At 40.0% G+C, this 57,671-nt stretch carries 55 protein-coding genes and 4 pseudogenes; 21 read left to right on the forward strand and 38 right to left on the reverse strand.

The features are described from left to right. The 9 genes and pseudogenes from MTN97_RS05720 to MTN97_RS05760 form a co-directional block, all read right to left on the reverse strand. A pseudogene (locus MTN97_RS05720) lies at positions 1 to 737 on the reverse strand (VWA domain-containing protein); the annotation flags it as partial. A 76-nt stretch (positions 738 to 813) separates the two neighbouring features. Further along, on the reverse strand, positions 814 to 2,082 hold the full coding sequence (locus tag MTN97_RS05725; RefSeq protein WP_248473888.1) for a DUF3150 domain-containing protein: 1,269 nt from the start codon (positions 2,080 to 2,082) through the stop codon (positions 814 to 816). A gap of 344 nt (positions 2,083 to 2,426) precedes the next feature. Then, positions 2,427 to 2,642 (reverse strand): hypothetical protein, encoded by a 216-nt coding sequence (locus tag MTN97_RS05730; protein WP_121638745.1) that lies wholly within the window; start codon positions 2,640 to 2,642, stop codon positions 2,427 to 2,429. Positions 2,643 to 2,738: 96 nt separating this feature from the next. Continuing rightward, positions 2,739 to 3,749 (reverse strand): YqaJ viral recombinase family protein, encoded by a 1,011-nt coding sequence (locus MTN97_RS05735; protein ID WP_248473889.1) that lies wholly within the window; start codon positions 3,747 to 3,749, stop codon positions 2,739 to 2,741. A 58-nt stretch (positions 3,750 to 3,807) separates the two neighbouring features. Next, on the reverse strand, positions 3,808 to 4,758 hold the full coding sequence (gene bet / locus MTN97_RS05740) for a phage recombination protein Bet (RefSeq protein WP_248473890.1): 951 nt from the start codon (positions 4,756 to 4,758) through the stop codon (positions 3,808 to 3,810). Between the two features lie 90 nt (positions 4,759 to 4,848). Continuing rightward, positions 4,849 to 5,346, reverse strand: a complete 498-nt coding sequence (gene radC / locus MTN97_RS05745) for a RadC family protein (RefSeq protein ID WP_248473891.1) — start codon at positions 5,344 to 5,346, stop codon at positions 4,849 to 4,851. A 138-nt stretch (positions 5,347 to 5,484) separates the two neighbouring features. Further along, positions 5,485 to 6,120, reverse strand: a complete 636-nt coding sequence (locus MTN97_RS05750) for a hypothetical protein (RefSeq protein ID WP_248473892.1) — start codon at positions 6,118 to 6,120, stop codon at positions 5,485 to 5,487. Positions 6,121 to 6,129: 9 nt separating this feature from the next. Beyond that, positions 6,130 to 7,056, reverse strand: a complete 927-nt coding sequence (locus MTN97_RS05755; RefSeq protein WP_121638760.1) for an AAA family ATPase — start codon at positions 7,054 to 7,056, stop codon at positions 6,130 to 6,132. Positions 7,057 to 7,343: 287 nt separating this feature from the next. Next, on the reverse strand, positions 7,344 to 7,769 hold the full coding sequence (locus MTN97_RS05760) for a hypothetical protein (protein ID WP_248473893.1): 426 nt from the start codon (positions 7,767 to 7,769) through the stop codon (positions 7,344 to 7,346). A gap of 297 nt (positions 7,770 to 8,066) precedes the next feature. Between MTN97_RS05760 and MTN97_RS05765 the strand changes: the two genes are divergently transcribed. After that, on the forward strand, positions 8,067 to 8,741 hold the full coding sequence (locus tag MTN97_RS05765; RefSeq protein ID WP_248473894.1) for a hypothetical protein: 675 nt from the start codon (positions 8,067 to 8,069) through the stop codon (positions 8,739 to 8,741). 162 nt (positions 8,742 to 8,903) lie between these two features. After that, complete coding sequence (locus tag MTN97_RS05770; protein WP_248473895.1) at positions 8,904 to 9,752, forward strand: hypothetical protein; 849 nt, start codon at positions 8,904 to 8,906, stop codon at positions 9,750 to 9,752. A 35-nt stretch (positions 9,753 to 9,787) separates the two neighbouring features. On the opposite strand, the gene traN is transcribed toward MTN97_RS05770, so the two are convergent. Both traN and MTN97_RS18005 read right to left on the reverse strand, forming a co-directional pair. Beyond that, positions 9,788 to 12,616, reverse strand: coding sequence for a conjugal transfer mating pair stabilization protein TraN (gene traN / locus MTN97_RS05775; protein WP_248473896.1), 2,829 nt, complete (start codon positions 12,614 to 12,616; stop codon positions 9,788 to 9,790). 54 nt (positions 12,617 to 12,670) lie between these two features. Further along, complete coding sequence (locus MTN97_RS18005) at positions 12,671 to 13,243, reverse strand: DUF4113 domain-containing protein (RefSeq protein ID WP_248473897.1); 573 nt, start codon at positions 13,241 to 13,243, stop codon at positions 12,671 to 12,673. Positions 13,244 to 13,285: 42 nt separating this feature from the next. Here MTN97_RS18005 and MTN97_RS05785 point away from each other — a divergent pair. Together MTN97_RS05785 and MTN97_RS05790 are read left to right on the forward strand one after the other, a co-directional pair. Then, positions 13,286 to 14,098 (forward strand): annotated as a pseudogene (locus MTN97_RS05785) (alpha/beta hydrolase family protein); the annotation flags it as partial. 230 nt (positions 14,099 to 14,328) lie between these two features. Continuing rightward, positions 14,329 to 14,754, forward strand: coding sequence for a hemerythrin domain-containing protein (locus MTN97_RS05790; protein WP_011329866.1), 426 nt, complete (start codon positions 14,329 to 14,331; stop codon positions 14,752 to 14,754). A gap of 104 nt (positions 14,755 to 14,858) precedes the next feature. Here MTN97_RS05790 and MTN97_RS05795 read toward each other — a convergent pair whose 3' ends face one another. Continuing rightward, the gene (locus MTN97_RS05795) at positions 14,859 to 15,272 is read right to left on the reverse strand and encodes a hypothetical protein (protein WP_011329865.1); all 414 of its coding nucleotides are present in this window, start codon (positions 15,270 to 15,272) and stop codon (positions 14,859 to 14,861) included. A gap of 428 nt (positions 15,273 to 15,700) precedes the next feature. Between MTN97_RS05795 and MTN97_RS05800 the strand changes: the two genes are divergently transcribed. The 9 genes from MTN97_RS05800 (at position 15,701) to MTN97_RS05840 (ending at position 26,625) form a co-directional block, all read left to right on the forward strand. Further along, positions 15,701 to 18,061, forward strand: a complete 2,361-nt coding sequence (locus tag MTN97_RS05800; protein ID WP_248473898.1) for a TonB-dependent siderophore receptor — start codon at positions 15,701 to 15,703, stop codon at positions 18,059 to 18,061. Positions 18,062 to 18,086: 25 nt separating this feature from the next. Continuing rightward, positions 18,087 to 20,252, forward strand: coding sequence for an FAD-dependent oxidoreductase (locus MTN97_RS05805; protein WP_248473899.1), 2,166 nt, complete (start codon positions 18,087 to 18,089; stop codon positions 20,250 to 20,252). A 1-nt stretch (position 20,253) separates the two neighbouring features. Next, a complete protein-coding gene (locus MTN97_RS05810; protein ID WP_248473900.1) occupies positions 20,254 to 21,084 on the forward strand; it encodes a DUF547 domain-containing protein in 831 nt (276 codons plus the stop codon). Continuing rightward, a complete protein-coding gene (locus MTN97_RS05815; protein ID WP_248473901.1) occupies positions 21,071 to 22,369 on the forward strand; it encodes an ABC transporter substrate-binding protein in 1,299 nt (432 codons plus the stop codon). Before MTN97_RS05810 ends, MTN97_RS05815 begins: the two co-directional genes overlap by 14 nt. Next, positions 22,366 to 24,120: an ABC transporter permease gene (locus MTN97_RS05820; RefSeq protein ID WP_248473902.1), complete on the forward strand. Its 1,755-nt coding sequence runs from the start codon at positions 22,366 to 22,368 to the stop codon at positions 24,118 to 24,120. Before MTN97_RS05815 ends, MTN97_RS05820 begins: the two co-directional genes overlap by 4 nt. Before the next feature lie 39 nt (positions 24,121 to 24,159). Continuing rightward, positions 24,160 to 24,798, forward strand: a complete 639-nt coding sequence (locus tag MTN97_RS05825) for an ATP-binding cassette domain-containing protein (protein ID WP_208835075.1) — start codon at positions 24,160 to 24,162, stop codon at positions 24,796 to 24,798. A 16-nt stretch (positions 24,799 to 24,814) separates the two neighbouring features. Then, positions 24,815 to 25,459 carry a CDP-alcohol phosphatidyltransferase family protein gene (locus MTN97_RS05830; RefSeq protein WP_248473903.1) on the forward strand — a complete coding sequence of 215 codons (645 nt, stop codon included), beginning with the start codon at positions 24,815 to 24,817 and terminating at the stop codon, positions 25,457 to 25,459. After that, on the forward strand, positions 25,452 to 26,243 hold the full coding sequence (locus MTN97_RS05835; RefSeq protein WP_248473904.1) for a sterol desaturase family protein: 792 nt from the start codon (positions 25,452 to 25,454) through the stop codon (positions 26,241 to 26,243). Before MTN97_RS05830 ends, MTN97_RS05835 begins: the two co-directional genes overlap by 8 nt. 79 nt (positions 26,244 to 26,322) lie before the next feature. After that, positions 26,323 to 26,625 (forward strand): hypothetical protein, encoded by a 303-nt coding sequence (locus MTN97_RS05840; protein WP_248473905.1) that lies wholly within the window; start codon positions 26,323 to 26,325, stop codon positions 26,623 to 26,625. A gap of 41 nt (positions 26,626 to 26,666) precedes the next feature. Here the strand turns inward: MTN97_RS05840 and MTN97_RS05845 are convergent, their stop codons facing one another. Both MTN97_RS05845 and MTN97_RS05850 read right to left on the reverse strand, forming a co-directional pair. Beyond that, complete coding sequence (locus MTN97_RS05845; protein WP_248473906.1) at positions 26,667 to 27,197, reverse strand: hypothetical protein; 531 nt, start codon at positions 27,195 to 27,197, stop codon at positions 26,667 to 26,669. Between the two features lie 217 nt (positions 27,198 to 27,414). Continuing rightward, positions 27,415 to 27,543: pseudogene (locus tag MTN97_RS05850) on the reverse strand (transposase); the annotation flags it as partial. Between the two features lie 146 nt (positions 27,544 to 27,689). Here MTN97_RS05850 and MTN97_RS05855 point away from each other — a divergent pair. From MTN97_RS05855 to MTN97_RS05865, 3 genes are all read left to right on the forward strand, one after another. Beyond that, a complete protein-coding gene (locus MTN97_RS05855) occupies positions 27,690 to 28,451 on the forward strand; it encodes an IS5 family transposase (RefSeq protein WP_024600859.1) in 762 nt (253 codons plus the stop codon). 188 nt (positions 28,452 to 28,639) lie between these two features. Next, a complete protein-coding gene (locus tag MTN97_RS05860) occupies positions 28,640 to 30,556 on the forward strand; it encodes a class I SAM-dependent DNA methyltransferase (RefSeq protein WP_248473908.1) in 1,917 nt (638 codons plus the stop codon). Positions 30,557 to 30,558: 2 nt separating this feature from the next. Beyond that, complete coding sequence (locus MTN97_RS05865) at positions 30,559 to 31,590, forward strand: restriction endonuclease subunit S (protein ID WP_248473909.1); 1,032 nt, start codon at positions 30,559 to 30,561, stop codon at positions 31,588 to 31,590. Between the two features lie 78 nt (positions 31,591 to 31,668). Here MTN97_RS05865 and MTN97_RS05870 read toward each other — a convergent pair whose 3' ends face one another. The 3 genes from MTN97_RS05870 to MTN97_RS05880 all read right to left on the reverse strand — a co-directional run bounded on the left by MTN97_RS05870 (position 31,669) and on the right by MTN97_RS05880 (position 32,848). Then, entirely contained in the window at positions 31,669 to 31,953 is a 285-nt protein-coding gene (locus tag MTN97_RS05870; protein WP_248473910.1) for a hypothetical protein, read from the reverse strand. Next, a complete protein-coding gene (locus MTN97_RS05875) occupies positions 31,934 to 32,095 on the reverse strand; it encodes a hypothetical protein (RefSeq protein WP_248473911.1) in 162 nt (53 codons plus the stop codon). Before MTN97_RS05875 ends, MTN97_RS05870 begins: the two co-directional genes overlap by 20 nt. A gap of 255 nt (positions 32,096 to 32,350) precedes the next feature. Beyond that, positions 32,351 to 32,848 (reverse strand): SHOCT domain-containing protein, encoded by a 498-nt coding sequence (locus MTN97_RS05880; protein ID WP_086994376.1) that lies wholly within the window; start codon positions 32,846 to 32,848, stop codon positions 32,351 to 32,353. Positions 32,849 to 33,174: 326 nt separating this feature from the next. Here MTN97_RS05880 and tnpA (MTN97_RS05885) point away from each other — a divergent pair, with 326 nt between their 5' ends. From tnpA (MTN97_RS05885) to MTN97_RS05900, 4 genes are all read left to right on the forward strand, one after another. Beyond that, on the forward strand, positions 33,175 to 33,480 hold the full coding sequence (gene tnpA, locus MTN97_RS05885) for an IS66 family insertion sequence element accessory protein TnpA (RefSeq protein WP_013465796.1): 306 nt from the start codon (positions 33,175 to 33,177) through the stop codon (positions 33,478 to 33,480). Continuing rightward, positions 33,477 to 33,704, forward strand: a complete 228-nt coding sequence (gene tnpB / locus MTN97_RS05890) for an IS66 family insertion sequence element accessory protein TnpB (RefSeq protein ID WP_290211265.1) — start codon at positions 33,477 to 33,479, stop codon at positions 33,702 to 33,704. The genes tnpA (MTN97_RS05885) and tnpB overlap by 4 nt, the downstream gene beginning before the upstream one ends. Positions 33,705 to 33,887: 183 nt before the next feature. Beyond that, a complete protein-coding gene (tnpC, locus tag MTN97_RS05895) occupies positions 33,888 to 35,393 on the forward strand; it encodes an IS66 family transposase (RefSeq protein ID WP_248473913.1) in 1,506 nt (501 codons plus the stop codon). A 29-nt stretch (positions 35,394 to 35,422) separates the two neighbouring features. Beyond that, positions 35,423 to 35,884, forward strand: a complete 462-nt coding sequence (locus tag MTN97_RS05900; RefSeq protein WP_290211275.1) for a S9 family peptidase — start codon at positions 35,423 to 35,425, stop codon at positions 35,882 to 35,884. A 26-nt stretch (positions 35,885 to 35,910) separates the two neighbouring features. Here the strand turns inward: MTN97_RS05900 and MTN97_RS05905 are convergent, their stop codons facing one another. Next, positions 35,911 to 36,945, reverse strand: coding sequence for an FAD:protein FMN transferase (locus tag MTN97_RS05905; RefSeq protein WP_248473915.1), 1,035 nt, complete (start codon positions 36,943 to 36,945; stop codon positions 35,911 to 35,913). A gap of 44 nt (positions 36,946 to 36,989) precedes the next feature. Next, positions 36,990 to 37,574, reverse strand: a complete 585-nt coding sequence (ribA, locus tag MTN97_RS05910; protein WP_182798307.1) for a GTP cyclohydrolase II — start codon at positions 37,572 to 37,574, stop codon at positions 36,990 to 36,992. Positions 37,575 to 37,763: 189 nt separating this feature from the next. Here ribA and tnpA (MTN97_RS05915) point away from each other — a divergent pair, with 189 nt between their 5' ends. Beyond that, the gene (gene tnpA, locus MTN97_RS05915) at positions 37,764 to 37,985 is read left to right on the forward strand and encodes an IS66 family insertion sequence element accessory protein TnpA (RefSeq protein ID WP_248473916.1); all 222 of its coding nucleotides are present in this window, start codon (positions 37,764 to 37,766) and stop codon (positions 37,983 to 37,985) included. Here tnpA (MTN97_RS05915) and MTN97_RS05920 read toward each other — a convergent pair. From MTN97_RS05920 to traL, 19 genes and pseudogenes are all read right to left on the reverse strand, one after another. Next, positions 37,945 to 38,334: a Tn7 transposase TnsA N-terminal domain-containing protein gene (locus MTN97_RS05920; protein WP_248473917.1), complete on the reverse strand. Its 390-nt coding sequence runs from the start codon at positions 38,332 to 38,334 to the stop codon at positions 37,945 to 37,947. The genes tnpA (MTN97_RS05915) and MTN97_RS05920 overlap by 41 nt on opposite strands. Positions 38,335 to 38,425: 91 nt before the next feature. Beyond that, positions 38,426 to 38,659 carry a hypothetical protein gene (locus MTN97_RS05925; protein WP_248473918.1) on the reverse strand — a complete coding sequence of 78 codons (234 nt, stop codon included), beginning with the start codon at positions 38,657 to 38,659 and terminating at the stop codon, positions 38,426 to 38,428. After that, entirely contained in the window at positions 38,659 to 39,090 is a 432-nt protein-coding gene (locus tag MTN97_RS05930; RefSeq protein WP_248473919.1) for a LexA family transcriptional regulator, read from the reverse strand. The genes MTN97_RS05925 and MTN97_RS05930 overlap by 1 nt, the downstream gene beginning before the upstream one ends. Positions 39,091 to 39,116: 26 nt before the next feature. Then, positions 39,117 to 39,461: a hypothetical protein gene (locus MTN97_RS05935; protein ID WP_248473920.1), complete on the reverse strand. Its 345-nt coding sequence runs from the start codon at positions 39,459 to 39,461 to the stop codon at positions 39,117 to 39,119. Positions 39,462 to 39,764: 303 nt separating this feature from the next. After that, a complete protein-coding gene (locus MTN97_RS05940; RefSeq protein WP_248473985.1) occupies positions 39,765 to 40,763 on the reverse strand; it encodes a TraU family protein in 999 nt (332 codons plus the stop codon). A 120-nt stretch (positions 40,764 to 40,883) separates the two neighbouring features. Then, positions 40,884 to 41,522, reverse strand: a pseudogene (locus MTN97_RS05945) (EAL domain-containing protein); the annotation flags it as partial. Next, a complete protein-coding gene (locus tag MTN97_RS05950) occupies positions 41,519 to 42,766 on the reverse strand; it encodes a TrbC family F-type conjugative pilus assembly protein (RefSeq protein ID WP_248473921.1) in 1,248 nt (415 codons plus the stop codon). The gene MTN97_RS05950 and the pseudogene MTN97_RS05945, both read right to left, overlap by 4 nt. Then, complete coding sequence (lepB, locus tag MTN97_RS05955; protein WP_121638675.1) at positions 42,729 to 43,244, reverse strand: signal peptidase I; 516 nt, start codon at positions 43,242 to 43,244, stop codon at positions 42,729 to 42,731. The genes MTN97_RS05950 and lepB overlap by 38 nt, the downstream gene beginning before the upstream one ends. Then, positions 43,241 to 43,558, reverse strand: coding sequence for a hypothetical protein (locus tag MTN97_RS05960; protein ID WP_121638676.1), 318 nt, complete (start codon positions 43,556 to 43,558; stop codon positions 43,241 to 43,243). Before MTN97_RS05960 ends, lepB begins: the two co-directional genes overlap by 4 nt. 13 nt (positions 43,559 to 43,571) lie before the next feature. Beyond that, entirely contained in the window at positions 43,572 to 46,019 is a 2,448-nt protein-coding gene (gene traC, locus MTN97_RS05965; RefSeq protein WP_248473922.1) for a type IV secretion system protein TraC, read from the reverse strand. Further along, positions 46,019 to 46,729, reverse strand: coding sequence for a DsbC family protein (locus MTN97_RS05970; RefSeq protein WP_121638678.1), 711 nt, complete (start codon positions 46,727 to 46,729; stop codon positions 46,019 to 46,021). Before MTN97_RS05970 ends, traC begins: the two co-directional genes overlap by 1 nt. Before the next feature lie 122 nt (positions 46,730 to 46,851). Beyond that, on the reverse strand, positions 46,852 to 47,643 hold the full coding sequence (locus tag MTN97_RS05975; protein ID WP_248473923.1) for a hypothetical protein: 792 nt from the start codon (positions 47,641 to 47,643) through the stop codon (positions 46,852 to 46,854). Between the two features lie 80 nt (positions 47,644 to 47,723). After that, a complete protein-coding gene (locus MTN97_RS05980) occupies positions 47,724 to 53,210 on the reverse strand; it encodes an Ig-like domain-containing protein (RefSeq protein WP_248473924.1) in 5,487 nt (1,828 codons plus the stop codon). Positions 53,211 to 53,376: 166 nt separating this feature from the next. After that, positions 53,377 to 53,748, reverse strand: a complete 372-nt coding sequence (traA, locus tag MTN97_RS05985; RefSeq protein WP_374700974.1) for a TraA family conjugative transfer protein — start codon at positions 53,746 to 53,748, stop codon at positions 53,377 to 53,379. A 161-nt stretch (positions 53,749 to 53,909) separates the two neighbouring features. After that, the gene (traV, locus tag MTN97_RS05990; RefSeq protein ID WP_244913647.1) at positions 53,910 to 54,464 is read right to left on the reverse strand and encodes a type IV conjugative transfer system lipoprotein TraV; all 555 of its coding nucleotides are present in this window, start codon (positions 54,462 to 54,464) and stop codon (positions 53,910 to 53,912) included. Between the two features lie 10 nt (positions 54,465 to 54,474). Beyond that, positions 54,475 to 55,788: a TraB/VirB10 family protein gene (locus MTN97_RS05995; RefSeq protein WP_409418107.1), complete on the reverse strand. Its 1,314-nt coding sequence runs from the start codon at positions 55,786 to 55,788 to the stop codon at positions 54,475 to 54,477. Next, complete coding sequence (locus MTN97_RS06000) at positions 55,785 to 56,720, reverse strand: type-F conjugative transfer system secretin TraK (protein WP_121638681.1); 936 nt, start codon at positions 56,718 to 56,720, stop codon at positions 55,785 to 55,787. Before MTN97_RS06000 ends, MTN97_RS05995 begins: the two co-directional genes overlap by 4 nt. Continuing rightward, positions 56,720 to 57,334 (reverse strand): TraE/TraK family type IV conjugative transfer system protein, encoded by a 615-nt coding sequence (locus MTN97_RS06005; protein WP_086957877.1) that lies wholly within the window; start codon positions 57,332 to 57,334, stop codon positions 56,720 to 56,722. The genes MTN97_RS06000 and MTN97_RS06005 overlap by 1 nt, the downstream gene beginning before the upstream one ends. Continuing rightward, positions 57,331 to 57,612: a type IV conjugative transfer system protein TraL gene (gene traL / locus MTN97_RS06010; protein ID WP_248473926.1), complete on the reverse strand. Its 282-nt coding sequence runs from the start codon at positions 57,610 to 57,612 to the stop codon at positions 57,331 to 57,333. The genes MTN97_RS06005 and traL overlap by 4 nt, the downstream gene beginning before the upstream one ends. Positions 57,613 to 57,671 lie beyond the last annotated feature (59 nt).

Here is a 57,671-nt window from a genome sequence, read left to right on the forward strand (position 1 = left end):
TGGTTATCACCTTGGCTTTGGTTATCACCTTGGCTTTGGTTATCACCTTGGCTTTGGTTATCACCTTGGCTTTGGTTATCACCTTGGCTTTGGTTGTTACCTTGGCCTTGTTGCTCTTTATTTTTCTCATCTTTCAGCATTGCAATAATTTCATCTGCCAATACTGAAATCTCATGTGTTGATTGAGTATCTATAACTTTACGTAGTAAAGCATTAAGACGAACCACAACACCTTTCGGAAAAACATTTTCAAGTGCTGCCCTAGCTGTATCTAAATATGAATTTAGAACATCCTGACCAACTACTTGTGACTGTAACCAATACAGGCTAAAGGCTAGCAGTATTTGTGCGGGATGTTCATTATCTGAAACATGCTCATAATGACCAGCTTGGGCCATATATCGAGCAACCTCATTTAATGTCTGGGCAGTTCCCGGGTATATTTTTATCATTTCTCTTTCAATTCGACAGTCCTCTAGTATGTTAACTAAAGTGGAATGTAATCCAGGACGTCTTGATGTATTGAAATCAGTAAATCTAACATGTGCAGCTTCATGAGCTAAATACCCCCAAACAGCATCCATATATGGATAACCCTCTGGAATGCTAGGCAAGTTAATTGACTTACCATCTGTACAAGCGGTATCGCCACCTATGCTAATTTTTACACCGAACTTTTCACCGTATGCAGCTGCTACGATTGGTAGTGCGCTATAAATTGTTTTACGTTTAGACATTGTATTCTCCTAGTTGGATGGCAAAGATGAAAGCCACCTATAAAGGTGGCAACATCTTTGAAGTTTATTTACTTGATTAAAAAAACGCGTCTTCGTCTTCAAAATCAGGCATAACGACCTCTTTTTCACTCATTTCATCGGCATATACCGCTTCATGTGCGTACTCAGGCTCTTTCTCTATTTCATAATCATTCACCTGTTCAAGTTCATGACTATTATTTGGGAGATCACCACTTTCTTCCGAGGTGCTTTTCTCTGCAAATTGCTCAAAAAACTTATCTATATCAGCATCTAAGCTTTCAATGACAAGTTCGTTTTCATCTTTAGTTGAAGATAATAATGCTATATCTTCATCCAAGTTGGCCTCTTTACTCTCTTCTGTCGTTAGTGATTCATATAAAGGTTCGTTACTGCCTTCATTGGTTGAGTCATTAACTTGCTTGACTTCCGTATCAGCGCCAGATATTACACTGGGGGTTACTGAATCAGTCATGCCAGCCAAAGTTACAGCACCGTTAGCATATTCTTCAATACGCTGGCGATTACTCATAATAAGTACTGCTGCAACAACTTGATAAAAGAAAGCACCTTGAACAACTCGGCCTTGTGAGTGTTGCTCATATCCTCGCAAGGTTTCATCTAATAGATCAACTAACGGGGTTAATGAGCCATTTAAAAATGACAGGCCATCAACTTTGTCGCGAATCTTTTTCAGAGTAATGCGGGTTGTAACATTACATGTTACTCGGCCAGATAAATTTCTTGAGTAAAATTTATCTGCTTCATCAGTAACTTCATCTAAAAGATCTCGGCCAAGACTTTCAATTTTTCTGTCGAGGTTTTTTGCTGTTGGATCGTCATCATTTATTGGTTGGATCATGAAAACTTGATATTCAAAGCCTATTCTTTTTTCTACTACAGATCTCGGTAAGGCACCTGCACGAATAGCCATTTCATATTCTGGGTTTTCTGAAATCCATTCATTCACTGCAGCGTTATAACCGCTGAGGAAAGATTGTTTTAACGCTTCAAACTCGTGGTTTATTTCATTAAGTTTGAAACATATTTCATCTGATTTGCTAGCTGGCACAGCAAAACCATTCATAAATGGCATACCGTAAGCTAATAATAATCGGCGTGTTTCTGTTTTCAAGCGATTAAAGCCTTTAAGCTTTGCTGGATCACAGATTTTTTTCGAGCCTAATTGGGCTACTTTTTCTGGAGGAATTTCCCCACCTTCACCAAGCTTAAAATCAGCTGCAGCAAGTCGGGTTTGTCCACTCCAAATGTCGAAATCTACGTGAATCACACAAAGATTTTCGAGGTGTTTAACTGTATTACTCATGATGCTCTCCTGAATGGATATAGGGGCGCACCTGATACCCTGCGGGCTCGATGCGTCCCGTTGGGATGGTTGTTAATGTTTATATACTGTTTATTTATAGAAGCCAGTTACCTCATTTTCACCCATAAGTGGGTAAAACTTGTTCTAAAATAACTTATTCAAATCATGAATAAGCCATAAGGTTTTGTATTGTAAATCTTACTTCTTATGTTAAGTGTAAGCTAAGCTGTTTCCGCCCTTTTCGGGAGTAAACTTATTTATTTCGGCTTTTCCTCCTTTCCCATGCAGACTAAATTTGTTCATCATGGGAAAGGGAGCGTATGCCCCCAAACTAATTTTATTAACTATTTGATGCCTTCTAGGCTTAAAGTTGCTTCATCGACCAGTTGCTGATTGACAATTGTAGTGCCAACCCAGCCGATACAAGCTTCACCCGCCATTTCCATATTTGAGTTCCCGGATATGTCGGGCTCAACTAAGATAACCTTGACTGGTATTTTAGAAGAGGCTAAAACATCAAATTGACCATTTTCATTTTGCTTCACAATAATAGTGTTCATTAAATTACCTCATTGTATTATTTAAACAAAGGGTAACTCCCCTCTGGGTGTTACCCTTTGGGTTAATGTAAGTTTTTTGTAAACTAGGTAAGCCTTTTAAAAATAAAATGACTCTGCTTTTTCACTCATGTTTTGAAGAGGTGCAAGTATCGCCTCATCGACTACATAGCGTGGATTAATAGACTCGCTTACCGTTACTCGGCAACGCTCATCAGATTTTGCTCTATATGTCTCGATATCATCAGGTTTGATATTAGATGCTTTTTCTTCAAGTAATTTTTTGTAGTTTACACGGCCACTAACTTTATACCTTGTAACCATTAAACCACCGTAGTCAGCTTGTAGGTATCCTCCCATTAGTGACTTCATATCTTCGAGTAACGGTTTCTGTTTCTCACTGAGTTCACTCAATCGCTTTTTCAACTCTTGGGCTTCAGCTTCATAGATTCGATACTCTTCAGCTGCACTAATCCAGCGCTCGGCTTCTTTATGTTTAGGGATATACAAATCACGTTCAGGGTCTTTTTCAGGCTCTTGACGCTTTTGTACTTGCTCCCAAAACTTTTCAGCTTCCACCAGCAGTTGCTTGTGCATAACATCATCGCGATTAATAACAAAATCACGAATTTCACCGTTATACCAAAATACTAACCAACCACTCTTTGCGCCGGTTACAAGTAATTGGTGCTGAACTTGTACATAGTAAAGTTTATAGGGTTCGCTATTTGCACCGTTAGTGCAAACATCATTCCATACACTTTCACTTGGGCATTTTAATTCTACCGGTTGGTTCGTACTATTAAGCCCATCTAATGAAGCTCTTAGCAGTGGGTTTTTAACAGATTGAACACATGCAGGTAAAAGTAAGTCATTGTGTTTAGCTTCAAAAGCCTGGCGAGCTTTATCTTCATTTACAACCCCTAGGCGTACCAGAGGGTTTAAACTAAGATCGACTTCTTTTGCATAGCCAGTTTTTTCGGCCCAAAGTCGCCACTTAGTTTTGTAGGGCGAGCGATTAAGCAAGATAATAGCATCAGTAGCAGTTAATCCACCTTTTCGCCACTCTAACCAGTCATCATCTCGTTGAGATAAGTTTACGATTTTCATATATCTCTCCTTTTATTAAAGAGAGATCCCCCCTTTCGGGAGGAAACTCCCGAGGGGGTTAAGCGTTTTCTTCACCAAAAAAATTATCTTCTTCGGGTGAAAACTCTTGTTCTTGGGGTTGGTGAATGTTTTCATCTTGATGTGAAGTTTCAATAACTTCATTCTCGACCTCTACATCACTTTCCCCTATGGCTTCCACTTCTCTGTTTTGCAGATATTTGGTTGCATACTCTAGCTCAGCACCATGAAAGCGCTCTTCGCTATACTGGTAGGCAGCACTCCAAGCATTTTGCTTTTCTGCGCGCTCCGCCAATTGTTTTAAAAGTGGGTTCAATTGCTTGAACTCTACTTGCATTGCATTTGATGAGTCGCTGCCTCCCTCAATTGTAGCCTGAGGTTGGGTAAGCACTACATCTCCCATATCTTTTATGCGCTCAGCTTCGTCTTGGTCGTAGATACCTCCAAAACCAAAAGCGATACGTGAACACTGAATTATACCCTTATGACGAAGCTGTCGCTTCGTATGTGTCTGCCATGGGCCATCTACTACATAAGACCCATTACGACCATTCCCTTTAAATGGAGCTCGATAAACTTCATCTAGGTACTCTCTGATTTTTATTGGCCGTGCTCTATCTTTACGATAAATAATAGCATCTATCCATTCAGGGCAATCTACTTTGGCACCATCCATTCTGACCATTTTGTCTGAATACACAAACTCAATACCGTCATATTCTGGGTGATCATTGATTATACGACTCCAACCATCAACACCCACAACAGGGATAATGCCATTTTGTTTATCGGGAAAAGCATAAATTTCACGAGTAAAAGGGTTTAGGTTATATTGCTCAGCAACAATCAACAAAGTCATCATTTGCTCGTTGGTTGGCGCGCCCCCATCCCTTTGTTTGAATGCAGTAGCTTTTAATGTATCAAAAAACTTCGTGCTATCCACACCGTAACGATTTGCAATACGGGTAACTAAAGATTTATTCTCTTTCATGGTATTTCTCCTAGTTCTCTCATAGAACAGATTGAATTAGGGCACCATTCCCTAACGGGAATAACGCCCCGTTAGGGTTAAAATTAAACTTTAAATCAAGCCGCGTTCAGCAAAAGATACCGTTGACTCAGTACCAACTATAATGTGGTCTAAAACCTCCACATCTATGAACTTGAGTGCATTAATTATCTTTGTAGTTATGGCTTTATCGCTTGTTGATGGTTCAGCTAAACCACTTGGGTGGTTATGACAGAGAATCAACTTACAGCTATTTTTATTCATCACCGATTTAATTATTTCACGAGGGTAAACGCTCGCTGAAGAAATTGTTCCGGTAAATAACGTTTCCAACTCGATAACCCGATGCTGGCTATCAAGGTGAATCATGGCAAAAACCTCTTTCTCTTCAGTAGCATATATAGCCTGAAGATAATCAGTTACTGCACTTGGACTATTAAACATAGTCCCTTTCTTTAACTTATTTCTAGCTAGCTTTATTGCTAGCGCAATAATTTCATCTGCATCCAAAGAACCCGTAATTTGGTACTTACCAGGAACGTCAGTTACTTTTAAATTTGATATATTCATATTGTATCTCCAAAAAAGTTGTTTATAGAGATACAGCTACCCCACAGGGAATGTATCCCTATAGGGTGTATGTGCCAAAATTATTAAATGTTAATTTGGCGCTTATTAAGGAAGAGAAAAAATTCTCAATTTATATTTTTAAAAATAACAATCTTCTATGTCTGTGTTGGCACCTTGCCAATCAAATATTTCAGTTGTTAAATTTAACTTTGCGGCATCACTACGAACTTCACTGTAGTTAAACCCCATCGACTCTATTACGTTTTCTAGCGAGCTAAACTCTGAGTAAATAATAGAGCTGCCTTGGTCATCACAAATATTAACTAATTCAGTGCTAACACTTTCCCACTCTTCATGAAATCGCTTTTGCAAGTGAATCATCATAAGAAAAGGCTTGTGACCATGAGCATTAGTTATTTCACCTGCACCCTCAAGTGTTTTTGGGTGTAGTGTGTTTTCTTTATTAGATGAACAAACTTTAAGCTTAAAACCACTCTCTGTTGTTATCGCTTCTATTGGTTCATCTTCAGTGCTTACTCCAACCTTGCATCCTAAAGCTTTACCGCTTTTACCAAGAACTCCAATGATAAAGCCAAGAAGAAGCCTTTTCGCTTCTTCTCCTTGTAAAGCTGTAGGTGGAGATATATGCCAATTAATTGTGCTATATGCACGATTATCCACATCAAGCTTGAGTGCGTTTACCATTGCCTCATCCAAATCATCTGGCTGAAGTTTTGGTTCAAGCTGTTCTAATGCGACAGACTTGGTGTTCATACAATCCCCTTAGCGCCATTGTTCGCCAAACACATCCTTCGATATACGAAGAATCGCCTCACTTTCTTCATTAGAAGATCGGGTTAGCAGTGCTTGTTCCAATGCATACTTAAGTGTATTAGGAGCTCCACGAAATTGAAGTGAAAGCTTTGCCCAACGTACAAGTGTACGGGTTGACATAGTTACACCAATTTCTCCATCATCACCGCTCTCACCCATGAAAAGCCTACGAATTTCATTGGCAGTTTTAACCATGCCTTCTCGAATGCTTTCATTTAGAGTTGGTGCTACGCGACTGAGAATATCCATCTCAGTAGCAGGTTCTGCATAACCTACTTTAATGAATCGATAACGATCCATTGCAGCGATGTTTTGCATCATTACACCCTGATATCTACCTGTTGGATCACCAGACCCTGTAGAGTTACCAGTAACCACAACACGAAACATTGGGTGCGGTTTGATTATTTCACCACCATTCTGAGATATAACCAAGGGGCGTCCTTCCAGTACATCGTTTAGACCTGAAAGTTCTGCTGGGTCAGCCAAATCAATCTCATTAATGAGGAGGATTTGACCATGTTTCATAGCGGTAGCAAGTGGGCCATACATGAATTTCATGATAGGTGCTTCACCGGGCTTTGGAGAAATTAAAGCATGGTGCCCTACTAAGTCTGCTAGCTCCATACGGCCATTAGCCGTAATTTGCTGAACAGGCCAAGATAGGCGTGCTGCTATTTCAGTAATGCCTGATGTTTTACCGGAACCAGTAGGCCCGGTAACATATAGTGCATCTCCGAAAGGTTTTTTTAGAAAAGCAGTGACTTCTCTAATCAACTCTTTACGGAAAATGTAGTTATCATCTTTTGAAGGTATAAAGGGATCTGAAGATGGTGCGTAACCAAGTGTAGTTACTTCCTGTGGTACGCTATTCATTTCAAATGCTTTACGGATTGAGTATTTAACAATCTGTGTCATGGTGTTCTCCTAGTGTATTATTAGGCACACCAACCCCACAGGGCTTGATGAGCCCATAGTGGGTAAGTTTATTTAATATTTATTTGCTGTTTGTTTGAGGAGGCCAGCTACCTCACTTTCATTCTCATAACGAGAACAAAAATCTTTTTTCTAATGGTTTTATTTTCCATTGGGAAAAAGACTTTTAGACTGTATCGCTTCACAACTCTTAAATTATAAAGGAGGGGATACCCCTCCTTTATATACTACCAAATAAGTGCTCCCCCTTTACGAAGACAAGTTGGCGTGTCATAAACAGACCAATCAATCTCAGGGTTATTGCTTACAGGTTTAACTTCTGCTTCTTCAACTGCCAAAGCATGAGTTTCTTCTTTAATAACGGCCTGTTCAGACCGTGCTGCAACCTTGGTTACTGCATTAACTATTTTGCTGACTATGAATTTAACCCGAAGCCTACACGCATTGAATAAACGCAATGTATAAGCTAAAAAGCTCTTCAATGCTTTTAGCAGTATGCGTAACGTAGGTACAAAGATACGTTTCAATAGAAAGGCAATGGCTTTATTTAGTTGTTTGCAAAGATAAACGAATGATTGCGCAAAAGCCCAACCACAAATACCGATGATTCCAACTGTTACAGTAAGTGCTACAACAAATATAATAAATTGCATGGTGATAACTCCAAATTTTAAAAGGAGCATCACCCATACCTGGGAGTGCTCCCAGGTGGGAAGGTGTAAAACCTACGCCATACGGCGTATTCTTTTTAAGTTGCTATTTGTTTTTGAAGGCTAGCTACCTTATCCAGCCGATAAACGACTAAGAAACTTAACTATACATCAAAATTATTTAAGGTAAAACGCTGCTTCTGTCCATTTTGGGCGCAAAGCGACTTCATGTTGGTTGTCAATTCATCTTAACCTTTAGCTGCGTTTACTAATTGTCCCAATTAAAAATGGAGAAATATCATGGCAGAAGAAATTAATGAATTAAAGCAGCAACCTCAATCAGAGCGCCAAATGTACTCAAGACCTGTTTTTCGTCAAAATATGATTGTAAATAGTCTTCAAGCGCAGAGAGTTATGGCACGTAGCTTTGATCGTGTATCGAATGCTTTATTTTCACTCGATGTAATACTTCGTATTATAGGTGACTTGAAAGAAATCGACCAAGTTGAGGAAGTTATTCACGGCCATATAGATAAAGTCGCTGAAGACATGAAGAAAGCACTAGATCAGTTATCTAAAGTAATGGCTGATAATGGCATTGGAGATACTCCTGGTTATAGCGCCCCTGTTACATACCCTATAGAGATCACATCACCACAGGTTGCACAGTTTGCGCACCTTATTAGAAGCCTAGATAAGCTGATGAGCGTAGTTGACACTCTTTGGTTGAATACAGTGCTAACTAGCCAGCAGCGTTCTGATGCAACATATGAGTGGCAGCAGCGTTTAATTAAGCTTGCGGGTCGCATTATAGGAATGGAAAAGCGGGCTCGCATTTCAGCTCACTCTAAAGGTAAAGATGAAGAAGTTGCAGAAGCAGCTCCTGAACAAGAAACAAATGACGTAGAGCTATCAAGTGAAGCTGAATCCACCAGTCAGACTTCAACAAACAAGCAAGAAGAAGTCTCAGCGTAAAAAGTTAAAATAATACAGCCACCCCAACCAGAAACCCCTTTCAACCAAGGGGTTTTATTTATTCACTTCCCCTGGTTGCATTTTTTTTTACTGTGATAATATTGAAGTAATTAAAAAATAACCTTTAAGATCATCTTATAAAATAAAGCGGAGCTATATAGTATGAGTACATTTAAAACCCTAGCAGCCTTTCTAGCTGTATCTGCATTATCTGGTTGTGCTACATCAACAACACCTATGGAGTATATGAACAATCATAGCGAAGCTTATAACATTGCTCATGCCGGTGGTTTAGTAACTGATATAAAGGATACTTACGTTCCTGCGGATAGCGTTGGCTCTATCACTGAATCAATGCTTAACCTAGGTTTTGTTGCTGGTGGATATGGTAGCCCCCAACTAGGAATGACTAACTGGCAAACTGCTGGGGTTCATCTTCTGGGGAATTTGCTTGAGCCTGACTCTCATGGGGCAAGAAATAGTCTTATAGCATGGATGCCAGCTTCAGAAGCTGGTTCGACTGAAGAAGCTCAAGAAAAATTTCTTTCACATGTGAAAGTTTCTATTGAAAAAGTCATGGTTGAATTAGGTCTTAAACATGAAACCATTTACGATCAAAATGGGAAGCTATCTATTTACTTTATAAAAGATGAATGGAACTGCCCGGAGTATTCCCATGGTATTACAGATATTTCAGACTTGTGTGAAGTTAGCGTGGAGACTTATGAGCCGTACAAGGCAATTTCTCCATCATTCATCAGTGGTATTGAATCTGAGAGCTTTATTTTTTCACCCAACGATGGGCGAGATTTTCATAATTTAAACTTAATTACCAATAAAAAAAGTAGTGTTCCAGAAGATGAAATTTACACGAGTATTAGTGAAGAGCTTTCAAGTTGGACTTATATTTATATTGCACCCAAAAAAGTAAAAATGAAAAATGGCGAAACAATAAACTACCCTTACATTTTAAATAAAGGTCAAAAAAAGCTATTTGTAACTCCACAGTAAATAAAAGCGGGTCTTAAGACCCGCTTTTATTTTTATTAACCTCCCCCGCCTCCAGGGTTTATATTAAACTTATCAATAGCCTCTTTCCGCTTCGCGTCTATATCAATACCTTCTAATCTCTCCATTGCTCGCTCATCAGCTGGCAATCTATCTCCTTTAATATTGAATATATTGCCAGATCCAGTAAGTTCGTCCATGGTCAAATCACCCGCGTCTGGGAGCTGTCCGTTCTGTTGTAATATAGCCAGCCACTCATCTAGGTCTATTTGCGACCAATCAATCTCTGATATTTTATCAAGGGGCACACCGGCACAGCTAGGCTCTTGAGCTGTACCAAAATCCAAGCCTAATTGTGGGCGAACCTGCTCTTGTATTATTCTTGATAGCGGAGAGTTAAAGCAACAATAGGCTTGATGCTTCTCAACACAAGCGCCAAGAGCTTTTGATTCGCAATATGAACCAATGTAAGTGCAGCTATCTGTTGCCCTTTTAGCATTCATTTCAAGCTCTTCTGGTTCGCATGCGTAAACCATTTGAATTATAGCTATTGCAACAACGTATGCTGTATAAACGTTCATAGCTGCACCTAACATGTTTGCCGCTTGCTTCGCCATTTCCTCTGTTGCCTGTTTAGCCGCTTTGTTAGCTGCTGCTGAAGCTGCCGCTTCTGATGTTTTATCTTCAATTAAATTACCCATTATTTCTTGAAGCATTTCCTGTGCTTTTTCCTTAAGCTGTTCTATTAGCTCATCTTTTAGTTCTTCAAGTGGGTCAAAAAAGTCACCTACTGCACCGGATATATTATCCATATAACTCGTAAATGGAGATGATACGTCCGACCAGGCATTCATCACTGGCTCACGCAATGTTTGATACGAGCTTTTAATAATATTGTCGTTCCCAAGCGATAAAACAGCACCATCTAGTTTCGGAACCTGGCTAATCAACATTAGGTAATCTGACATACCAATGTTTTTCGGTTTCTCACAACAATCAGAAACTCCACCAACAGCAATTTTACAAGTACCAGCTTGGCCCGCAAAAGCAGAGCAACCTAAGTCTATATTATCATCACCACCCTCTTCAGTTGCACCTCCAGTACACTCCATATCTTGCGTCATAAATTGAGCTGCATTTAATAAAGCCGTTGCTTTGGCAAAGTTATTAGCTTGATTGTTTGTTGCGGTCGGATCAAGACAATCATCGCCCATGCAACGTATGGGGCCCGAGCATTGGTATTCAGTGTTTTTCTCTACTGTATCGACCCTTACAGTGCTACCACAGTCCCATACTTCTTCCTTTACATAGCAAGCTCCAGACTCTCCAGCCGCGCCATCGACACATTTGGAGCTTATAAAGCCACATTGCGGATTGTTTTCAAATTCAGTGCATGAATTTAAGATGTTTCCCTCATTATGAGGGCATTGCTCATTACCATTAATATCAATCCAGCAATCCATTTGCCCTACATTGAAGTCACATTGCATAGCTGACAATTGGAGTTCGGTTGCTAGGTTGGGTATACCTTCTATTGGGGAAGGGGTCATCGCATTTGCAAACGGATCTCCAGGGCAAATTTGAATACCATTAGCAGTTATACAAGCCTCTTCAGTTTTTGCGCCAGAAATTATACTTAAGTTACCCTCGCAAAAACTGTCGTTTACTTTCTTTGCATCTTCAATACATGACTCAGTTGACCACTCATTTCCTTCAAAAGTTTTTATTTGGTATTGGAACTTTCCACCAAGTGTAAACTTAAGGTCATCATCTTTAGTTGAGTCCTGAATTTGTACCCTGCCCACTAATCCGTTTTCACAACTAGGAGCTTGGAGATCTCTGTACATCACCGTACTGTCTGGTGTTCCAGGGATGCCGTGATCTATCCAATCCCATGCGGCAACATATTCACTATATGAAATACCTTTTTCGCTACAAACGCTATCATAGTCAAGCTTTGGAACTTGCCCCGAAAACTGAATGCCATCAGTAGGGGCTACTGTTTTCCAAGTTCCCTTGGTTAATTCAAATTCGACTGTCAGCCATGTTCTACCTTTAGCCGCAAAAAATACATCTACTGTTTCGCTTTTAGTTTTTATCGTATTTCTTATTTTGCAGTCACCGGCAGGTTTCACTATTCGATCACAGGTTTCGTACTCTGGGTTATGTACATCCATACCTATTTCATCGAACTTGGTTTCTACAGAACAATCTCCGAATCCTTCGGCAATTATATCGATATTTTCATAAGTCTGGTTTGTTTGCCCCATCATCGGGTCTGTACTAAAGTCAGGTTTTGCTAGGTTTGAAGAGTCAACAAGGATTTTATAAGCAGCTCCTGAAATACTTGGCGTTCCACTGTTAGCATCCCCCCATAAGCTACCCTTGGCACTTCCACCAGCTTTATCCATATCATCATCGGAGTTAAATACACCCTTAATTTGATCAATATCAGGTTCTAACCCGTCTGCAAAATATTCATTTTTTGATGAAGAGTTTGCTGGGTTACTCCCGGGATAAAGGCTCTGCACATCAAACTGACTATCAATATCATATTCTAAGACACCATCATCCCCTCTCATTGGAACTGTTATTTTACCGTTTTCAACTTTTGTGGGGCTGTTTTTGGCTTCATTACCTAATTCTTTACCAAGCTGCTGTCCATCCCTTCCTAGCTGGCTTAAGAAATCATGCGTATTTACCTTTGGTGGGTCTTGGGCTATTCCATGAAACGGCATAGCTGTTGTTGTAAAAGCAAGTATGCAGCTCATGACTTTCATTAAGCGTGGGGAATTTCTCATTAAACCCTCGTGAATATTAATTACTCTATCACGCAACTTTACCGATAAATCGACCAATGGCGGCATGCGTAATTGCCTTTTTAGGGCACAACGAAGAAATAACACTCAGCGTTTATGTGATTACTTTGCAAATACGAGGGGTAAATCATTGATATTTGTCGTGTAGCTCTTGGGCGCTAGATCGTCTTTTGGCTTCCACGCTTGCTTAAAGCCCTGCACGCCAAATCTAATAACATTGTTACCGAATTTACTATTTATTTCATCACTAACGGTAGTTTTTTTATTCACGTTTGAAATACCTGAATCATTAAATAGATTTAGTTGCTGGTGGTCATTTTTTGACAAAAGATGATTAAAAATAACGCCAACTTTTTTGAAAAAATAACCCTCCTGGTATATTTTTTCCAAAGCAAACATAGCGTATCTAATTAAGACGTCAGAATCTGCACAATGAAAAGGCAATTTCACTTCAATGCTTTTACGTAATTGTGGCTGAGACTGCCTAAATACATCCGTTGAAATAAAAACTGTAATGCTATTGGTGAACAATTCAAACCGCCGTAATTTACCTGCTCCGACAGAAACATGTGAAGACAGCGCACTTTTAAGCTCATTTAAATCTGTAACAAGTTTACCCATGCTTTTTGAAACACAAATGCTATCGCGGCCTTCGTTAAGATCCTTAAGCTGCACTGCATCTATACCGTTGAGCTCTTTAATAGTACGTGATAAAACGATGGTGTACTTGTGTATCCGCTTGATTATAAAAAAGGGACACGTTACCCATTAATCATGTCGGTACATGGCGGCCCTGAAAGCCATGACAAAGACGGTTGGTTAACTAACTACTCACGTCCTGGTCAAATGGGAGCAGCTCGTGGTTACGCTGTATTTTATCCAAATTATCGTGGCTCAACGGGTAAAGGGGTTGATTACTCTAAGCTTGGCCAAAATGACTACGCAGGCAAAGAGTTTGATGACTTAGTAGATTTTAAAAACCACCTTGTTGATATGGGTTTAGTAGACACTAAACGTGTTGGTATTACTGGTGGCTCATACGGCGGTTATGCTTCTGCGTGGGGCGCAACAAAATTAACTGAGCACTTTGCTGCCAGCGTAATGTTTGTTGGCGTATCTAATCAATTATCTAAGTTTGGTACTACCGATATATCTAACGAAATGAACCTAGTACATGCTCGTTCATACCCTTGGGATAAATGGCAATGGTACTTAGAGCGCAGCCCTATTTATTGGGCTGGACAATCTAAAACACCGTTATTAATTATGCACGGTAAAGACGATCCTCGTGTACACCCAGCGCAATCAATGGAGCTATACCGCTACATGAAAGTGCAAGGTAAAGACGTGCGTTTAGTTTACTACCCTGGCGAAGGCCACGGTAACCGTAAAGTAGCAGCCCAGTACGACTACAGCTTACGTTTAATGCGTTGGATGGATAACTACCTGATCGATGGCAATAAAGACATGCCCGCGTTTGAAATTGACCACGCAGCTAAACTTAAAGCAATAAAAGACGCAAATAAATAGCTAGCTAAATACGGTTATGAATAAGTAAGTTATTTTATTACAGGGCTAGTAGCAATATTAGCCCTTTTTGTTGTTAGCTTTATACAGTGCATAGTAATTTTTACACACCTCTCAAATAATCTCTTTGTAATAAAAACAAAACCCCTTGTATTACAGTGTATTACAGTGTATTAAAAATGGCCTTATATTTGCTTCATATTATTTAAACAATGAGTAAAGTAGGAAATAAAATGAATATTTTTGAAGCACTACGCGCCGATCATGACATACAGCGTAAGTTAGTAGATGCGCTTATTCAAACTCATGGTGATACAGATGAGCGTCAAAAGTTAATGCTTGAACTAAAAACACAGCTAAAACAACATGCAAAGTTTGAAGAGCGTTATTTTTATAACCCACTGATGTTTGAAGATCTAACCCATGAAAAAGCCCGCCATAGTGTGGCAGAACATCATGATATTGATGAATTAATTGAACAACTTGAAGAAACCGATAGGAGTTCACCAGCGTGGTTGGTTGCTGCTAAAAAACTCCATCATTTAGTGCATCATCACTTAGATGAAGAAGAGCACGAAGTATTTCAACTAGCCGGCAAAGCACTTACCGAAGGGCAAAAAGAAAGCTTAGCTGAGCACTACAACGATGCAATGCACTAACTGCTGCAGTAACTACTTTATACGCTATAACTTTAACTTTGATACACTCCCTTGTGTACTATTTGGTTATAAGCCAAGCGGCTTATAACCAATTTTTTTATGTATTACTTTATAGTAAATTTTACGTCTTGGTCGCGCAGTAAGTACAACGCAAAACACGCAGCCCACATTGGCCATGCAGTAAAGAATAATAAGTTGTTAAAGCCATCTATGTACTGGTTGTACGATGAAAGTGTAGACAAGCCATGCATTACAAAAATGATTCCGTAAGTAAGTCGCTTTTTAATACCCGCCAAAAATGCTAAGACTAAAACTAATTGCAGCGCACCTAACACATACGCCACTATATCTGTTGACCCACTAATGCCATAAAACTTTTCAAAAATACCGGCGCTATGTGCCGGGTTCACAAATTTATCCAGCGTCCACATTATCATTACAATAAAAACACCCACACGCAGAGAGAGTAAAGACCACTGCAAACGGTTTTGTAGATCGGCACTGATTGGATTTGTCATAAAACTTCCTTTAATAAAAATATTAATAAACTATTAAATTATCAAGACCGTATAACTTCGTTTTTATTTCAAAAAAGTATAATTATTTTTAATTACCATTACCTACTTAGCTTATTAACAGTTAAAGCACGGCTTATTTTAAGTATTTAAACGCTGTACATAAAAGCTAATAAATATAATAGGTTAACTGCTGGCAAGTAGACTACAATTTAAAAATATGTTTAAAAGCAATTATTTATAATCTGTGTAATATCGTCACTCTATTGCTATTTTTTTACAAATGAAACGGCAATATTTTATTAGCACGCTTTAAACGCAGCTGTTTTGTTATGCCCTAAAAAATAAAAAGAATCGAAACTTTACTGAAAGTTATTTTTACACCTTTCGGTCTTTATCATCATCAACTATTAACAAGAAAGAGAAAGCCCTTGAAATACCAATACTTAGCCCTATCGTTAGCAAGCGTATTAAATACCCCACTGCTGGCGCAAGCTGCCCAAAGCTCAACAGTAACAACCAATAATACCATAGAGCACATTGAAGTAGCTGGCCAAGTTATTAAATCTCAAGGCCTTTCAGTTAAAGATGCCAACATAGATGGCCCATTTGGCGACAACTTAGCACTAAAAGACATAGCACGTTCGGTAACGTCTATTTCGAGCGAGCTAATAGAGCAGCTTAACATTACCACGTTACAAGATGTGCTTGCAGTAAGCCCTAATACCTATTCAGCAAGTGGTTTTGGCGCGCCAAGTTTACCCACAATACGCGGCCAATTAGGTGAGCTTTTTCAAGATGGTACACGTCGTCAAGCGGGCAACAATGGCTTTGGTGTACCGTTATCGTTCAACGCTATAGAACAAATAGATGTAGTAAAAGGTGCGCCACCGGTATTATTTGGCTCAAGCCAACGCAATGGTGGGTTTGTAAACTTACACTCTAAAAAAGCCGCTACAGACGAAAGTAAAGGTAAAGCAAGCTTATCGGCAGGACGATGGGATCAATATCGTGTATTGGTTGACTACAGCGCCCCCATAGTAAAAGACAAAGTAGGTTTTAGAGTTAGTGCAGAGCATATTGATAACGGCAGTTATTACGACTACTCTGGCACAAAAAGCGACAGCTTATTTGCAGCCCTGCGTGTATTTCCTGATGATAAAAGCAGCTGGGATCTTAATTTTGAATTATACCAAGTTGAATTTACCGATAACGCCGGTATTAACCGCCCTACTCAGGCGTTAATAGATGACGGACTTTATATTACCGGCCAAGGTGTGCAAGCAAATGGTAGCACTGTACCTTTAGCGGGTTCGATTATTTCGCCAACCGGGCAAGTTAAAATAGACCGCAGTACCGTACTGACCGATCCTGATAATCAAAACGAAGCCACTACTTACTTACTCCACAGTATTTATAAACGTGAGCTTTCTAGTCACGCGTCAATTAAAAACATTTCCTACTTTCAGCATTTACAACGTGATGAAATTGCACAAAACAGCTTTGTTGAAATTATAGAGGGTGCCGATACCGCGCAAAACCGTACCGAGCTTACCTACCTTTGGAATAGTAACCAGCAAACTATTTTTGCCTTTGATGTACGTTATAACCGCGTATTAGGTTACAGCCAATTTACCACCGAAGCCGACTTACCCATAGATTTAACTGGCCCACTTTCAAATAGACGCATACCGCTAAGTGCAGAGCAACAAGCACGCTTTATTGAACTTCGCCCAGGTGTATTTGTATCGCCGGGTGGTCAGTACGATATTAATAATGACGGCAGTGGCGACTTTAACTTATCAGACACCACAGACTCACGCTCATGGCAAACAGGGGTGGCTATTCAGCAAGATTCTGATTGGACTAATAAGTTTCATACCAGTGTTGGCTACCGCGTTGACTTTTATGACGTAGAAGCAAACGACCCAATAGCACCTGTAGGGCAAATTGCCGCCAGCGACAGCATTAACGACACTTTGCATTCAGGGCAAGTAAGTTTTAATTACCGATTAAACGATGATTACACCACTTATGGCGCAGCAAGTTACAACGAAGCCACATCAAATAGCATGGCTGGCGGCACTACACTTGGCGGCGACAATACCATTAGTGCGCAAAATTTTGCCACCGAAAATACCCTAGTTGAATTTGGTTTAAAATATGCACCAACCAATAGCGATTGGTACGCCGATGGCGCAATATTTAGCCAACGCCGTAGTTTACGTAACCGCGATGGCAGTAATACCGGTATTCGCACCACAGGTTTTGAAAGCCAAGTATTTTACGATGCCTACCCGTATTGGTTAAGCGCAGGCTATAGCTACATTGACGCCCGCTACGATAATTCTGCAAGTAGTCAAGATTCTGCCCAAGTAGCCGATGCATTTGACAATTCTCGTCCTGATATTATTGCAGGCACCAGTGTGGGCGCTCCTAGTTTTACCGCATTTGCGCCTTCAAGTAGCCAAGTTCAAGGCATTCCAGAGCAATCTTTTAGCTTTAACGGAAATTATTCAATTAATTCGAAATGGCAAACGGGTTTTTCAGGTCTATATACAAAGAGTTACCCATTAGACTTTTTGGCAACCGTACATATTCGCGATCAGTACACATTAAACGTAAATACTAGCTATGCTTTTACGCCTAGCACCAAGTTACGCTTAGATGTAAACAACGTTACCAATCAAAAAAATTGGCGCCCTGTATTTGAAGGCGGTTATTTTGGTGCAACCTTGGCTTTTCCTGAATTACCAATAAACGCAAAACTGACGCTTACGCATAATTTCTAAACAGCAATGCTAGAGAAGAGAGAACATGATTAAAAAAATACTTTTGTTATTGATTGCAGCGGTCGCCATCGGCCTGTTCTTTCATTTTGATTTGCACCAACTACTTACGCTTGAGGGCTTAAAAGGGTCGATGGATCAGTTTAGCCAATATAAAGCGCAATCTCCGCTATTAATAATTGGCGGATTCTTTTTATTGTATGTGGTGGTTACTGCATTGTCTTTACCGGGCGCGGCTATTTTAACACTGGCAGCGGGTGCTTTATTTGGCTTAGTTGAAGGCTTATTGGTTGCATCGTTTGCATCAACCATAGGTGCTACATTGGCCTTTTTAGTATCACGTTACTTATTGCGCGAGACCATTAAAAAGCGCTTTCCTGATCGTTTAGCAGCCATTGATGCAGGCGTTGAAAAAGAAGGCGGCTTTTACTTATTTACGTTGCGTTTAGTGCCGGTGTTTCCGTTCTTTTTAATCAACTTGTTAATGGGCGTAACAGCCATCAAGTCATGGACTTTTTACTGGGTAAGCCAAGTGGGTATGCTAGCCGGTACATTTGTATTTGTTAATGCCGGTACGCAGCTTGCTCAAATAGAGAGTTTATCGGGCATTTTATCGTTGGACTTAATTTTATCATTCGCTTTATTGGGCGTATTCCCATTTATTGCTAAAGGAATTTTAAACGTGTTTAAAAAACGTCGTGTATACAAAAGCTATACTAAACCTAAAAGTTTCGACCGTAACATGATTGTTATTGGCGCGGGTGCTGGTGGTTTGGTAACAAGCTATATTGCCGCTGCTGTTAAAGCAAAAGTAACCCTTATTGAAGCGGGCGAAATGGGCGGCGACTGTTTAAACTACGGCTGTGTTCCAAGTAAAGCGATAATTAAAAGCGCTAAAATTGCAGAGCAAATTCGCCACGGTGAACACTACGGCCTAGAAAACATGACACCGCAGTTTTCGTTTAAAAAAGTAATGGCGCGTGTTCATAAAGTAATTGCCGATATAGCACCGCACGACAGCATAGAGCGCTACACTAATTTAGGCGTAGACGTAGTAAAAGGCTACGGCAAATTAATCGACCCGTGGACGGTAGAAATTAAACTTAATGATGGCGGCACGCAAACATTAACTGCGCGTACTATTGTTATTGCCACTGGCGCACGCCCATTTGTACCGCCACTACCCGGTATAGAAGAAACTGGTTATGTAACAAGCGATACCTTGTGGGATAAATTTGCAGCGCTTGACGAAGCACCTAAAAAGCTTGTAGTACTTGGCGGCGGCCCTATTGGCAGCGAATTAGCCCAAAGCTTTGCCCGTTTAGGTTCAAGCGTTACGCAAATTGAAATGGCGGAGCGCATCATGATCAAAGAAGATCTTGAAGTGTCTACCTTTGCTCATGAAGCATTGAGCGAAAGCGGCGTTAACATTTTAACCTCACATCAGGCATTACGTTGTGAAGCGCGCGACGGTAAAAAGTACATTATTGTTAAACGCCTTAACGAAGGCAATAATGAAGAAATTGCTATTGAATACGACGAACTGCTATGCGCTGTTGGCCGCAGTGCCCGCCTTAAAGGTTACGGTCTTGAAGAGCTAGGCATTGAAACAAACCGCACAGTAGTAACTAACGAATACCTAGAAACACTGTACCCAAATATTTTTGCAGCAGGCGATATTGTAGGTCCATACCAGTTTACACATGTTGCAGCCCATCAAGGTTGGTACGCAGCGGTAAATGGCTTATTTGGTAACCTTAAAAAGTTTAAAGTAGATTACCGTGTTATTCCGTGGACTACGTTTATTGACCCAGAAGTAGCACGTGTTGGCTTAAACGAGCAAGACGCAAAAGATAAAGGCATAGATTACGAAATTACTCGCTTTGAATTTGAAGAGCTAGACCGTGCAATTACCGACAGCGCTACAAAAGGCTTTATTAAAGTGATTACACCAAAAGGCAAAGACAAAATACTCGGTGTTACTGTGGTGTCTGAACACGCTGGCGATTTGATTGCTGAGTTTGTACTGGCAATGAAACACGGCTTAGGCCTTAACAAAATACTCGGTACTATACACAGCTACCCTACTTGGGCTGAAGGTAATAAGTACGCAGCAGGTGAGTGGAAACGCGCTCATGCACCTGAAAAAGTGCTTAACTTGCTCGAAAAATATCATACGTGGCGTCGAGGCTAATATGTTTAACACAACATTAAAGCCTTTATTATTAAGTGCGACATTACTTGCGACGGCGCTTATAACGTCGCTTTCAAGCCAAGCGCAAAGTACGACTAATAACCTGCACGATAGCTGGAATGCATTGTTAAATAAGCATGTTGTCGCTATTAACCATAATCACAGTACTGAGGTTGATTACGCTGCCATAAAACGTGAGCATGCACAGCTAAAAACGTATTTAGATTCGTTAACGGCTGTAACGCAAAGCGAATTTGACGCGTGGGAAAAGCCTAAGCAACTCGCTTTTTTAATCAATGCTTATAATGCGTGGACTGTTGAACTTATATTGACAAAGTACCCAGATCTTAAATCAATTAAAGACTTAGGGAGCTTTTTTAGCTCACCATGGAGTAAAGAGTTTGTGCCATTACTTGGCAAAACTCGCAGCCTTGATGACATAGAGCACGGTTTAATTCGTGGCAGCGGTAAATATAACGACCCACGTATTCATTTTGCTGTAAATTGTGCAAGTATTGGTTGCCCTGCGCTGCGCGGGGAGGCATTCACAGCTACTGAACTAGAGAGCCAATTGCAACAGCAAACGGTGCGTTTTTTATCTGATACAACACGTAATTTTGCGCAGGAAAATACGCTAAATATCTCCTCTATATTTAAATGGTACGGCGATGACTTTGAAAAAGGTTTTAGAGGTGCAGACACGCTACAGCAGTTTTTACTGCAATATAGCGATGCACTTAAACTAGTACCCGCTCAGCAAAAAGCGCTTAGAAATAATGACATGAAAGTAAAATTTTTAGACTACAACTGGGATTTAAATGCACGCCAGTAAGTTTTGGCAAACAGCTACGCGTTACAGTGTTTACTGTGTCGCGTTTTGCGTTTGCCTAATAACAAGCTTAAGTACTTTTGCTAATAACAGCGCTCATAATATGAGTAAAGAACTACTCACTCGCTGGGAAAATATTGAAACGCTTGGTAATAACCAAAGCGTGTACTTTTATGCCTGGGGCGGCGACGCGCAAATAAATGCCTATATTCAATGGGCTGCCCAGCAAGTTAAAACTAAATATAATATTAACTTAGTGCATGTAAAGCTCAGCGACACCAGCGAAGCAGTAAGCCGAGTGTTGGCCGAAAAATCAGCACATAATAATGACCAAGGCAGTGTTGATCTGGTATGGATAAACGGCGCTAACTTTGCCACTATGAGCGAGCACGCATTGTTGTTAAAACAGTGGGCAAATAAACTACCACACTTTGCCTACACAGATCCCGCTAATAACCCTGCAGTTAATTTTGACTTTGGCATACCCACAAACGGTATGGAAGCACCGTGGGGGCAAGCATCGCTCACCTTTTATTACGACAGCATTGCAATAAATAAACAGGCAAACAACAAACTCCCTACTACATTAAACGAATTATTAAACTGGAGCGCACAAAACCAGGGGCGTTTTAGCTACCCAAAGCCGCCTGATTTTTTAGGGATGAGCTTTTTAAAATACGCCTTAGTAATACTGCATCAGCAAAGTAGTGAAAGCATTAAAGCGCAGTTAAACCAAGCGGCTACCGCTAACAACACAGCACAAGTGTTAACCCCACTGTGGGACTTTTTAAATAAGCTACACCCTACGCTTTGGCGTGGTGGCACTCACTTTATGCAAAGTGGCGCGCAAATGCGCCGTTTAGTAGACGATACCGAGCTAAGTATTGCCTTTACCTTTTCAGCACCCGAAGTGCCCGCAGCCGTTAAACGCTACGATTTACCAAAAAGCATTCGCAGCTATGCAATGGCTGATGGCAGTTTAAGTAATACTCACTTTGTGGCAATTCCTTATAATGCAAGCCACCCGCAAAGCGCGCAATTAGTCGCTAACTTTTTATTAAGCCCTGAGGCACAAGCCCAAAAGCAAAAAGCACATATATGGGGCGATAAAAGCGTACTTATTCAATCAACGTTAACGCCTGATCAGCAAGCCTTATTTAAAACAGCTAAACCACATCCAAGTGCACTGCCTTTAAACAGTATTAAACGCACATTGAGCGAGCCACACCCAAGCTGGGTAAACGCCATTCTGCAAGGTTGGCAAACCCGTTATGGAGTAAGCCAATGAGTGTTGTTAGCAATAAAGTGGCGACAAGCCATGGGCCTCACGCCCGTAAAAGCCATGATATGTTTAGTAAAATAGTAAAATTAAGCCCACGTTTTTTACTCGTTTTACTTATTTTACCCGTACTTGGCGGCTTAATTAGTGTGTTACTACCCGCCTTTGGTTATGCCCCTGCACTTGATCAAACAACACTTGGCTTGCAAGGTTTTACCATGCTTTGGCAAACACCCGGCCTAATAAATATGGCTATGCTAAGTATTGGTACCGGTTTAATAAGTACCTTACTTGCTTTTATTATTACTTTGATGATTTTAGCCGCTTTTTTTAACAGCCCTTGGCTTAACCGCATTCAGCGTTTACTGAGCCCTATTTTAGTGATCCCACACGCTGCAGCGGCTATTGCGGTAGGTTTTTTAATTGCCCCTTCAGGCATGATTTCGCGAATTATATCGCCTTGGTTAAGCGGGTGGGAACTTGCACCAAACGGCCTATTTCCGCATGACTCGTTCGGCATTAGTATAATTTTAGGGTTAACGCTTAAAGAGCTGCCATTTTTGTTATTAATGGCACTAGGCGTACTGGCGCAGCCTGAGCTTGGCAAAAAATTACGCCAGCAACATAAAGTTGCGCTTAATTTGGGTTACTGCCCCATGACCGCCTTTTTTAAAGTAATACTCCCTAGCCTTTACCCACTGCTGCGTTTACCTATTTTAGCTGTGCTCGCTTATGCCAGCGCCAGTGTAGAAATGCCACTTATTTTAGGCCCAAATACACCGCCAACATTAGCGGTAGCTATTATGCATTGGTTTAACGATGTTGATTTAAACTTACGTATTAAAGCCTCAGCCGGTGCTTTGCTACAACTGGCACTCACGGGTGGGTTACTTGCGCTTTGGCTTAGCGGCGAAAAAGCGATAAAGGTATTGTTTAGCGATTCACTCACTAACGGGGTGCGCGAATACGGCGGGTTTTATTGGCAAAAACTAACGATAATACTCACAGCTTTAGTGATCGGTTTTATTTTACTGTCGCTAATTGCCCTTATTTTGTGGTCGGTTGCCGGCTTTTGGCGCTTTCCCGATGCACTCCCTGAGCAATTTACACTACTGCATTTTAACAGTGCATTAATGCAAATGAGCAACCCGCTTTTTAATACCCTAGCTATTGGTTTAGTCACAACGGTATTTGCCATTACAGTTACTTTATTGTGTTTAGAGTCGGAGCAGTTAAGCGACAAACCCATCTCTCGCTTTACCAGTTTAATTATTTACTTACCGCTATTAGTACCCAGTATTGCCTTTTTGTTTGGCCTAGTATGGATACAACAATGGGTAAATAACCAAGCCGCATTTTTTAATGTGGTGTTTACCCATTTACTGTTTGTTTTGCCTTACGTATTTTTGTCACTCGCGAGCAGTTATAGGCGGTTAGACTCTCGCTTTGCGCGCGTTGCAGCAAGTTTGGGCGCAGCGCCTAGCAAAGTGTTTTTTAAGGTGAAATTACCGCAGTTATTTGCACCTATTTTAATTGCAGCCGCATTGGGATTAGCGATCAGTTTTGGCCAATACTTACCAACTCTTTTAGCCGGTGGCGGGCGTATAGCCACCATAACAACCGAAGCCGTTACCCTGGCAAATGGCGCAAGTAGTCGCACCAGTGCCGTATACGCTATTATGCAAATGGCACTCCCGCTTATTGGATTTATACTGGCATGGGTTTTACCTAAGTACTTTTTTAAAAGCGCACGAGTGTAAAGCTCCCACAGTAAACAGTATTGAGTGAAAGGTTTTTTAATGCAGTCATCTTTACAGATTAAAAATTGTCAGCTTTATCGCCAAAATGAGCGACTACTTAGCTTAAACGAGCAAGTTAATGGCGGTGAAATTCTAACGATTATGGGCCCATCGGGCAGCGGTAAATCAAGCTTGTTAAACTGGCTTACAGGCACTTTACCCAGTGGTTTTAAAGCCACTGGGGAGGTGTGGCTTAACGGTAAAAATATAAATGATTTACCCACGCATTTACGCCATATTGGCGTACTGTATCAAGACGCTTTATTGTTTTCGCACTTAAGTGTGGCGGGTAATATTGCTTTTGCTATGCCCAAAGGGGATAAAAAACAACGCATTGAAAAAATAGCACACGCACTTGAGCAAGTCGGTTTAAAAGGAATGGCCAATCGCCATCCCGATAGCTTGTCGGGCGGCCAACAAGCACGCGTTGCGCTATTACGACTGTTATTAAGTGAGCCAAAAGCTATTTTACTCGATGAGCCTTTTAGTAAGCTCGACACGCAACTGCGCGTTGATACACGTGAACTGGTGTTTAGCCAAATACGCCAACATAAACTGCCTGCCATTATGGTAACGCACGATCATAGCGATTACGACGCTGCAAACGGTAAACTTTTCACCTTAAATACTGTACTTTAAGCGCACAAGGCACCCTATGTTAGATAAATTTATCACCCCTGTAATAAAACCACTGTTAAAGCCTGTGGTAATGCTAATACATAAATGCGGCATAACACCCGATCAGCTAACAGTATTTGGCTTTTTAATTGGTTTGCTCGCTGTGCCATTACTTGCTTTTGAAATGTGGTACGGCGCATTAGCTGCCATTGCTTTCAATCGCATTTTAGATGGGCTTGACGGCGCACTAGCACGCCATGCTAATTTAAGCTCAAGCGCCGGCGGCTTTTTAGATATTACACTCGACTTTTTATTTTACGCGGCCATTCCGCTTGGCTTTATTTTGGCAAACCCCGAACAAAACGCCATTGCAGGCGCTATATTACTCGCTGCATTTATTGGCACGGGTTCAAGCTTTTTAGCCTTTGCCATAGCCGCTGAAAAGTTTAAACTCGAAAAACCACAATTTAAATATAAAAGCTTTTACTACTTAAATGGTTTAACCGAAGGCACAGAAACAATAGCGCTATTTATAGCCTTTTGTATTTGGCCGCAGCACTTTGCCCTCCTCGCTGGCATATTTGCTTTTGCCTGTGCCATTACCATATTTACCCGTATACATGGCGGCTACCACACACTTAAACAGCAAGAAGCCAATGAGGTTATAAATAATAATGACTAACGAAGTTTGGTGGCGACTCGGTTGCTTTTTTAGCATTTTAGTCATAATGATGCTGCTTGAATGGCGACAGCCCGCAAGGCAATCGCCCATTAAAAGCAGCACTCGCTGGTTTGCAAATTTTGGCTTAGTGTTTGCCTCATCTGTGATTGCGCGCTTAGCCGTACCTATTGGTTTAACCGCAGTAGCACTTTACAATCAAGAGCACACCATCGGCTTATTTAACCAACTAGCTATGCCTAGCATAATAGCCATAGTGCTAAGCCTTGTACTGCTCGATATACTCATTTATTGGCAGCATAGATTGTTTCATAAAGTGCCACTATTATGGCGTTTACACCGCGTACACCACGCCGATGCGCATGTAGATACCAGTACAGGCCTGCGCTTTCACCCCATCGAAATTGTGCTTAGCATAGTTATAAAACTCATTGCAGTTACTGCACTTGGCGTACCCGCCATTGCCGTACTTATATTTGAAATCGCGTTAAATGGACTCGCCTTGTTTAACCATGCAAACATACGCCTACCAAACGCCATTGAAAAGCCACTACGCCTTATATTAATGACGCAAATACTGCACCGCATTCACCACAGTAAAGTAGTGAGTGAAACAAATTCAAACTATGGCTTTAGTGTAATTTGGTGGGACAAACTTTTTGGCAGCTATAAAAGTGAGGCCAAAAAAGCCGACGCAGAAATAGATATTGGTTTGGTTGAATACCCAAGTGCTAAGCAAAACGCCTCGCTTTGGGGGTTACTCATCATGCCGTTTAAAAACAAGTAAAAACAACTATATTGCACTTTACACAATGCCAATCTACTTAAAAGCCCTTTGATGTAGGTTGGTTTAAATAAAATACTCTATGAATACGCCAGATGAAAACTTTAAGGGGGTCTGTTTAATTTCTAAATCTTTAAGGCAAAAATTTGTAGAATGGGCTGGCTTTACTATTCGTTATTCATTTTGGGCAAAAGCATATTATCGGCAGCAAGAAGCCAAAGGAAAACCCCATAATACCATCATCAGATCATTAGCATTTAAGTGGATAAGAATACTATTTAGGTGCTGGAAAACACATACGCCCTACGATGAATCGACTTACTTAACCGCATTGAAAAGTAAGGGATCACCGCTGTTAAAATTTGCGATGGAAAGTGAGCTTTAGTGCTTGCTGTCCACCTCAGGGCGTGTTGTTAGCAGCCATATTTATTGATACTCAATAAACATATGCCCGATTAAATCCTCGTTAGGGTGTTGTATATCAAATTGTTTAAAAACCTTAATCCATTCAGTGCATACTTCAAATAATAATAACATTAAATCTTTAGCTTTTCCGTCATCCGTACATATTTCAAAAGAAAGTGTTTCAATCGCTAAATCATGTCTTAGCTTACCATCTGCAAACATTGGAATTGATGTTTCTACGTTACCTATGACTCCAGTAACTGGTGATTTTCTATCACTTTGAACCTCAAAGTGCTTAGATGAGTTAGCAATGTCACCACAATACTTTAAGGGTAGTATTTTTGAGTGCATTTCGGAAAAGTCATTTTTATCTTTGCCTGTGAGTTTGAGATAAGAAATGCACCAATCTCTTAAGGAAATTGATGTGACACAAAAATTGAATAAATGGTCTGATTTATTAGCTATATCAGATGCTCTCCATGTTCTTGTACCTTCCCGTAATAACTTCATAAATAAATCGGAGGGGGAAGTGTATGTGCTGATAAGTGACATTATGCGATCCTTGGCTGCTAACGAGCCTGTAGATTAACTCGTTTTTTTATTTGCTTTTATTGATAAACAAACCATAGCTGAGTTCCTATTTTGGTTCAATCGATTACTTATTTTATGCAGAATATAAAGTGGGAGTTTGATGTTGTTTTAATTGGCATTTTGGAAGGTATTACTGGTGTTTAAGTGGCTTTATTGAGGTTAAAAGGGCTTACCCCTCTTAATGCATCGTGTTTTGTAGCTTTTCTATATTATGAACAAGGCAATACAGTTGCCATTGCGCATTCACTTTCAGTTGACCCCGTAAGGTCAATTTATTCATCCCTTTATTCACTGTAATGTTGCCAAAAAAATAAAAAATAACATGACACCCACTCTAATTATAAAATAACATGACACTCACTCTAGGGCGTGTTGATCTTTGTGGTATGAAAAACAAACAGCATGAAGATAAGGTATAATTGAATTCGCCAGAAAACTTTACACCGAACCTACATGCCAAGATTAATGTTAACAGACGGGACATGGAATGTCTTATCAAAAGTAATGTACTTAAGTGGTCGAATTTATAATAAGCCCGACCATAGAAAAACGCTCGAAGGCATACTGTATAAGATGCGCACAGGTATTCCATGGCGAGATTTACCTTCTGATTTTGGCCGTTGGAGTGCTATCTACAGACGGTTTAATTTATGGTCCAAAAAAGGGATTTTGAATGAACTGTTTCGCGCATTATCTCGTGATGCGGACATGGATTGGGTCTTCATTGATGGCAGTATTGTCAGGGCTCATCAACATAGTTGCGGTGCAAGAACTGCTGACAATGAATCAATTGGAAAGAGCCGAGGTGGAAATTCTACGAAAATTCATCTTGCAGTCGATAGCGGAGGGTTGCCTGTTTATTATGAATTATCCTGTGGAAATACGCATGATATCGTCCATGCAGAGTCACTCGTAGCTAATTGCCCAACAAGTAATATGGTTGTCGCAGATAAAGGCTACGACAGTGAAAAACTGAGAGCGTTTGTTCGTGATAATAACGCTACACCCGTTATTCCACGTAAGGGCAACAGTTTAGTAGGCAATGAAGATATTGACTGGTGCATGTACAAATATCGGCACTTGGTTGAGAATGCATTTGGCCGTATTAAGCAATATAGAGGGATAGCCACGCGGTATGAAAAGCTTGAACGAAATTATCATTCAATGCTCGCTTTAGCATTTACTATGATGTGGCTACCAATGTGGGCTGATTGATATATGTACTACAAAGATCAACAGCCCCTAATCAAAGGTTAGGTAAATTAAAATTTTTATACTCAAATTCTTCCATGTTGCTAAAATTTAATAGATTTCAAATTGTTAGGAATTACTTTAAATGTATAATAAAACCCTGTCGGTCGGCAGGTAATAATAACTGGTATTTATCTTAAGGAGAATTAGAAGTGGCTAAAAAAGAAGCTAAAACTGATTTGTGGGTTCATGGGTTATTGCAAGAAGCTGGGATCGAACTTGACCCGCAAGGTAGTACCATTTTAGAGATTAATAATGCTTTAAAGACCGCATCAAAAAATGGAACAGGAAGAGTGGGCTTTCCTGAATATGTAGGTGTAGTGAAAGATTTTCTTTTAGTCATCGAAAATAAAGCCGATTTATCAAAACACGTCAAATTGAACATGGACGGCGCAATTAGCCTTGAAGTTAAAGACGTCAAAGATTTTGCGATTAATGGTGCTTTGTTTTATGGACAACATTTAGCTAAAAATACAAGCTATAAAAAAATTATTGCATTCGGAATCTCTGGGGATGAAAAAAAACATAGAATTAGTCCCATATATATTGATGAAACTAATTATTACAGAGAGCTAACTGAGCTTGAGTCCTTCATTACATTTAATAAAGATAATATAGAGGAGTACTACACAAGAGAAGTACTCAATGAAGCCACTGATTCTGAAAAAGAGTTAGCTGAAATATTAAAGGACGCCTCTGATTTACATGAAGACCTAAGAAATTACGGTAACTTGAAAGATATTGATAAGCCACTAGTTGTTTCTGGTATTTTACTTGCCCTAAGAGAGTCAGAACATAGAAACTTCTCTATTGATGACCTAGCCGGAGATCAAGAGATTACAACTGATGGTGAAAAAATTTATAAAGCTATTGAGTCAAATCTAAGACGTTCTAATGTTTCACCTGATGTAAAAAGGGATAAAATTCTCAGTCAATTCGCAATAATAAAAGATACTCAAATATTAAATGAGGTTAATATAGGGCTAAACAAAACTCCTCTAAAACATTTTACACAATTCCTACAGGAAAAAATCTATAAAAGTATTAAGTACACAAATTCATCAGAAGATTTTTTAGGTAGGTTTTATGGTGAATTTATGTCCTATTCTGGAGGTGACGGTCAGACACTAGGTATTGTATTGACACCAAAACATATTACTGACTTGTTTTGTGAACTTGTAGATATTAACCAAGATGATATCGTACTAGACCCTTGCGCAGGTACTGCCGGTTTTTTAATCGCTGCTATGCATCATATGCTGATCCAAGCTGAAACTGAGGCAAAAAAGAAAAGTATAAAGCAGAAACAACTATTGGGGTTTGAGCTTCAACCTTATATGTTTACTATCGCTACTACAAATATGATCTTACGTGGCGATGGCAAAAGTAACTTAGTCAATCATAATTTTCTAAATGAGTCTGCAAGTAAACTGCAACTTAGTGGTGCTACTGTAGGGATGATGAACCCTCCTTATTCCCAAGGTTCTAAAAAAAATCCAGACCTATACGAAATCTCATTCACAGAGCATTTACTAAACTCTCTTTTACCCGGAGCTAGAGCTGTTGTTATTATTCCTCAGTCATCTATGACAGGAAAAACTAAAGAAGAGCTGGCAGTCAAAAATAACATTCTTAAGAACCATACATTAGAAGGTGTCATAACATTAAATAAAGATACTTTCTACGGCGTTGGGACAATGCCTTGCATTGCATTATTCACTGCGGGTGAGGCGCATCCAACCGAAAAAAAATGTAAGTTTGTAGACTTTAGAGAAGATGGTTTTAAGGTCAGCCCGCATATCGGTTTAATTGAGACTGAACAAGCCAAAGACAAAAAGCAACATCTATTAGATGTTTGGTTTGATAGGCTAGACGCAGAAACTAAGTTTTGCGTTGAAACCACAGTTGAAAGTGGGGACGAATGGCTTCACAGTTTTTACTATTTTAATGATGAAATACCTGACGAATCTGAATTCCAAAAATCTATTAATGATTATCTTACATTCGAGTTCTCGATGCTTATGCAAAACAAACAGGACTTATTTAACGAATCGGGAAGTAAGAGCTAAATATGATGGATCTAGACTTAAGTAAAAAAGATTGGGTAGCATTTAAGATTGGTGATCTTTTCAAAACTAGAAAAGGTACATACCTGAAAAAAAGTATGATTATGCCTGGTAGTAATCCACATATTACTGCAAGCGCTATAAATAACGGTGTAAGCTCTTTCATCGGGAATAAAACCTTATTTCCTAAAAACTTCATCACAATAGAGAAAGTTAGATTAACTTCATTTTACCAGCCAAGTCCTTTCTTTTGCTCTCATGACGTTTCTTGCATTACTCATGACAAATTAAATAAATATAATGGCTTGTTCATATCATCAATGATTAATCGTCAGGGTGATAAATATTCATATGGCCGGCAGGCTCAATTAAATGTAGTTAAAAGAGAGACAGTCTTTTTACCAGTCGATATAGAGGGTGAGCCTGATTGGGAATGTATGGAAGCTTATGGGCGTCGTATAATTAATGAAAAGATCAACCGCTATAATATTTATTCCAAAAATATTCTAAAAAAATACAAGTTTATCCCTTTACTCGAGTTGAATGAAATTAAATGGGGAGAGTTTTTCCTAAAAGAGATATTTAAAGAGATACAAAGGGGTAAAAGGCTGACTAAAGGCAATCAATTGGCTGGTGATAAACCTTATATATCCTCGACTGGATATAATAATGGGATTGACAATTTTATTGGTAATTCAGAAAAAGTTAGGCTTTTTTCTAATTGTCTAACTCTAGCTAACAGTGGTTCTGTAGGAGCTACCTTTTTTCACCCATATGAATTTGTTGCAAGTGACCATGTTACACACCTTAAAGGAAATTTTACCAAACATACTTATCTATTTCTTTCCTCTGTTCTAAATAGGTTATCAAACAAATATAACTTTAACAGAGAAATAAATGACAAAAGAATTATGAGGGAAAAGATAATGCTACCGATACTAGATAGTGGTCAGCCTGACTATGAGTATATGGAGCAATACATGATTAATAAAGAGATAGAAAGCAGAAAGAAATATAAGCCAAACATTAAAGCATGACCAAAATTGATAGTACAAACTATATTAATTTAAGGTTGTACTATCAATTTCTTTATTTGGGACATAAATTACAAATTACTATACGTAGTCCCCTCTTGCACGCGCCTTAGCCTCTGCACTAAGACCCGCAAACTCGTCGTCCGACATACGTGAAATATCAATATCAGGTCGACTATTGCCACCACCTGTACCCGACAACTTACCGCGCTCTTTCTTAGCCGCAACTAGCTTAGCCTTGGTGTTGGTTTTCTTAGTAAGCTTAGCCATATCCGCTTTAGGTTTAGCTGTACGGTCAACTAAATCATTTTCAAGAGCAACTAATCGAACAGACTTTTTAAGCGCCTCAGATGGTGTTAGATTCAACCATCGAATAGAAGCTTTCAAGTGAAGTGTAATGATAAACATATTCAGGTAATTCAATATTAAATTTATTATCTATACCTTTTAAGAACCAAAAAAATGTGTTTCGTGCACCATCTAACTGCTCTTGAAATTCTCGATTCATGTAACCTCTATTATTGTATGAGCTTATAACGCTTACAGCAGGCGCGCCGATTTTTGGTGTCGCTTGCCTGTTTTTGTTATGCTTTTTCACCAATATTTACGGGTGAAACCTCATTGAGGTTAACAAGATCACAGGCACCATTGTTTCGATAAAGCCGTTTATTTTGTTTAGTTTTGACTGACTGCTTCTCGCTCTAGGCGGACTTCGCTAAAGTGCTACTTACGGTCGTTGGTAACCTTACCCTATTGTTAAATGTTACTTCTCAGCCAATATTTTTTTCTTTTCTATTTCGAACTCTTTCTGGTTTAAAACACCGCTATCTAAAAGGTCTTTAATTTTAGTTAAACGATCATACTTATCAGCCACAGCAATCGCTGTTAGAGTTTCTTCTTTATCAATACACACAAAAATTATTTCTATTCTGGGGAAATTACCAAAGATATATGGTGGGGCTGCAGTGTGTTCTGAAACGGTTAACATCTTTTTATTATGAGCTTGTTTACGACAAAAATCATTTGCTCTTTTAGTCGCAGATCTTCTAATTCCTGATGTTCCACTAAAACCAGTAGATGCCTGATGAAAGATTCTATATCTTTCACCTTGAATTTCTTCGTCTGAAATATAAAAGTCTTTTCCTTCATACACAGCCCCGTCAAAATGTGAACTGCTTTCACTTTCTTTTTGTATTGGCGACATACTTGAGCATGCACTAAAGAAGAAAAATGCTGGAACCAAAAATATTATCTTTTTCATAAACACCTTAGAATGATGTGCAAGAACTACTCTGCACTGGCAGTCAGACTGCAAGTGATTGTTATGTATTTAGCTAGCCACGGTAGATATTATTAATTGCCGTTAGTGCGATAATAAATTTGTTAAATACATGACCCGGCGTGAACTCTGAAGGAGAGCCAATAAAAGATATAATTTTCTTTTTTTGACCACCAAATATTCCAGTGCCCCCATTAACCTTTATAAACAAAAAGGACGTGTCTAGCAGTAAGCGCGCAATTAAACCCACATACCAATATTAATGCTACCTATGCATAATTTACTCAGCATATTAACCTGAGGTAATTATGAATAAACAGCAAAAAATAAAACACTGGCAAGGCATTTTTGAGCAGCAAAAATCGAGTGGTTTAGCCATCATTCAATTTTGTCGTGATAACAACATTAACGCATCGACTTTCTATGTTTGGCGTAAACGCCTTTCTGACGAAACGATAAGGGTTAAAAAGCAACAGGTGATCCCGTTTGTTATTCATGAGCAAGCCTTTACACACCCTTCAATCATTAAACTCACCACACCAAACGGCTATCAAATAGACTTCGAGTCGACATTAGCTAACCAAACGCTAGCCAAATTATTGAGCGTACTGTGACACCTTGCACCCACCAAGTTTACTTGGTCACGGGATTCACCGACATGCGAAAATCAATCAATGGGTTAAGTATTATTGTCAGCGATACCCTATCTCTCGATCCTTTAAGCCAAGCGTGGTTCGTTTTTTGTAATAAACAACGCGATAAATTAAAAATTTTGTTTTGGGATACCAATGGTTTTTGGCTCTATTATCGTCGTTTAGAACAAGGACGATTTCAGTAGCCAAAACAGACTAATGAACACACGGCTATGGGCATCGAGCAACGCCAATTACAGTGGTTGCTATCAGGGTTACCGGTCAGTAATCAAACACGGCACCCGACTTTATCGGGGTTATCAGTGATGTAAATTAACCAGATCGTTTTTTTTACTTGAACGATCTTTCCCATGTGTCATGCTATTAAAATGCCAGACACTATTCTCATCACCGAACTACAAAATCAGCTTGCACTTATGCAGGCTAAGCTTGATGCTTTACAAGAAGATAAGGTTGAAATGCAATCGCGGATTGACCACTTGCTTGCTGAGCTTAAGTTAAGTAAATCCCAAAAATACGGTAAAAAAAGTGAAAAAGCCCCACGGGGCACCTTCAATGAAGCGGAGCAGCATAAAACGACTGAGCCGCCTAAACACCATAAGAAAGGCAAACAAACGCTGGCTGAGCACTTTGAACGAGAAGAGGTTGAGCACACCTTAACCGAGTTAACGTGTCAGTGTTGCGGTGAGCAACTACATCAATGTAGTAGTGAAGACAGCGAACAAGTTAAAATTATTCCGGCGAAAGTCAGCGTCATTAAGCACAAACAATTTAAATATGCTTGCAGACATTGCGAGCATGAACAATTGGCCAGTAAAATAATCACCGCGCCTAAACCCAAGCAGCCTATTCCTGGCAGCATTGCGAGTCCAGAAGCGTTATCGGCGGTTGTTACGGGCAAATACTGCGATGCCTTACCGCTTTATCGTTTCGTTGACATACTAGGCCGTGGCGGCCTTGAACTATCGCGCGGAACATTAGCTAATTGGTGTATTAAAGCGGGCCTGCTAATCAGCCCCTTAGTGGCAGCCATGCAACGTCACTTGCTTAATGAGCACAGTTTATGTGCCGATGAAACCCGTACACAAGTCTTAGATGAAGGTGACAATCCTAGCAGCAATTCCTACATGTGGGTTTATCGCAGCAATGAGGTTAGCCATGAGCCTGTCGTGATTTACGATTACCAAGCAGGTCGAAGTCGCGCTTGCGCAAAAGAATTTCTTGCCGGTTATCAAGGCTATTTACAGTGCGACGGTTACCGTGTTTATGACGGTATTGAAGGCATTACCCCTGTTGGTTGTTGGGCACACGCTAGACGCAAATATAACGATGCCTTAAAAGCAGAGTCGAAAAACAAAGGTCGAGCGCATAAAGCCATCAGCTTTATCAGCCAATTATATAAACTGGAAACCCAGGCTAAAAACAAACAGTTATCCCCTCAAGCGCGGTATCAGTTACGACAAGAAAAAGCCTTACCCATATTAATGCACTTTAAAGCGTGGCTTGATGAAGCCGAAGGTAAAGTAACGGCGGGGAGTTATATTGGCAAAGCGATAAAATACACGCTTAATCAATGGCCGAAATTAATGCGATATAGTGAAGATGGCGAACTAGGGATTGATAATAATATTACTGAGCGAGATATTCGGCCGTTTACCACGGGTAGGAAAAACTGGCTATTCTCAAAGTCAATTAATGGTGCCCAAGCAAGCGCCACACTCTATAGTATTGTGATGACGTGTCGTGCCAATGACATCAATCCTTATTACTACTTTGTGCATTTATTTAAAACGTTGCCGAATCGAGATGAGGGTGATGGTGATTTTACCGACCTAATGCCGTGGAATGTGCAGCTAGACTTCGATTATAGCTAAGCGCACTGCTTAAATGCGCGCTTACAGATATTTGCTCTGGTATCAAAGCTTTGCATAAACAGTATGCTATCGACTTAAAACAGGTAATAGGTATAGGCTGGAGCCAAGGTGGATACATTTGTGCGTATACAGGGTGTCACAGCAACGCATTCACTAAAGTAATTATTGGAGCGGCAATCAGTGATTGGTATACTTACCAGGCAGTTACCGATATTCCTGACTTCGTCAGTGATTATTTACCGATTAACACTGCCCGATTAGAAGCATCGGTTATCAATTCACCGCCCACTCATAAACCAGACATGCTCATTATCCATGGAACAAATGATTTTCGAGTGCCCATTCAATGTGCTCAACAACTCAGTGAATATGCATTTAAAAATAAGATTACCCATAGTTCATTATTCATTGAAGGAATGAAACATCGTGTAAATAAACCATCTGAATTAAAGTCAATATGGACAAATAGCTTAGAGTGGATAATTAATTAGCTATCTACTCTAAGCTCTATTATTTTTTAACTTTGAGACTTTAAATAGGGAGTGAATGCTTCAGAGTGATGCTCTGAGAAGGTGCCATCTAAGTTCTTTGTAATAAATAAAGCTGCTATATTATGTTCATTCGCTAAGTTCATTGCCTTATCCAACCCCATAATCATAAAGGCTGTCGATAAACCATCTGCAACCATGCAAGATGGTGAGATTACAGAAGTCGAAACCATTCTATGTGTTATAGGACGTCCCGTTTTAGGGTCAATCAGATGAGAGTAACGTACATTATTTTCTTCGTAGAAGTTTCGATAATCACCAGCTGTTGCAATCGCATTATCTTTGGGCGTAATAACACGCTGAATAGCACGCGTCCCAGACACGGGATTTTCCACCGCAATGACCCAGTTTTTATTTTCTAAAGAGGTCCCTTTAGTGCGAATTTCGCCACCAATTTCCACCAAGTAGTCATGGATACCTTTACTATCAAGTAAGTCGGCAACAACATCCACCCCATATCCTTTGGCCAGCGTAGATAAATCGAGGTATACATCTGGATTTGCTTTTCTAACCGTTGTTCCCTCTATTGACAAAAAGCGGATGCCAAATTTATCTCTTGCTTGCGCTATCATTTCATCGGTGGGCGTTGTTTCTGGACGGTTAGCAGGGCCAAAGCCCCACAGGTTAACTAATGATCCAACCGTGACATCAAGATAGCCATTACTGAAGCTTTCTAGGCGAATGGCTTCGGATAGCATTTCGCGAAACTCGTCGGAGGCTGCAATGGGAAGAGTTGATTTTTTAGCATTGAACAATGACAACTCGGAGTCTTCCATATAAGTCGAGGCAATTTCATTAACACCAAGCAGCGCTTTATCGACTTTTACCTGAATATGTTCTACCTCAACTGCATCTGACATTGCTTTAAAGGTGATATGATAAGAAGTCCCCATTGTTGTACCTGTCAATTGAAACTTCTTCTCTTGTGCAGGTGAACACGCCGAAAGCAAATTCACAAAAATTAGTGCGATAAAAATAGCGTATATATGCTTAAATTGACTCATTGCAACTCTCCTTAGATAAATGGCTCATTATTAAAGCCAAGCTTTTAAATGATATGACCCATCTTATCTCTTTTTACGGATAAATAATTACTATTATGTGTGCAAGCTGCAATTTTATGTGGCACTCGTTCCGACAAATTAATACCTAGCTCTTCAATCGCCTTGAGTTTAGCTGGATTATTTGTCATCAGCCTTAATTCAGAAATATTAAAATGGTCACACATAAATTTTAATATTGAATAATCTCTTTGATCAGCATCAAAACCTAACTTTAAGTTTGCTTCAACAGTATCAGCGCCATTATCCTGTAAATCATATGCCTTTATTTTATTTAGTAGCCCTATTCCACGTCCCTCTTGACGTAAATAGAATATAACCCCTCGTTTTTCCTGCGCAATTAGCTCTAATGCGGATTCTAGTTGAAGGCCACAATCACACCTCAAACTAAATAAAGCGTCTCCAGTCAGACACTCAGAGTGAATCCTTGCCAAAACAGGCCCCTCACTACTCAAATCTCCCATAGAAATCGATACATGTTCTTGATCATTATTGATATCTTTAAATCCATGCAGAGTAAATTCTCCCCAGCGAGTGGGTAACTTTGTTGACGCGACATAACAAAAAGACAAAACCAAAAGCTCCAAATAAAATCATGGATGGGTAAGTATTCCTTACAATAAACCACTTAACGCAATTTTATTTTTATAGAGATTACAGAATGAACATCATTGAAGGAAAGTAAGCGCGTAATTAACCCCACATACCAATGTTAATGGTACCTATGCATAATTTACTCAGCATATTAACCTGAGGTAATTATGAATAAACAGCAAAAAATAAAACACTGGCAAGGCATTTTTGAGCAGCAAAAATCGAGTGGTTTAGCCATCATTCAATTTTGTCGTGATAACAACATTAACGCATCGACTTTCTATGTTTGGCGTAAACGCCTTTCTGACGAAACGATAAGGGTTAAAAAGCAACAGGTGATCCCGTTTGTTATTCGAGTGTTGGGTATACACGGATTTGCTTATCAGTAACCAGTATTAAATCGCGTCCATCTTGCTTAGCGATGGCTTGCTTTTCAATAAAACGTGCACGAAAGTCTTCATCGGCAATTTTGCTTTGTGGTTTTACTTCGATAAATTTTTGCGTGCCGTCTGTGTGGATAAGTAAAAAGTCAGGCGTGTAACGACAAATACGGTTATCAAACTGATATTCGTAACCGAGTGGTTGTGCTTCAAATGCGGCTATTGATGGTGAAAATTCAAAATGGAAACAAGCATCAAACTCTAAAGAGGATTCAACTAAACAGGTAGATTTATTTTTTTGACTAGCAAATTTATGGAGGTTTTTAACACGGGAGTGTTTGAGTTTTCTTCTGTACATGTGAGTCAACCATCTAACCATTTGGTTAAATACTAGACTATGCCACCTTATACTTCCAATTTATGCCATCTTTTAGTACAAATATGTCAACTTATACTTCAAACAACAACCATACATGACCATTACTATCACGAATCAGTTCTTTGACCTTAAAGTGAGGCTCACCCATTTTTATGCCCAGCGCTTTCATTGGTTGATTTCGCGCTATAACATTTCCTTGGTTTGAACTTAACACACCAAGCGGAGTGGTGTTTATATCGTATTGAGGATTGAATAGCTGAATAAATGAAACATATGCAGCGTTAATATCACAGAGAACCCACATCAAAAAATATTTATAGCACTTGTTACTACGCCCCAGATAACACTGCTTTCCCATGTGTTATCATCGTCAAACTCAATAACGATTGGATCATATTCTGGGTTTGAGCTTAGGAATATCGCCCTCTTATTGTCGTAATCTAACTTTAAACGCTTTACAACAAACTCATTATCAATTGTAGCAAGTACAATTTTCCCTGTTACCGCGTTTAATGATTTATCGACAACTATAATTGCCCCATCTGCGATTTCAGGCAGCATACTATTACCCGTCACTCTGAATAAAAAAGAGCTACTTGGCCGGGTGATTAATAAATTATCGAGGCTAATTGGTTCAGATAAACAATCTTCACTTGGATTCGGAAAACCAGCAGCTACTTTAAATTCTGAAAGTGAAAATTGTTTAGTTGATTTAAGTATTTGAGTTGGCTGCATAGCGATTATTCTGATGCCAATGTCTGCTACAGGTAAATAATTTTCGAACCGTCGATTCTGAAGACTTTCTTCCGTATTAGATCTTTAAGGATATTGTCAACTTCCGTGTCAGGTATTCCTCCTTGAAACTGAAACATAGCTCGAACAAAGTTTTTCATGGAACTCTCTTTGGACGGTCTACTTTTTAACACTCGCTCTTGAACACTCGACATGACTTGAGCTTTTGTTGGGCTTGCTGACTCTTTTACTTGGGTTTTGGGCTTTTCCTTCTCCATCGCTTGCACAGATGTCTGAATTAAATATTGCGCCAACTTCATTTTCTCAAGTTGAGTCAGGTTTTCACATGCTAATTTAACTACTTCGTAACTCATTTGCTCACATGATCCCCGTAAATCAGTCGCTTAGTATCTACATAGCTAAGAGAGGGGATAGCCTGTAGAATTACATCTAACTCAATGTTTTTCATTAGAAATGCCCTTAGTACAAGTTTTAACCGCGTAACCAATTATAGTCAAACAACACAGAAGTACAACAGAGCCTTAAATATACAGTTATTTTAGAGTTGACTTGTATAACATGCAAGCCTTATTAACCCTATGCTTCCTATTTTAAGTCGCTAGCTGTCAATGCGTGTAACATAAACAGCTAGTATTTCAAATTACTCGACTATTTTTTCATAGGTTACAACAATCATTCCATCGCCAAATCATGTAAATTGGATCTTGCCCTATCGCTGGTATTGTTCTCCCTAACCCCCAAGTAAGTGTTGACTCCCCAATAACATGTGAAGACTCAGTTTCAGGTACTGGATGTAACATCGTGAATTTATATTGAGTTTTTGGAAGCGTTGGTTCTATGTTTCCTCCGCACATAGCATTACGCCCCATGGTTCCATGAGCTAAACCTCTGCGATGTAGCGCCGCTAACACACGAGTTGATAACAAGCTTGTGTCTCGTATCACCCCTTTGCCGCCGTTTTGATTGCCGCTAAGAGGGTATATGTTTCCCCAACTCCCGGCACACCAAAACAATTCTTTTATAGGCTTGCCTGCAGTTGAAGACACTGCATCAGCTGTGCAAGCAAGGGTTGCGACAGGGTTTGCAACGGCTGCTGATTCAGGGTTAGTGAAAAAAGCTAACTCATCATTATTCCAAGTTGGGTCTAACTCAGATAAATACATGATATCAAGATCCATAAAGCCATCTGGATTACACGTTTGTTTAACAAACATATCTAGCATTTGCATGATTGGGTAAGTGTAATAATGATAATGCGTAAATGAGCTATCCCCACCATCATATACAGCCTCCCCATGGTGCCCTTGGTTTATTCTATCAAAAGGGAACCTAGTGCCGTTAAGTACAGAAGAGCATCCCGGTACACGCTGGAACTCAACAAGACGCGCCGGTTCCCACATTGACGTAGTTACTCCAGGATGAGCAACCCCTTGGTTATCATCACACATACATAAAGGTGATCTAACCGCACCATCTGGGATGCTGCCACCACCACCTGAAATATTCACGCCAGCTACTCGAAGTGGAAATATACAACTCCAACAAATGTCAGTTATCATTTTAGGCCCAATAACTTCTGCGTCCTGGCATCCAGGATCAGCAACCGCTTTAGAGCCACCTAAAAATGCTATGGATAATGTAATTGTAATAGCCAGAGCCCATACTGATAGGCTTGTTGTTAATAAAGAAGTAATTGATTTACTGCTTAATTTAACCTTTTCATCCAATTGCGGTGGATCTTTAACCCAGTCTTTTAATATCGTAGGTTTCCCTAAGTAAAACCCTTGCTGGAGGTCGACACCCATTTTTTCTGCTTCATTAGAGAGCCTAGCTGTTGCTACGTGCTCTCCGACAGTTGGAATCCCTTTTTCTTTACAGTACTCAAATCCTTCAATATCTTTTTTATTTTTTAATGTGAGCCTCTTTGTATTAAACTTACAACCATCCCAATGGTATTTTTGAAGCCGCTTAAACGTGGATGAAAGATCACCAAAATCATCCATTACTAGTGGTATCCCCTTCATTTTCATTATCCCCCATCGTTTTTCTAGCGAATTATCACTTACACCTTCTGTGATTTCTATCATTAACTTAACTGTGCATAACGATCTGAATTTTTCTACTTGATTTAACCAAGAAGTAAAAAGGTAATTAGATTTTAGTGTCGCTTCCGATACACTTATAGTTATGCACTTGTATGATTTTTCGATACATTTATGATTATCAACTAGTGCAATAATTATTTCTAAATCAGTATTTTCCCAATAAATTGAGTTATGTTCCACCAGCGCAGACTTACTTATAGCGCTTGGGGTGTAATAAACACCATTAACCAACCAGCGGGCCAGAACTTCTGCTCCCATTGTATTGTTACTACCTGTGGTGTGAATTGGTTGAAACACCGGAACAATCATGGGTCACCTCTTTTATCAGCCAGTTCTTCTATTTTGAAGTGTTTACCTTCAGCGGTTATTATTGAAGGTACATATTCGAGCTCAAATCTTTTTGCTACATCAGGGGTTAACAGGAAAACTGGAGCGTCAAATGTATCTGTGGTTTTGGTATAAGAGTCCCAGCCAGTTTCTCTATCCAGCCTAGTAACGATGTAGGTTATTCTTTTAACGCCTGGGGTCTTATTGATTCTTGGTAATGCTTCCTTTACCCGCTTAACTTGGTCTTTGTCTAATGGATCAAGTACAACAATTGCTTGAGTGAAAGGGGTTAAATCAAGTGGGTTTATCATATCTCCTTGTTTGGCTATCAATGTGCCATCAGGGGTGGCTATATCCTGAGAAATATAAACCGTAGGGTCAAGCTCTCGTATGCGATCTTTATGTGCTTTAGGGAGCTCTCTAAACGTCTGTTTATTCCAAAAGTTATTTACAGCATTTTGTTTCTTCTCTTCCCAATCAATTTTTGCGTATCGCTCTTTCATTAACTCAATTAAATCAGGTTCACTTATACTTTCAACCGGGCCTCTAATTCCTAGGTTACCCTTTTCACCCGATTCAATTTTTTCTAAAATCCAGTTAGGGTTAGATAAACCAGATACACGAGCAATTACTTCTGGTAACTTCCCAGCAATAACAGATTGCTCCTCCCTAACAATGATAGTTGGTACTGAAGTTACATTGTACTCTGTGAATAAAACTGGGTTTATTACAATATTTGGCATGGGGCTATATTCAGCAGCGACTTGCTGAATTTCCAGCATAGCCTCACCTAAATTAGCCTCTTGAGGTATCCCTCTAAACACTACAACCACATCCTGATTGTTAGATGCCATACCTAAAATATCTTTCAAGCTCTGCGGGCCAAGAGAGCGTGAGGCAAACACCACAACTTTCTGGCTTGAAAATCTTTTCTTAGCTTTTGATAACTCGTCCATTCGCTTCATTGTTGGATCAGTTTGCTGAAGCTGTTTTACGAGTTCAAGAGCTTCATTGTGTGCGGATGTAAATTTATCGCTATCAGTCCGAAGCCAATCCGGCATTTTTGAAGCTTGGGCATTTTCAATTATCTTTTTAGATTTTTGAACAAACTCCATATCCTCTTTTGTCAAAGGTGATTGCTGGGCAAAAGAGATGCCGGTAACAATTAAGCATGTAAAAATAGCAGCTTTAAAATAACGGGTAGGCGCGGCCAATAATTTGGTCATTTTTTACTGTTCCCCAATATCTTGAATCAAAACTCTGATTGCTGGTTCCCATAAACCAAAAGCTATCAGATTGTAAAATGCCTTCGCCAACGAATGAATCCATTGGCTTATTAAGTGCTTCGGCGTGAGTAAGGCCGTATCCTTGCATTTCATCATTAACGTATATGTTGCCATGCTTACTAATTTTCACATTATCACCAGGCAACCCTCTTAAATACTTAACCATTTCGGTGCCATCTTCATAAAAAGGCTGTAAACCTTGTGCTGAAAATACAAAGATTGCCCCTCTTTCTAGTTGTTGGTCTTTCTTATCTATCAAGTAAACTGAATATCCAGGGATGCACTTTACTAGCTGATCATCGATTCCAATTCTATATCTGTCGGCAAAAGCCACCCCGGCCCCCCAAATCACCACCAAGGCAACTCCGGCTTTTATACAGAATCGGGGCCACGACTCCTTCTTTTTCATCCATTTCATTTGATGAAGTCCTCTGGCAAGTAAACATCGTCCGGCGCTGAAACTACAGCACCTGCATCTATCACCAAATACCCTGCTTCACGAAGTTTTATTACTGCTTCATTTGTTTTCATCATAAGACCTTCAAGCTCTATAGAGCTCGCACCTTCAGGGTATTGCATTGCCATTTTTGCAAAATCGACCACTACTATTGGTGGTGATTTTATAAGTCTTTCTTCCAATTCGTGTTGCTGGTTTTTAATTAACAATGATGATAGGGCTGCACCACCTAGGGAGCCTATGATTGCTGCGATTGCGATTGATTTTATATTCATAGTACTTCCTTAATTAATTTCTTAACCGGTCTTGCATAACCGATCTGATTGCATCAGGTGTGTTTTGGCCTCTTTTGATGTATTGATCTATTGCATCTACATCTCGTGGGTCAGTTGAGTATAGTAATTTTTGGAAGTCACCAACGATAAGGCGGCCAACCCCCATCCCGCTTTTGGATTTTATAAATATTTCCGAGTAGATACCTTGTACTGTATGAACGGTTTTCAATATATTGAATCCAGAATCAGAAAGCGTTAAACGTCCACTGCGCTTTACAGATTCAACAGTTTCTTCTGTTTGACCTAACAGGTACATGCTTGCAGAGTTTTCCGCAATTGCTCGACCCACGGCGTTCTCGTATAAGTCATTAATACTTTGCGTTGCTATAACAACAGAACCACCGTACTTTCTGAATTTTCGGTAAGCATGCTCCATGAAAACAGATACTTCACCTTCCTTAAGCAGATCCCAAGCCTCATCTACAATTACTACTTTTTTGCGGTTCCGCTCCCCCAGAAACACTTCTTGCTGTATTTGATAAATAAGCTGAAGTAACACTACTTGACGAAGGTGCTTTCTTCCTTGCAACTCATCTAGCTCTAACACAGTAAATTGATTTTGAAAGGACACGTTATTGTCAAAAGCAAAGTATTTACCGTAACTACCTTTAGAGGTAAATGGATACAGCTGAGTACCCACATCTTTTAAACGCTGATCGCATTGCTCTTCAAGGCATTTATCGGCAATATCATCAACTTTCATTGCATTGCCTTTTGCAGCCCAAACATCGGTCATGGTTTGTTTAAGAGCTGAAACCTGCCACTCGCTTAAATTACCTTTGGCTGATGCCATAGCACTAACAAGACTTACAATTGCATCTTCTTCATCTTCATAATTTTGCACAAGCTCAAATGGGTTAAGGCAAACTCCCGTACCCTCTTCAAAGTGTACAAAATCACCTTTGAGGGAATTTGAAAGCTTCTCATATGATTTACCAGCATCAATAACCCATACTTGAGCGCCTTCAGAAAGGTAAGATATTATGAGTTCATTCGTTAAAAAGCTTTTACCCGACCCTGATTCAGCTGCTATTACAAGGTTTTTATTCGTATTTGAATCATGTAGAGACAAACTCATCAACTGGCCGTTTCTCGATAGTAGTGACGCGTGATAAGTGCCTGTTCCTTTCCATTCACCAAAGATTGGAAGAATGACTGCAGCTTGCTCTGTGGTCATTGTTTTATATCTGAACAAGTCTTTAATTGAATTGCTATCAGTGCATAATGGTAGGTTATTGATTAGCATAGGCAAAAGTATGAATCGGTCTTCCATTAAATCAAATCGTGTTTCACGCCAGATATTTCTCGCAGACATTGCTGCCGCATCTGCTCTATCTTTAGTAGGAGCAAAAATTACCATCGAATAACTAATACCTATCGGCTTTTGTCCCTCTTTCATCGAATCATAAAGAACCTCAAAACCTTCTTTTTTATCTGCTAATACAGGTGCAAATTTCAACATTGGGCCATAAGCCTGGTTAACGGCGAATTGACGCTTTCTATCCAAAGAGCTTTTCATACTTTCAGGGTCAGGAAAGAAAACATTCGTCACTATCATGTAATTTTCCTTAACATTAGAGCTCCCCCCGCTTATATCGCCAATGTATGTAATTGCATCCCCAAAATATGCAATATCAGGAAGTTTTTTGGCCGACAAAACTTTTACATGCTGCTCGCCAAGCTTCAGACTATTTTTGGTTAAGGAGATATCTGTCCCATAATCAAAAACCTGATCGCATATAGGCTTATTTGTATCCCAACTGTTTTTAGCGCCTTTCCAAGAAGCGTCCCCGCCCCAATTAAGCATTGTTCCCATGATTCTGATATAGCTAACCGCTGTTAACGGTATTGGTCTAAGACCCACTGTTTGTAGTGACGATTCAACTTTGCTTCTCAAATCCTGTAGTGTTGTGAGCTCGGTGAAGTTTGGTTTATTATCTTGAATAGGAATTTTCACTGTTACAAAAAGCTTAGTATCCTGAATTATTCCGCTGTCATAATTACCTTTTTCGTTTTTTCCTATTATCTTTTCTTCGGTGTGGTGCTTTAAAAAATCAGCTCTTTCTCGAATTACCGTTGAAAGAAGGTCGTGATGAAAACCATCACGAAGTTCAATCATTTTATATAGCTCTTGAGTGATATCTGGTGATCTAAATAGACAAAATTGCATTGTTGAGTTAGCAGGGAACTCTTGGTTTAACATACCAATGGCTCGCTCTTGAATTTTTTCGCTAGATGCGTTTAATGGTTGGCAAATAAAACCAAAACCTATGCTTTTATCATCCATAAGAAATGCGTAATCATCTTCTGAATATGCGACTACAGGTATAACGCCAGCAGCTCGTATTTCTTCAGGTATTATTCTTTCTTGAAGTTTTTTCTTTAAAGTTATGAAGCTCATTATTTATTCTCCAGCCATTGCTTAAGGTTGCCAGGGCGTCCCAAGCTTGGCCGGCCATCTGGTGCTACTATATAGGGTACTGCTTTAACATCTAATAAGTGGGCCATCATTAAGGTCATATCATATTGCTTGGTGTCACAGGGGGTTTTCTGTTCTAGCGTTTCGAGGGTGTTAGACATAAAAGCATGAAGTGCTTTGTTGCGGTCGGCAGCACAAAAAACTTTACGTGAAAGCTTGTCGGAATCATCACCTAGAGCGGGGACAACAACAAATTTGAAAGTGTATTTTAAACCAAGGCTTTCTGCATCTTTCATTAGCTTATGGCAAATAGTGCAAAGTGGATCAACAAAAGCTACAACCTCCTCTTTGCCGCTGCCGATAGTTAGAGTGTTATAGTCATCTAGGTTTGCCCCCATGCGTTTGAAGTGTATCCGTGTAGCGGCATCTTCAATCTGCGCGGGTGTATCGATACTATCTTTATACCATACATCGTAAAGCTGTCCTCTTAGTACAAACCGACCGTTTTCTGACATAAATAAAATTTCACCATTTGCCTCAACCGCTTTCAAACTCTTAATTGGCAAAGTAATAATGGAATCTAATTTATTGCTGGGGTCGGAAAGATCTATTTCTACCGCTTTAACTGTAATGGCTGCTGACCATAGCGCTATTAATGCAGTGGCTGCATTATAAATAAAACACTTACGCATGATTGTCCTCTTTGGGGTGGTTTACCAATAAAGAACAGTTTATATAGAGAACTGCTTAAGTGACGCCTCCGCAATAGCCCATTTTGGACAACTTAAGCCTTTTAGTTGGTTTTATTTTAAAATTAGTTCATATGTTTCTTTATTAAATTAATTATCACTCCGAGGCCAGCTAGAAATATTGCAGCAACACTTGAAATTAGGGCTAGCTGTAGAATTGCCGTGCTTATGTAGTTAAGCGACTGAATAGATACTTCAATTAACGCATTGCTTTTATTGGAAATGAATTTTACTACACACCAATATGCCATTATCACTATCAGAACTGAGCTAACTCCTTTGATGCTACCTTCTAGATCTGCAAGGCTTGGCGTTGCATGAACACCTATCATTAATGATATTATTAGATTTAAAATCGCTAGTGGTGTATCTATAGCCAAGTAAACATCTTGCAACCAAAGGTAAGTAGAGCTAATAGCTACACTGCTTGTTAACCCTCTATGATCTGTTAATACAAAGTATGATTGCAGGTTCGGTAGCCCTGCCACATCAAAAAGGAAATAAACTAATAGGGCACCAAAAAACAATGGTGATAACCCGGTGAACAACAACCCTAAACTGTTTATGAAACTATTTGGGTTGTAATTGAAATTCACATAGCCAAGCGTTTTGGATTCAGGATCAGCTTTGAAAAACACTACCTTTGTTACTTTCAAACCAAACGCTGTCGCTATGATCGCATGTGATATCTCATGTGCAGTAACACCCACCAGCCCTGTGAATAGAATTGCTTTTTTTTTGCAATCCCCAAGAGAGCGGTAATAAGTTTCATTTGCACACCATAAAATACAAGCTGCAATGAGTGGTACGCTTAAAACCCACCCCAATTCAACTAAAGCCAACTGAAGTATTTCCACATCCATTATTCCTCTGAAAACTTTCACATGTGAAAGAAAAAGGCCCACAATTTGTGAGCCATAAGTTAAATTTACATTAATTATTGAGCGGTTACTTTATTCGATGCTGCACCACCATCATCGAAGCCTGTTAGCTCTACAAGCGGCATTACATTATCGTATGCATGCTTACCCATTGTTAAGCGATTGGAGCGAACAGACACAGGTTTTCCATTAACCTTCCATTCAAATGCATTCATACTACCATCTGCATCCTTACATTCTGCATGGAAAGCCCATGAGCTATACCTATCATCTACTCGTATTGAACAAGTTGGGGGTTGGTTCTCAACTATGTTCATTTCGAGTGTTTTTGAGATTTCTTTACCCATTCGAGTTCGCATAATCAATGAAACTTCATGCTTCCCTTTTTGTAATACAGTTCTCGCACTATATCCATTTGTTTCTATTTCCTGTCCATTAACTTTGTAGATTCTTTCTTCCACTCTGTCTCTTGGATGACCACCTGATAAAAGCGGCCTTAAACTTAATTCCAACGGCTCTCGATTGTAATCATTCGATGCACTGTAATTAATACCGACCTCGTATGGTGGGGCTTGTTTAATATCGAGCGTGCTTTCTATTACTGATTTATTACCTCGGGCATCTGTAATTGTTACCTTTACTGGATACTTACCGGGAGCTGTGATTAGAAATGTCCTCATATCGCTCCAGCGGTTGTCAGTTACAGTAAATGTATCGCCTTGCGGGAACTCCCAAACATATTTAGCATCATCAAGCTGCCCCCTGAATGCAATTGTCCTAACCCTAGCTGTTATGTCTGCTGGAGCCATATTGGAGTTACTGCGTGTATATAAATTAAAGTCCGGCCAAACATACTCCCAAACTCGCGCTCGAATATCTTGACTTGCTTCGGTGCCTTGATCCTTATAGCCTTTAATCCAAGCAGTATACTGTAACTCAATACTACCTAAGGCTAGATCACTTTCTGTAGGTGTGTACTCTAGCTCTTCACCCTTAACCTGCTCACCATTAGGCAAAGTAAAATATCCATCAACTTCACCTTCCATCCCGCGATATGGCAAGCCCAATCTAACTTGGTAGTTATAAGTTTCTCCTGTTTCTATAACGCGAGGCCCAACCATAAACACCCGAGGCCCTTTAACTCTTCTAAAGTCGGCATACACTCGTTTGCGTGTATATGCATAACGATCTTCATCTGGTGCATCTACATCGCGAACCCATGCCTCCATACTAAAGCGTTTTTCGCTTTCACTAGTTAAGGTCAGCTCGTTACCTTCATGAAAGAATGTCTCCCCCCTGTCCTCTGTCCATTTTACAACGGCATTTTCCATTGGTTCACCGTTAGCGTTGGTAACTTTAACTAGGTAATTGGCTTCACTACCCGCAAACAGCGTCTTAGCTCCTACTACTTCAACCTCTGGCGTATCGTAAGCTATGATCTCTATTGTTTCTGTATATGACTCAGCCTTTGAGTGAACATTAAACACTTTAGCTCTAACTAAGTATTCACCCTTATCGTAGGTTTTGTACCAACGGAACCGATTACGATCCGTGACAAGGTTGGCCTCCCATGAAGCACCTCCATCGTTACTCACCTCCCAAATCACATCACCAGTTGCAGCTGTGTCAGCTCTATTATCAAGTGATAACTGAAGTATGGTTGCAAATGGTGCCGCACCGGCTAAGCGCCGCCCTTCCACGCTAGCTCCTATGGCGTTCCCGCGCAGAACTGTAAGAAAAACCCGTTGGCTTTTCTCAACTCGATCATATCCATCTATCGGGCTTTTTAATTTTGCCTCAGCAATTAATCTTACAGAGCGTTCTATACCAGCAAGATCTAAATTAAATTGCACAACCCCATTTGGAGCATCAACAAAATCAGTCATTGGTATAATTTCTTCAAAACCTTCTTCGCGCACCAAGCGAATAGCCCAGTCGCCCATTGATTTTGAATCATACTTAACTTCTGGCCGCATTCTATCTGCAATATTAACGGTTACAGGTAAAGGAGCTGTATCCATAGCTTCACTTACCCTCATATTTATATTGGGGCGTATATCATAGCCAGGCACTGCAATAGCTCTGACTTTTTTGGTTGTTTTTACCTCTGGCAGAAAATTGTAGCTTCCTTGCACATTAAATAAGGTTTCATTCCATAATGCTGACTTCTCTGTATCCATTCTGCGGAATATTTTATTGTTAACCCCACGACCAGGTTGGAACGTTTCATTGGTTAGCTCAACACTATCTCTAGTTAGTAAAACATCAATTGGCGTTAGTTCACCTTCAATTATTGCATCACCTAAATAACCCCCCTCAATAGGCACCATAAATATTTCATCTTTATGGTGATAACTAGAAAAAATATTGATTTCCGGTGCTGGTGGATCTATTGCTTCAATGTCATGCTGTTCAGTAGCTAGCGTCACACGAGTTCCGCTTTTAGAATATATACTTACTCTCCAACGTAAAGTGTGTGCTTTTTTTTCACGTAAAGTTCCGAATAAATATGGAGTTTCTGAGTACTGATCTTGTTGCATGCCATCTGGAATATCAATCCATTCAAAAAGGCAAGTGCTGGCGTGATTTCCTACTTGTCTATTTGCTGCTGCATCTTGAGCTCTTGTGGCATCCAGGGTTAGTGAGCATGATGGGCCAACATTTTGCCTCATGCGTACATCAAACTCTTGAATAACGCGGTTAACTTCAGCTAACTCTCCTAAAGGCTTGTATGCAACTGAGTTAAGTGCAGAAATGACACTTAGTGTGCTTTGACCACCACCTACTCGAACCTTTCTGCTTCCACCGCTATACAGGTATAAACTATAGCTTACTGGTTGTTCACCTAGAGCAACAGCTTGACCTTTTAACCCTGTAAGCTTTAACCCGCCTACAAAACTATCAACGGATTCCGCTTCGTCTGGAACTTGCTCCCACTCTAATAAGCAGACTGGATCACGTACTGCATCTGAAGCTTTCGCAGCATTTTCATCGCTGCTCAATCGACAAGCTACCCCAGCTGCAGGAGATGCACTAATGCTGACTGGATCTATTATTTGACGTACTTCCCAGTTTTCTGCTGATAGTTTGGCTTTACCAACCCAAGTATTTACATTTAGTACTAACACTGGTGAATTTGGTGCGCTCGTCATGACTAGTAAATTTGATGTACCTTCTTCACCGGAGTTTGCTGGGCGAAGAGGTAAATCTATACGTCCACCTGAAGAGCTAAAATCATGCTGGTTCATGATGTTCATCGTTTCCCCTGGAGAAATGAGGATACCGTTAACAACTAAGGGGATCTGTGCATCAGAACGCAGCGTTGCAAATACATCATACACACCTGAAACAACTGTATTTCCACCTAGCTTAATAGGCTCTGTTTGAATGATATTACCGCCACCTAATCGCTTAAACTCATGTGCAATCGCAGGTATCATAAGCTTGCCATCCATGCCATCAGCTAAGGATATTTGTGCTGGTTCGTACATAAAGTTTTTGTTAGCAGTAGTACTATTACCTTGCGAATCCTCTGCAGTTACTGTGAGCGTATATTCTTCTCCAACTTGCATACTTGGGAACATAATTGGGTATTCTAAGCTAAAGGAGCCTGGTGTTTCTTCGCGCCAAGATAGTTGAACGCGATCACTCGCTGGCCCCCCTTCCAATCTAATAGACTTCACCTTGGGTGAAGAGTCATAAGTGTCTGTCACATTAATGATAAACTGATCAAGTGACGATATAGCCCCATCACCTGTAGTCGTAAGCGTGACCTTTGGGGGTGTTTTGTCTGATCTATAGGGAAATAACGGTATTTTTGTTAGTGGCCCATGACGCTCTTGTGCTACTGCATATAACTGATAGTTCCCTTCAGCCAAAGTCTTTAAGTCCCACTGATATGTATAGTACTGACCATTTTCCTCTATCAGACCACCTGAGACTGAAAGCTTTTTGCCAGAAGCATCTTCAAGCCAGGCTGTTCTTAACCTTAAGCGGTCAAAATAACTCCCTCTTGCAGGTTGGGTTATGAATACCTTAATTTGTTGTTCAGCTTCTGAATAATCGTAAGTTAAGGAAGGATAATGTTGATCATTCCAATGAACTTCCGCCCATCGATCTGATGCTCTTAATTTACCATCTTCACTTCTTACCGTAGCTGCATCATGTATATAACCTGAAGTACCAGGTTGCATGGTGTAGCTTGAGTTTATGATACAGCTTGTTTGCCCCGCAGGAATCACACATGAACCACGGTGTGTAGCTACTTGATTAAAGCTTCTCTCCTCTGCGTTAACTCTTATTTTATCGTAAGAATACGGGAGTTTATCGTTAGGGATTTCGTAACGTATGAATGACCCCCAGCCAATATCGCTATAATGATATTCAACTTCTTTAAGGGCTGGTGTTTTAGGTGCATTTGGAGAAAGCTGTAAGCTATATGAAATACCTGCTCCGCCCCACGAGCCAAAGTTAACCCATCGCGTAAAGTTACCATTCACATTCCCAAAAGGAGCTGACCAATATAAATAAACGTAGTCCTTGTCTGAACCTGCAACGGCTGCTTCACCAAGGCTATTAACTAAATTTAGCCCGCCAGGCGAGTACTCATGCCAATTGCTCTTCTCTATGCGGTAAGCCAACCTTACAGGGTTGGTTTTTACTTCCATTCCCGCTTTATATGGTACAAATCCTGTTAATCCTGGGCCTAGTTGATTATTTGAATCAGGGTCGAAAACACCAAACGGAACCTTTGGCGCATTAACAATATTGTCCCAACGGACTGTTTGTAGCTGAGATTTCCAAGTGTTGCCGGCTTCATCTAAAGCAGTTATTTGAACTTTAAAATCCTCATCAAGATTTGAGTTTGGTAGAATCCCATATTTGTTAAGTACATCAATTTGTCGATTTGGCACATCAAAGCTCGCATCGCTCTCTGAGTGCAACGTACCATCACCTCTGTATATAAATATCTTTGTTTCTTTTATTGGTGAATCATCTAGTACATCACTAACTCTGAAGTATGTTTTTTCAGAACCGCCTGTACCTAACTTCCATATTGAACTACTTGTATCTTGTCCATAGATTGCGTTTGTTGCAATCATTGGTGATGCAGTGGGTGGTGTGAGATCAACAAATAGTGAATGAACATCCACTTTAACAGCCTTACCATCACCGGCCAATATTTCTGCCTTGATTTTATAGTGCCCTTCACTTGGTGCAGGAAGGTTTAAGAATGAGCCATAATACTCTTTACCCCCTACTGTTATCCTATCATTAGCGCCAAGCAGGCTGCTTGTGGCTGTATTTAGCAACCCGCCGGTAGAGTTAAGTATTGAAACACGTACCTTTCTATCAACCCCTGCACTTAAGGCAAAGGTCATCGTGCCTGTAGGGTTTCCATATTTAGCATTAGCCGAAAGTGTACGTTGATTGCCATCTACCCCGGTAAAGCTGTACTCAAGAAGATCTGCCTGCGCATACCCCCCTGAAATCAACGCTATTACACCGGTTATAGCCAGGGCTTTACGTTTTAATTTTATCATTGTGACTGTCCCTTTAAAGGTAAATTTACACATATTAAGGCTACCCCAAAGCTCAAGCTTCATACGGGTATACAACAGCCTTTTTTGGGCGTAAAAACAAAAAAAACACCCGAAATATAAATTTCGAGTGCTTTAGGTAGTTCTACTCAAGAGTTTTTTGTTTTACTTAGCCACCTAGGCCATTTGACAATTGAACGACAGCTGGGGTTACAGCAGCTGCTTTTTCTAAAGTTGCTGACATAATTGTTTCAATTATGGTTGGTGTATTATACAAGCCCATACCGCCAGCAACGCCCATTGCGAATGCCATTAGTGATTGACGAGCAATGCCACCTATAATGCCAACAAGGATCATGGCACCGGCAACAATACGACCAAGAGTACCTTCAGTCCATTCGCGTAGAGTTGACCAAACATCATCAAACTCTGCACCACCACTACCAGCATAAGCATTGCTAGATAAAAAGACAGCCAGAGCAATTAAGCCAAAAGCCACGAATAATTGATTTTTGCTCAAATTACGAGCGGTTTGCATTATGTTCATTTAGAACACTCCTTTCTTATTACACGTTGATTTTAAGTAAACTAGATTTGCTCTTTGTGGCTGCTCTAGTGGTTATATAGTATTTCTATTTACTGCAAACCCCCCATCGCTAACTGTCCTTTTTGGGCGGTTTGAGCATTTTTTGTAAAATATTGCTATTTGTTACTGCCACCTCTCTTTGTATGAAGAGGTCTAAAAGATGCCTCTGTCTCTGATTCGCTCTCACCAACAACCCATCGTCTTGGTTCAATTTCTGTATATATGTAACCAGTTACAATGAGATCACCATTTGTATCTTCCCAAGGAGCAACCCAAATGCGCATCACTTGCGCTGGTGTTCTAATCGGGATAGGTTTGTTAGGTAGGCGAGGAGCAACATAGGTATCAATAACAACATCGCCGGAACCTTTCTTACCAATATTTTCCTTATGCTCTTCATGATCATTATGCTCTTCATGATCCTCCTCACCAGCTATCATTGGCCTTGGTACTTGCCCATCATTAGTTGCAGCATAAACATCCCTTGCAGACATACATTGAACACCATCTGGCATACCCGGGCATGCATAATCACCGCTACCTACATTAAAAAGCGTACAGCCACTTAAAGTTGCTACTAACCCCAATCCCATCACTGCATTTTTAAATGTTGCAGACGTTAAACTTGAAGCTATGCCTGTTTTTTTGCTTTTTCTGATTGTGTTTAGCATTTTCATTACCTTATTTAACTTTTGAGCCACGGACTTTTAATGCTGAGCCCTTGGTTACAATAATATCTACTTGACGACCAGCATCGATTTCAATAACTGGAAATATACCCTCAGCCATTTGCACATAAAACTGAGCTACGCGGTCTAGGGCCGAGCTAGCACCCTTAGCAGCTGCGCCTTGAACAAATGTGTCTGAAAAGTCGTTTTGCTGATATTGAGTCTTTCCGGTGTTTGAGAGATTAAGAGTTGGAACGGCGTTAACATCAAAAGCTTCAGCTGCGCCACTTAAAAAACCAGCCATCAATGACTTGGCTATAATCTGGCCTTGTTTTGAAACCAACCGGCCTCGAACACCAGCTTTACCATCTTCACCAACTGCGTATGAATTAAAGCCAGTTTCAATAACTTCACCGTTGTCTTTAATACAAGATAAAGTCTCACCGCGAAGATATGCGCGCTCAGAGCTTAGATCGCCATGGCCCGAAACTATAAGGAAACACTCGCGAACATCAGCTCTAAATCTATTTGGCAAAATAGCCTCTTTACTAATGCGAAGCGTTGCAGGAAATGGGTCTTGCCTTGCACCTTGTGCTGTTGGTGCATCCATACCGTTGATTAAAACACCTGTAAATATAGAGCCCGCAGGTATATAAAGGTCATCTTCTTTAACGTCTTTTTCATTAGGATCGATATCATTTTTTGAAGACGAGTAGCTTGAAATTACAAGCGTTGCCTGTTCTTGAGGTTTACCTTTAGTATCACGAACACTATTCTCATTTTCATTGCTTTTCGGTATTGGATTGTTTTTAAAGAAATCTTCTGGATTGGAGTAATCAAGCTCCCCTTCTTTTTTAAATGGTGCACTCGAATCTTGATTTATTTGTGCATTTTTATTTCTAGCTTTTTCTGCTGGGCTCAACTTGCTTTCAGATGGATCTTTTATCTTTTTAGCCAGCTTTTCATTTTGCTCTTTTAGCCTTTTCATTTCAGCTTCAATGCGAGCTATATCACGACCCGAAACCTTATCTTTAGATTGGCCGGTATCTCTGGTCATTTCTTCCCTAAAACGTTCCAAGTCCTTTTTCAGTTTTTCATTTTCACGAGCAACTAACTTAAGATCCGCCGAAAGCGCGTCAATACCTACCTCACGCGTGTTCGAGTCTGTAAGTATGTGGCGAATGCTTTCTTCTCGCGTTGTCTTTCGCTCAACTTTTTCACCGCTAGAAAAAATAGCTACAATGCCGAATATCACAACAAGACCTAAAGACATAGCTGTGTATTTCTTCATTTTAGGGTTCATATTTTCCCAATAATCTTTCATTATTTACCCCTTAACAGTGATGGGCGTTTGGAAGTAGGAGCTTTTCCTTTTGCATTTTTACGCGCAACATAGACTTCAGTTTGCTGGCCTGGTTCTAAAACCTTTAGGGGCCAAGTTGTAACAGCTGCAACATCCCAATCACCACATGTTGCTTCGTTAAACTCCAATGCATTGGATGAGTTGTTTTCAGCAACACCTACAAAAACTGTTAGACTATGACCCATTAAAACTTGCCCGTTTTTAAAGGAAACGGCCATACCAGGATGATCACAATATGGAGGGGTTATATTATTCGGCGTCTTATTCATTGAGTAACCTTGTGGAACATCCCCAAGGGCTAGCTTTCTAAATATTGTCCGAATTGTTTCTATATAAGGCTTACTCCTTTCCCATCTTTCAGCTTTTGGATTTGATTGCACACCTGCAACTACAGAGCTACCATCAAGCTTAAGGAAAACCTCCCTCGGCGGTATTTCACGAGGAACCATTGTTAAGCTTAATGCTTGAGACTCGCTTCCTTTCTCTGTAACGAACATAGTTACAGGGTGATTTTTCTTGGTTGCGACATAAACCACGTTATCTTTAATACAAACTTCACCACACTCGCCATCAGCTGACCCACCAGTAAGTGATGTAGACACTACTTCAGGATTACCAAATGGCGTTACTATTCGGTTTGGGTGCCCAATAGCTACAGGTATTATTTGATTCACGCCTGGAGTCATTTTAACGACTGCATCTTGTGAAACGTTGGCCCCGCGATATCCGCTTTCAGGATTCGCACGACTCTCCGATTCCACGCTTAACTTTTTAGCTTCTGCCGATGCTTTTTTCATGACACTTGCAGGTACTACTGGTATTGCATCTTGTGCGTTTATAGATGGTGATATTGCTAGAGCTACTGATAGCGCTAAGCTGCATTTAATCTTTTTCATTATTTATCCTGGCGCTCTTCTCTGCGTTGTAGACGATCAATAACACCTTCTGTCCGAGGGCGTCCTTCATACGTTGTCATGAAATCGATAATTGGAATGTAATTTGAAATGGCAATTGTAAATTCATATGTTCTATCAATACGCTTTTCTGATTCGCTAGACATTCCTTTAGTAAACGAATAGCCATATACAAAAACCTTTTTCGATTTTGATTCATACTCTACGAATCTAGGCTCAAACCGCATACTTACTCTGTCATTCTTAATTTGTTGCGACTGAACTTCTAAAACTGAAATAACATCGTTGTAGATAGCCGGTGATAACATCCTTTCGATGCGTTCTTTAATAAACCCAACATTAGATGGCGTAACATTTCCTATAAGCTGGGCTAAAGCGAAGCCCCACGCTTCTTTATACCCAACTGAGGATGCATCATTTGTTACCCACGCCTCATCGTGTAAAGAGAAAGGCTGGATAGTAACAATTGTCTTTTTGTTGACTAACATACCAATAAGCATCAATACGCTTAGCAATAAGCCGGCGATAAAAATACGACTCCACTTATTCTCGTTTTGTATGCCTTCCCATGATTTGAGGTAGCTTTTAAGGTTCATGGTAAAAACCTCCGGATATATGGGTTTTTAAATGATTTCGATTTAGTCATTGGTAAACCTGTCCAATACATCATGTGAAGGAGGTAACCATCTGGGTGGTTATCTCTAAATTTTCGATAGAAGTTTGTAATAACAAGACCAATTACGGTGCACACGAACGCTTTACCCAAAATCACACCCACTACCAGTCCGATTAACATGGGAGCAAGCTCATCAGCGCTCCACATTAATAAGTGTGGTGGTTCATCAACTCGCCTTGGTATTCGCACAGGCTTCATGGCTTTCTCCTTATAGAATTAATGTTTCTATTCTCTGTCAAAGTGCCACTTAAGATCGC

Source organism: Pseudoalteromonas sp. 2CM36K (assembly GCF_023161865.1).
Taxonomy (GTDB): Bacteria; Pseudomonadota; Gammaproteobacteria; order Enterobacterales; family Alteromonadaceae; genus Pseudoalteromonas; species Pseudoalteromonas tetraodonis.

Coding starts and splice junctions, on each gene's coding strand:
- MTN97_RS05935 (WP_248473920.1), bottom strand. CDS start 39,461: ATGAGTTACGAAGTAGTTAAATTAGCATGTGAAAACCTGACTCAACTT.
- MTN97_RS05795 (WP_011329865.1), bottom strand. CDS start 15,272: ATGACAAATCCAATCAGTGCCGATCTACAAAACCGTTTGCAGTGGTCT.
- MTN97_RS05930 (WP_248473919.1), bottom strand. CDS start 39,090: ATGCAGCCAACTCAAATACTTAAATCAACTAAACAATTTTCACTTTCA.
- MTN97_RS05805 (WP_248473899.1), top strand. CDS start 18,087: ATGATTAAAAAAATACTTTTGTTATTGATTGCAGCGGTCGCCATCGGC.
- MTN97_RS05980 (WP_248473924.1), bottom strand. CDS start 53,210: ATGATAAAATTAAAACGTAAAGCCCTGGCTATAACCGGTGTAATAGCG.
- MTN97_RS05840 (WP_248473905.1), top strand. CDS start 26,323: ATGAATACGCCAGATGAAAACTTTAAGGGGGTCTGTTTAATTTCTAAA.
- MTN97_RS06005 (WP_086957877.1), bottom strand. CDS start 57,334: ATGAACCTTAAAAGCTACCTCAAATCATGGGAAGGCATACAAAACGAG.
- MTN97_RS05970 (WP_121638678.1), bottom strand. CDS start 46,729: ATGCGTAAGTGTTTTATTTATAATGCAGCCACTGCATTAATAGCGCTA.
- MTN97_RS05790 (WP_011329866.1), top strand. CDS start 14,329: ATGAATATTTTTGAAGCACTACGCGCCGATCATGACATACAGCGTAAG.
- MTN97_RS05845 (WP_248473906.1), bottom strand. CDS start 27,197: ATGTCACTTATCAGCACATACACTTCCCCCTCCGATTTATTTATGAAG.
- MTN97_RS05855 (WP_024600859.1), top strand. CDS start 27,690: ATGCCAAGATTAATGTTAACAGACGGGACATGGAATGTCTTATCAAAA.
- MTN97_RS05925 (WP_248473918.1), bottom strand. CDS start 38,659: ATGTGGGTTCTCTGTGATATTAACGCTGCATATGTTTCATTTATTCAG.
- MTN97_RS05810 (WP_248473900.1), top strand. CDS start 20,254: ATGTTTAACACAACATTAAAGCCTTTATTATTAAGTGCGACATTACTT.
- MTN97_RS05825 (WP_208835075.1), top strand. CDS start 24,160: ATGCAGTCATCTTTACAGATTAAAAATTGTCAGCTTTATCGCCAAAAT.
- MTN97_RS05920 (WP_248473917.1), bottom strand. CDS start 38,334: ATGTACAGAAGAAAACTCAAACACTCCCGTGTTAAAAACCTCCATAAA.
- MTN97_RS05820 (WP_248473902.1), top strand. CDS start 22,366: ATGAGTGTTGTTAGCAATAAAGTGGCGACAAGCCATGGGCCTCACGCC.
- MTN97_RS05765 (WP_248473894.1), top strand. CDS start 8,067: ATGGCAGAAGAAATTAATGAATTAAAGCAGCAACCTCAATCAGAGCGC.
- MTN97_RS05760 (WP_248473893.1), bottom strand. CDS start 7,769: ATGCAATTTATTATATTTGTTGTAGCACTTACTGTAACAGTTGGAATC.
- MTN97_RS05735 (WP_248473889.1), bottom strand. CDS start 3,749: ATGAAAATCGTAAACTTATCTCAACGAGATGATGACTGGTTAGAGTGG.
- tnpA (WP_013465796.1), top strand. CDS start 33,175: ATGAATAAACAGCAAAAAATAAAACACTGGCAAGGCATTTTTGAGCAG.
- MTN97_RS05875 (WP_248473911.1), bottom strand. CDS start 32,095: ATGAATCGAGAATTTCAAGAGCAGTTAGATGGTGCACGAAACACATTT.
- lepB (WP_121638675.1), bottom strand. CDS start 43,244: ATGAAATGGATGAAAAAGAAGGAGTCGTGGCCCCGATTCTGTATAAAA.
- MTN97_RS05770 (WP_248473895.1), top strand. CDS start 8,904: ATGAGTACATTTAAAACCCTAGCAGCCTTTCTAGCTGTATCTGCATTA.
- traV (WP_244913647.1), bottom strand. CDS start 54,464: ATGCTAAACACAATCAGAAAAAGCAAAAAAACAGGCATAGCTTCAAGT.
- MTN97_RS05835 (WP_248473904.1), top strand. CDS start 25,452: ATGACTAACGAAGTTTGGTGGCGACTCGGTTGCTTTTTTAGCATTTTA.
- MTN97_RS05815 (WP_248473901.1), top strand. CDS start 21,071: ATGCACGCCAGTAAGTTTTGGCAAACAGCTACGCGTTACAGTGTTTAC.
- MTN97_RS05950 (WP_248473921.1), bottom strand. CDS start 42,766: ATGACCAAATTATTGGCCGCGCCTACCCGTTATTTTAAAGCTGCTATT.
- MTN97_RS05755 (WP_121638760.1), bottom strand. CDS start 7,056: ATGAATAGCGTACCACAGGAAGTAACTACACTTGGTTACGCACCATCT.
- MTN97_RS05750 (WP_248473892.1), bottom strand. CDS start 6,120: ATGAACACCAAGTCTGTCGCATTAGAACAGCTTGAACCAAAACTTCAG.
- MTN97_RS05725 (WP_248473888.1), bottom strand. CDS start 2,082: ATGAGTAATACAGTTAAACACCTCGAAAATCTTTGTGTGATTCACGTA.
- MTN97_RS05905 (WP_248473915.1), bottom strand. CDS start 36,945: ATGAGTCAATTTAAGCATATATACGCTATTTTTATCGCACTAATTTTT.
- traN (WP_248473896.1), bottom strand. CDS start 12,616: ATGCCGCCATTGGTCGATTTATCGGTAAAGTTGCGTGATAGAGTAATT.
- MTN97_RS05880 (WP_086994376.1), bottom strand. CDS start 32,848: ATGAAAAAGATAATATTTTTGGTTCCAGCATTTTTCTTCTTTAGTGCA.
- radC (WP_248473891.1), bottom strand. CDS start 5,346: ATGAATATATCAAATTTAAAAGTAACTGACGTTCCTGGTAAGTACCAA.
- traL (WP_248473926.1), bottom strand. CDS start 57,612: ATGAAGCCTGTGCGAATACCAAGGCGAGTTGATGAACCACCACACTTA.
- traC (WP_248473922.1), bottom strand. CDS start 46,019: ATGAGCTTCATAACTTTAAAGAAAAAACTTCAAGAAAGAATAATACCT.
- MTN97_RS05865 (WP_248473909.1), top strand. CDS start 30,559: ATGATGGATCTAGACTTAAGTAAAAAAGATTGGGTAGCATTTAAGATT.
- MTN97_RS05960 (WP_121638676.1), bottom strand. CDS start 43,558: ATGAATATAAAATCAATCGCAATCGCAGCAATCATAGGCTCCCTAGGT.
- bet (WP_248473890.1), bottom strand. CDS start 4,758: ATGAAAGAGAATAAATCTTTAGTTACCCGTATTGCAAATCGTTACGGT.
- MTN97_RS06000 (WP_121638681.1), bottom strand. CDS start 56,720: ATGAAAAAGATTAAATGCAGCTTAGCGCTATCAGTAGCTCTAGCAATA.
- MTN97_RS05730 (WP_121638745.1), bottom strand. CDS start 2,642: ATGAACACTATTATTGTGAAGCAAAATGAAAATGGTCAATTTGATGTT.
- MTN97_RS05830 (WP_248473903.1), top strand. CDS start 24,815: ATGTTAGATAAATTTATCACCCCTGTAATAAAACCACTGTTAAAGCCT.
- tnpC (WP_248473913.1), top strand. CDS start 33,888: ATGCCAGACACTATTCTCATCACCGAACTACAAAATCAGCTTGCACTT.
- tnpA (WP_248473916.1), top strand. CDS start 37,764: ATGAATAAACAGCAAAAAATAAAACACTGGCAAGGCATTTTTGAGCAG.